69 protein-coding genes (1 of these 69 running past the window's edge) are annotated in these 54,443 nt (G+C 59.5%); 12 read left to right on the top strand and 57 right to left on the bottom strand.

The window, feature by feature from the left end; genetic code table 11:
* From U9R81_RS10040 to U9R81_RS10030, 3 genes are all read right to left on the bottom strand, one after another.
* Positions 1-501: the beginning of an AAA family ATPase gene (locus U9R81_RS10040; protein ID WP_322495324.1), read on the bottom strand. Its footprint begins 3,273 nt before the window's first position; only the first 501 of its 3,774 coding nucleotides appear in the window; the start codon lies at positions 499-501; the stop codon falls past the left edge of the window.
* Positions 502-716: 215 nt separating this feature from the next.
* On the bottom strand, positions 717-1,895 hold the full coding sequence (locus U9R81_RS10035; RefSeq protein WP_322495323.1) for a glycosyltransferase family 4 protein: 1,179 nt from the start codon (positions 1,893-1,895) through the stop codon (positions 717-719).
* A 6-nt stretch (positions 1,896-1,901) separates the two neighbouring features.
* Positions 1,902-2,144: a cyclic-di-AMP receptor gene (locus U9R81_RS10030; RefSeq protein WP_298405910.1), complete on the bottom strand. Its 243-nt coding sequence runs from the start codon at positions 2,142-2,144 to the stop codon at positions 1,902-1,904.
* 150 nt (positions 2,145-2,294) lie between these two features.
* On the opposite strand from U9R81_RS10030, the gene U9R81_RS10025 reads away from it, so the two are divergent.
* The 3 genes from U9R81_RS10025 to U9R81_RS10015 all read left to right on the top strand — a co-directional run bounded on the left by U9R81_RS10025 (position 2,295) and on the right by U9R81_RS10015 (position 6,921).
* A complete protein-coding gene (locus U9R81_RS10025) occupies positions 2,295-2,984 on the top strand; it encodes a phosphoribosyltransferase (RefSeq protein WP_322495322.1) in 690 nt (229 codons plus the stop codon).
* The gene (locus tag U9R81_RS10020) at positions 2,981-6,025 is read left to right on the top strand and encodes an ATP-binding protein (RefSeq protein WP_322495321.1); all 3,045 of its coding nucleotides are present in this window, start codon (positions 2,981-2,983) and stop codon (positions 6,023-6,025) included. Before U9R81_RS10025 ends, U9R81_RS10020 begins: the two co-directional genes overlap by 4 nt.
* A 131-nt stretch (positions 6,026-6,156) precedes the next feature.
* A complete protein-coding gene (locus U9R81_RS10015) occupies positions 6,157-6,921 on the top strand; it encodes a protein kinase domain-containing protein (RefSeq protein WP_322495320.1) in 765 nt (254 codons plus the stop codon).
* Here U9R81_RS10015 and U9R81_RS10010 read toward each other — a convergent pair.
* From U9R81_RS10010 to U9R81_RS09985, 6 genes are all read right to left on the bottom strand, one after another.
* Positions 6,918-8,027 carry a dipeptide ABC transporter ATP-binding protein gene (locus U9R81_RS10010; RefSeq protein ID WP_322495319.1) on the bottom strand — a complete coding sequence of 370 codons (1,110 nt, stop codon included), beginning with the start codon at positions 8,025-8,027 and terminating at the stop codon, positions 6,918-6,920. The genes U9R81_RS10015 and U9R81_RS10010 overlap by 4 nt on opposite strands.
* 16 nt (positions 8,028-8,043) lie before the next feature.
* Positions 8,044-9,060, bottom strand: a complete 1,017-nt coding sequence (locus U9R81_RS10005) for an ABC transporter ATP-binding protein (RefSeq protein ID WP_322495318.1) — start codon at positions 9,058-9,060, stop codon at positions 8,044-8,046.
* 181 nt (positions 9,061-9,241) lie between these two features.
* Positions 9,242-10,921 (bottom strand): cbb3-type cytochrome c oxidase subunit I, encoded by a 1,680-nt coding sequence (locus U9R81_RS10000; protein WP_322495317.1) that lies wholly within the window; start codon positions 10,919-10,921, stop codon positions 9,242-9,244.
* Between the two features lie 38 nt (positions 10,922-10,959).
* A complete protein-coding gene (locus U9R81_RS09995) occupies positions 10,960-11,448 on the bottom strand; it encodes a cytochrome c oxidase subunit II (RefSeq protein WP_322495316.1) in 489 nt (162 codons plus the stop codon).
* Complete coding sequence (locus U9R81_RS09990) at positions 11,445-11,606, bottom strand: hypothetical protein (protein ID WP_322495315.1); 162 nt, start codon at positions 11,604-11,606, stop codon at positions 11,445-11,447. The genes U9R81_RS09995 and U9R81_RS09990 overlap by 4 nt, the downstream gene beginning before the upstream one ends.
* A gap of 16 nt (positions 11,607-11,622) precedes the next feature.
* A complete protein-coding gene (locus tag U9R81_RS09985) occupies positions 11,623-12,357 on the bottom strand; it encodes an SCO family protein (RefSeq protein ID WP_322495314.1) in 735 nt (244 codons plus the stop codon).
* Between the two features lie 333 nt (positions 12,358-12,690).
* On the opposite strand from U9R81_RS09985, the gene U9R81_RS09980 reads away from it, so the two are divergent.
* Entirely contained in the window at positions 12,691-14,172 is a 1,482-nt protein-coding gene (locus tag U9R81_RS09980) for a phytoene desaturase (RefSeq protein WP_322495313.1), read from the top strand.
* Positions 14,173-14,861: 689 nt separating this feature from the next.
* On the opposite strand, the gene murJ is transcribed toward U9R81_RS09980, so the two are convergent.
* Positions 14,862-16,433 (bottom strand): murein biosynthesis integral membrane protein MurJ, encoded by a 1,572-nt coding sequence (gene murJ, locus U9R81_RS09975; RefSeq protein ID WP_322495312.1) that lies wholly within the window; start codon positions 16,431-16,433, stop codon positions 14,862-14,864.
* Between the two features lie 102 nt (positions 16,434-16,535).
* Between murJ and rpsT the strand changes: the two genes are divergently transcribed.
* On the top strand, positions 16,536-16,820 hold the full coding sequence (gene rpsT, locus U9R81_RS09970; protein WP_322495311.1) for a 30S ribosomal protein S20: 285 nt from the start codon (positions 16,536-16,538) through the stop codon (positions 16,818-16,820).
* A gap of 66 nt (positions 16,821-16,886) precedes the next feature.
* Here the strand turns inward: rpsT and holA are convergent, their stop codons facing one another.
* From holA to U9R81_RS09955, 3 genes are read right to left on the bottom strand one after another with little or no spacing between them, the layout of a single operon-like run.
* Positions 16,887-17,852, bottom strand: a complete 966-nt coding sequence (holA, locus tag U9R81_RS09965; RefSeq protein ID WP_322495310.1) for a DNA polymerase III subunit delta — start codon at positions 17,850-17,852, stop codon at positions 16,887-16,889.
* Positions 17,824-18,969 (bottom strand): hypothetical protein, encoded by a 1,146-nt coding sequence (locus tag U9R81_RS09960; RefSeq protein ID WP_322495309.1) that lies wholly within the window; start codon positions 18,967-18,969, stop codon positions 17,824-17,826. Before U9R81_RS09960 ends, holA begins: the two co-directional genes overlap by 29 nt.
* Positions 18,970-18,984: 15 nt before the next feature.
* Entirely contained in the window at positions 18,985-20,478 is a 1,494-nt protein-coding gene (locus tag U9R81_RS09955; RefSeq protein ID WP_322495308.1) for a PPC domain-containing protein, read from the bottom strand.
* 369 nt (positions 20,479-20,847) lie between these two features.
* On the opposite strand from U9R81_RS09955, the gene U9R81_RS09950 reads away from it, so the two are divergent.
* Positions 20,848-21,177 (top strand): DUF4342 domain-containing protein, encoded by a 330-nt coding sequence (locus tag U9R81_RS09950; RefSeq protein ID WP_322495307.1) that lies wholly within the window; start codon positions 20,848-20,850, stop codon positions 21,175-21,177.
* Between the two features lie 56 nt (positions 21,178-21,233).
* On the opposite strand, the gene U9R81_RS09945 is transcribed toward U9R81_RS09950, so the two are convergent.
* Positions 21,234-22,487 carry a hypothetical protein gene (locus U9R81_RS09945; RefSeq protein ID WP_322495306.1) on the bottom strand — a complete coding sequence of 418 codons (1,254 nt, stop codon included), beginning with the start codon at positions 22,485-22,487 and terminating at the stop codon, positions 21,234-21,236.
* Between the two features lie 232 nt (positions 22,488-22,719).
* On the opposite strand from U9R81_RS09945, the gene U9R81_RS09940 reads away from it, so the two are divergent.
* The 6 genes from U9R81_RS09940 to U9R81_RS09915 all read left to right on the top strand — a co-directional run bounded on the left by U9R81_RS09940 (position 22,720) and on the right by U9R81_RS09915 (position 30,208).
* Positions 22,720-23,340 carry a hypothetical protein gene (locus U9R81_RS09940; RefSeq protein ID WP_322495305.1) on the top strand — a complete coding sequence of 207 codons (621 nt, stop codon included), beginning with the start codon at positions 22,720-22,722 and terminating at the stop codon, positions 23,338-23,340.
* Positions 23,341-23,347: 7 nt separating this feature from the next.
* Positions 23,348-24,703 (top strand): tRNA (N6-isopentenyl adenosine(37)-C2)-methylthiotransferase MiaB, encoded by a 1,356-nt coding sequence (gene miaB, locus U9R81_RS09935; protein WP_322495304.1) that lies wholly within the window; start codon positions 23,348-23,350, stop codon positions 24,701-24,703.
* Between the two features lie 50 nt (positions 24,704-24,753).
* Positions 24,754-25,575, top strand: coding sequence for a tetratricopeptide repeat protein (locus U9R81_RS09930; protein ID WP_322495333.1), 822 nt, complete (start codon positions 24,754-24,756; stop codon positions 25,573-25,575).
* Positions 25,576-25,737: 162 nt separating this feature from the next.
* Entirely contained in the window at positions 25,738-27,117 is a 1,380-nt protein-coding gene (locus tag U9R81_RS09925; protein WP_322495303.1) for an AAA family ATPase, read from the top strand.
* Positions 27,118-27,132: 15 nt separating this feature from the next.
* A complete protein-coding gene (locus U9R81_RS09920) occupies positions 27,133-28,602 on the top strand; it encodes a CpaF family protein (protein WP_322495302.1) in 1,470 nt (489 codons plus the stop codon).
* 115 nt (positions 28,603-28,717) lie between these two features.
* Entirely contained in the window at positions 28,718-30,208 is a 1,491-nt protein-coding gene (locus U9R81_RS09915; protein ID WP_322495301.1) for a phytoene desaturase family protein, read from the top strand.
* A gap of 694 nt (positions 30,209-30,902) precedes the next feature.
* Here U9R81_RS09915 and U9R81_RS09910 read toward each other — a convergent pair.
* From U9R81_RS09910 to U9R81_RS09700, 43 genes are all read right to left on the bottom strand, one after another.
* The gene (locus tag U9R81_RS09910; protein WP_322495300.1) at positions 30,903-31,652 is read right to left on the bottom strand and encodes a 3-oxoacyl-ACP reductase family protein; all 750 of its coding nucleotides are present in this window, start codon (positions 31,650-31,652) and stop codon (positions 30,903-30,905) included.
* A 48-nt stretch (positions 31,653-31,700) separates the two neighbouring features.
* A complete protein-coding gene (locus U9R81_RS09905) occupies positions 31,701-32,447 on the bottom strand; it encodes a 3-oxoacyl-ACP reductase family protein (protein ID WP_322495299.1) in 747 nt (248 codons plus the stop codon).
* Positions 32,448-32,455: 8 nt separating this feature from the next.
* Positions 32,456-33,415 carry an ACP S-malonyltransferase gene (gene fabD / locus U9R81_RS09900; RefSeq protein WP_322495298.1) on the bottom strand — a complete coding sequence of 320 codons (960 nt, stop codon included), beginning with the start codon at positions 33,413-33,415 and terminating at the stop codon, positions 32,456-32,458.
* A gap of 130 nt (positions 33,416-33,545) precedes the next feature.
* Positions 33,546-34,550 carry a beta-ketoacyl-ACP synthase III gene (locus U9R81_RS09895; RefSeq protein ID WP_322495297.1) on the bottom strand — a complete coding sequence of 335 codons (1,005 nt, stop codon included), beginning with the start codon at positions 34,548-34,550 and terminating at the stop codon, positions 33,546-33,548.
* Positions 34,551-34,658: 108 nt separating this feature from the next.
* Positions 34,659-34,844 carry a 50S ribosomal protein L32 gene (rpmF, locus tag U9R81_RS09890; protein ID WP_076798259.1) on the bottom strand — a complete coding sequence of 62 codons (186 nt, stop codon included), beginning with the start codon at positions 34,842-34,844 and terminating at the stop codon, positions 34,659-34,661.
* Positions 34,845-34,857: 13 nt separating this feature from the next.
* Positions 34,858-35,391, bottom strand: coding sequence for a DUF177 domain-containing protein (locus U9R81_RS09885; protein ID WP_322495296.1), 534 nt, complete (start codon positions 35,389-35,391; stop codon positions 34,858-34,860).
* Between the two features lie 70 nt (positions 35,392-35,461).
* Entirely contained in the window at positions 35,462-35,896 is a 435-nt protein-coding gene (locus U9R81_RS09880) for a hypothetical protein (RefSeq protein WP_322495295.1), read from the bottom strand.
* Positions 35,893-36,378 (bottom strand): pantetheine-phosphate adenylyltransferase, encoded by a 486-nt coding sequence (gene coaD / locus U9R81_RS09875; RefSeq protein WP_322495294.1) that lies wholly within the window; start codon positions 36,376-36,378, stop codon positions 35,893-35,895. Before coaD ends, U9R81_RS09880 begins: the two co-directional genes overlap by 4 nt.
* 3 nt (positions 36,379-36,381) lie before the next feature.
* The gene (gene rsmD, locus U9R81_RS09870) at positions 36,382-36,978 is read right to left on the bottom strand and encodes a 16S rRNA (guanine(966)-N(2))-methyltransferase RsmD (RefSeq protein ID WP_322495332.1); all 597 of its coding nucleotides are present in this window, start codon (positions 36,976-36,978) and stop codon (positions 36,382-36,384) included.
* A gap of 75 nt (positions 36,979-37,053) precedes the next feature.
* Positions 37,054-37,452 (bottom strand): 30S ribosomal protein S9, encoded by a 399-nt coding sequence (gene rpsI, locus U9R81_RS09865; RefSeq protein ID WP_322495293.1) that lies wholly within the window; start codon positions 37,450-37,452, stop codon positions 37,054-37,056.
* Positions 37,453-37,545: 93 nt separating this feature from the next.
* A complete protein-coding gene (gene rplM, locus U9R81_RS09860) occupies positions 37,546-37,977 on the bottom strand; it encodes a 50S ribosomal protein L13 (protein ID WP_066789289.1) in 432 nt (143 codons plus the stop codon).
* 5 nt (positions 37,978-37,982) lie between these two features.
* The gene (gene truA, locus U9R81_RS09855; RefSeq protein ID WP_322495292.1) at positions 37,983-38,819 is read right to left on the bottom strand and encodes a tRNA pseudouridine(38-40) synthase TruA; all 837 of its coding nucleotides are present in this window, start codon (positions 38,817-38,819) and stop codon (positions 37,983-37,985) included.
* Complete coding sequence (gene rplQ / locus U9R81_RS09850) at positions 38,819-39,169, bottom strand: 50S ribosomal protein L17 (RefSeq protein WP_322489447.1); 351 nt, start codon at positions 39,167-39,169, stop codon at positions 38,819-38,821. The genes truA and rplQ overlap by 1 nt, the downstream gene beginning before the upstream one ends.
* Positions 39,170-39,181: 12 nt before the next feature.
* Complete coding sequence (locus U9R81_RS09845) at positions 39,182-40,135, bottom strand: DNA-directed RNA polymerase subunit alpha (protein WP_322495291.1); 954 nt, start codon at positions 40,133-40,135, stop codon at positions 39,182-39,184.
* 44 nt (positions 40,136-40,179) lie between these two features.
* Entirely contained in the window at positions 40,180-40,800 is a 621-nt protein-coding gene (gene rpsD / locus U9R81_RS09840; protein WP_322495290.1) for a 30S ribosomal protein S4, read from the bottom strand.
* A 203-nt stretch (positions 40,801-41,003) separates the two neighbouring features.
* Positions 41,004-41,417 carry a 30S ribosomal protein S11 gene (gene rpsK / locus U9R81_RS09835; RefSeq protein ID WP_066789278.1) on the bottom strand — a complete coding sequence of 138 codons (414 nt, stop codon included), beginning with the start codon at positions 41,415-41,417 and terminating at the stop codon, positions 41,004-41,006.
* Between the two features lie 19 nt (positions 41,418-41,436).
* Entirely contained in the window at positions 41,437-41,817 is a 381-nt protein-coding gene (gene rpsM, locus U9R81_RS09830; protein ID WP_322495289.1) for a 30S ribosomal protein S13, read from the bottom strand.
* A gap of 95 nt (positions 41,818-41,912) precedes the next feature.
* Positions 41,913-42,029, bottom strand: coding sequence for a 50S ribosomal protein L36 (gene rpmJ / locus U9R81_RS09825; protein WP_012258254.1), 117 nt, complete (start codon positions 42,027-42,029; stop codon positions 41,913-41,915).
* Positions 42,030-42,077: 48 nt separating this feature from the next.
* Positions 42,078-42,299, bottom strand: a complete 222-nt coding sequence (infA, locus tag U9R81_RS09820) for a translation initiation factor IF-1 (protein ID WP_012258253.1) — start codon at positions 42,297-42,299, stop codon at positions 42,078-42,080.
* Positions 42,300-42,311: 12 nt separating this feature from the next.
* On the bottom strand, positions 42,312-42,980 hold the full coding sequence (locus U9R81_RS09815; protein WP_066789272.1) for an adenylate kinase: 669 nt from the start codon (positions 42,978-42,980) through the stop codon (positions 42,312-42,314).
* A gap of 145 nt (positions 42,981-43,125) precedes the next feature.
* On the bottom strand, positions 43,126-44,478 hold the full coding sequence (secY, locus tag U9R81_RS09810) for a preprotein translocase subunit SecY (protein WP_322495288.1): 1,353 nt from the start codon (positions 44,476-44,478) through the stop codon (positions 43,126-43,128).
* A 54-nt stretch (positions 44,479-44,532) separates the two neighbouring features.
* Entirely contained in the window at positions 44,533-45,045 is a 513-nt protein-coding gene (rplO, locus tag U9R81_RS09805) for a 50S ribosomal protein L15 (protein ID WP_322495287.1), read from the bottom strand.
* A complete protein-coding gene (gene rpmD / locus U9R81_RS09800) occupies positions 45,042-45,239 on the bottom strand; it encodes a 50S ribosomal protein L30 (protein WP_322495286.1) in 198 nt (65 codons plus the stop codon). Before rpmD ends, rplO begins: the two co-directional genes overlap by 4 nt.
* On the bottom strand, positions 45,239-45,775 hold the full coding sequence (gene rpsE, locus U9R81_RS09795; protein ID WP_322495285.1) for a 30S ribosomal protein S5: 537 nt from the start codon (positions 45,773-45,775) through the stop codon (positions 45,239-45,241). Before rpsE ends, rpmD begins: the two co-directional genes overlap by 1 nt.
* A 29-nt stretch (positions 45,776-45,804) precedes the next feature.
* Positions 45,805-46,167, bottom strand: a complete 363-nt coding sequence (gene rplR / locus U9R81_RS09790; protein ID WP_066789261.1) for a 50S ribosomal protein L18 — start codon at positions 46,165-46,167, stop codon at positions 45,805-45,807.
* A gap of 191 nt (positions 46,168-46,358) precedes the next feature.
* Positions 46,359-46,922, bottom strand: a complete 564-nt coding sequence (gene rplF / locus U9R81_RS09785) for a 50S ribosomal protein L6 (RefSeq protein ID WP_322495284.1) — start codon at positions 46,920-46,922, stop codon at positions 46,359-46,361.
* Between the two features lie 18 nt (positions 46,923-46,940).
* Entirely contained in the window at positions 46,941-47,342 is a 402-nt protein-coding gene (gene rpsH / locus U9R81_RS09780; RefSeq protein WP_066789256.1) for a 30S ribosomal protein S8, read from the bottom strand.
* A 55-nt stretch (positions 47,343-47,397) separates the two neighbouring features.
* Complete coding sequence (locus tag U9R81_RS09775; protein ID WP_066789253.1) at positions 47,398-47,583, bottom strand: type Z 30S ribosomal protein S14; 186 nt, start codon at positions 47,581-47,583, stop codon at positions 47,398-47,400.
* A gap of 57 nt (positions 47,584-47,640) precedes the next feature.
* The gene (gene rplE / locus U9R81_RS09770; protein WP_066789250.1) at positions 47,641-48,183 is read right to left on the bottom strand and encodes a 50S ribosomal protein L5; all 543 of its coding nucleotides are present in this window, start codon (positions 48,181-48,183) and stop codon (positions 47,641-47,643) included.
* A gap of 56 nt (positions 48,184-48,239) precedes the next feature.
* A complete protein-coding gene (rplX, locus tag U9R81_RS09765; RefSeq protein ID WP_066789248.1) occupies positions 48,240-48,572 on the bottom strand; it encodes a 50S ribosomal protein L24 in 333 nt (110 codons plus the stop codon).
* Positions 48,572-48,940 (bottom strand): 50S ribosomal protein L14, encoded by a 369-nt coding sequence (rplN, locus tag U9R81_RS09760; RefSeq protein ID WP_012258241.1) that lies wholly within the window; start codon positions 48,938-48,940, stop codon positions 48,572-48,574. The genes rplX and rplN overlap by 1 nt, the downstream gene beginning before the upstream one ends.
* 2 nt (positions 48,941-48,942) lie before the next feature.
* Positions 48,943-49,212: a 30S ribosomal protein S17 gene (gene rpsQ / locus U9R81_RS09755; protein ID WP_066789245.1), complete on the bottom strand. Its 270-nt coding sequence runs from the start codon at positions 49,210-49,212 to the stop codon at positions 48,943-48,945.
* Between the two features lie 18 nt (positions 49,213-49,230).
* A complete protein-coding gene (rpmC, locus tag U9R81_RS09750; protein WP_298405823.1) occupies positions 49,231-49,437 on the bottom strand; it encodes a 50S ribosomal protein L29 in 207 nt (68 codons plus the stop codon).
* Complete coding sequence (gene rplP / locus U9R81_RS09745) at positions 49,424-49,879, bottom strand: 50S ribosomal protein L16 (protein ID WP_322495283.1); 456 nt, start codon at positions 49,877-49,879, stop codon at positions 49,424-49,426. The genes rpmC and rplP overlap by 14 nt, the downstream gene beginning before the upstream one ends.
* A complete protein-coding gene (gene rpsC, locus U9R81_RS09740) occupies positions 49,866-50,594 on the bottom strand; it encodes a 30S ribosomal protein S3 (protein WP_322495282.1) in 729 nt (242 codons plus the stop codon). The genes rplP and rpsC overlap by 14 nt, the downstream gene beginning before the upstream one ends.
* Positions 50,595-50,609: 15 nt before the next feature.
* A complete protein-coding gene (rplV, locus tag U9R81_RS09735; RefSeq protein ID WP_322495281.1) occupies positions 50,610-50,951 on the bottom strand; it encodes a 50S ribosomal protein L22 in 342 nt (113 codons plus the stop codon).
* An 89-nt stretch (positions 50,952-51,040) separates the two neighbouring features.
* Positions 51,041-51,328 (bottom strand): 30S ribosomal protein S19, encoded by a 288-nt coding sequence (gene rpsS / locus U9R81_RS09730; RefSeq protein WP_298405817.1) that lies wholly within the window; start codon positions 51,326-51,328, stop codon positions 51,041-51,043.
* 54 nt (positions 51,329-51,382) lie between these two features.
* Entirely contained in the window at positions 51,383-52,207 is an 825-nt protein-coding gene (rplB, locus tag U9R81_RS09725; RefSeq protein ID WP_322495280.1) for a 50S ribosomal protein L2, read from the bottom strand.
* A 76-nt stretch (positions 52,208-52,283) separates the two neighbouring features.
* Complete coding sequence (gene rplW, locus U9R81_RS09720; protein ID WP_298405814.1) at positions 52,284-52,568, bottom strand: 50S ribosomal protein L23; 285 nt, start codon at positions 52,566-52,568, stop codon at positions 52,284-52,286.
* A 3-nt stretch (positions 52,569-52,571) separates the two neighbouring features.
* Positions 52,572-53,240, bottom strand: a complete 669-nt coding sequence (rplD, locus tag U9R81_RS09715; protein ID WP_322495279.1) for a 50S ribosomal protein L4 — start codon at positions 53,238-53,240, stop codon at positions 52,572-52,574.
* 12 nt (positions 53,241-53,252) lie between these two features.
* On the bottom strand, positions 53,253-53,885 hold the full coding sequence (gene rplC / locus U9R81_RS09710; protein WP_066789226.1) for a 50S ribosomal protein L3: 633 nt from the start codon (positions 53,883-53,885) through the stop codon (positions 53,253-53,255).
* 113 nt (positions 53,886-53,998) lie between these two features.
* Positions 53,999-54,307 carry a 30S ribosomal protein S10 gene (rpsJ, locus tag U9R81_RS09705; RefSeq protein WP_012258230.1) on the bottom strand — a complete coding sequence of 103 codons (309 nt, stop codon included), beginning with the start codon at positions 54,305-54,307 and terminating at the stop codon, positions 53,999-54,001.
* Positions 54,308-54,369: 62 nt separating this feature from the next.
* On the bottom strand, positions 54,370-54,443 hold a 74-nt coding region (locus tag U9R81_RS09700; RefSeq protein WP_322495331.1), incomplete at its 5' end, for a hypothetical protein.

Below are 54,443 nucleotides of genomic sequence, written 5' to 3'. Positions count from 1 at the left end.
GATCTCCCAGCGATCAAAGATGCCGCCTAGATGCATCACCGTTACCTCGCCAGCCCCAATCCCTACCCGCGCCCGCAACCCCCGCGCCGCTTCATCAACCACTTCCGTGCTCCAAACGGCGGGTGACATAATCATCTGGATCGCGAGACCGCATTGCACGGCGCGGCGTGTGATCAATTCCAGCGACTCGTTGCCGTACCATAGGGCTAGTAGGCCATCGCCGGCAAATTTGATCACATCCCCGCCATGGGCCGTGACGATCCTGACCAAATGCCCAAAATAGAGTTCGAGGATGTGCGTCAGCTCTTCGGTGCCAGCCGGATTGGTATGGGTCAGGTGTTCGGTGAGCGCCGTAAATCCCGATAGATCGGCAAACAAAATGGCTGCCGGAAAGCTCTCCTTGGCTGGTTCAAGCCGCCCATCGGCGCCAATGTTTTGCAACCGGCGCCGGATCAGGCCGGGGAGGTAGCAAGCCAATTCGCTGAGGTTGGCAAGCATCATGGCGGTGAACCATGCGCAGCACGAGCGTTCTGTGCGCGAACGTTCGTGGGTAGTGTGATGTGGAAAGGGTAAGCCACAACGACCTACTTCGATTATGGATCAGGACGGGGTTCTCTGCAAGCGCGCCTCGGTTGGCCAAGAGCAAGCAAGCCGGGGGGTGCCTGATAGGCTTGAACGACGCATCCACTCGCCAGCTTGGTGGCGTTTCGTGGTGGCTATCGTACCGGTTGGCGTTGCACGAGCTGATCACCGATCTGTTCCAGCTCGGCGCAGTGCCGTTGCCACGAAAATTCGGCCACGACGCGCGCGCGCGCCCGTTGCCCCATCGCAAACGCCGCTGCCGGGTTGGCCAGCACGCGCTCGATGGCGGCGGCCAGATCGACGATGTCGCCTTCGCGAAAGAGCGCCCCTTCCGTCCCTTCTCGGATGATGGCGTTCAGCGGCGGAATCGCTGCAGTGACGACCGGCAGGCCGGCGGCCATATATTCGTAAATCTTCAGCGGCGACCAGAAGAAGCCGGCGGCGCGCAGGGCCGGATGAGGGGCGGTGTTGAAGGGCGCGACGCCAAGGTGAGCGTGCGCCAGTAGTTCCGGCAGCCGTTCGTGCGGCACCGCGCCGGTGAAGGTGAACCGTTGGGCGTATGGCGCGGCCAATGTCTCGGCGGCGGCGCGCTCAGGGCCGTCGCCGATCAGCGTGAAGCGGTAGGGGTGTCCGCGTTCAATCAGTAGCCGCGCCGCGCGCGCGAAGTCTTGCACGCCGTGCCACGCCCGAAATGAACCGATAAACACGATGTTGGGCGGGCCGGGGGGCGGCGCCGCCGGCGGTGTGAACATCTCAACGTTCGCGCCCCATGGCAATTCAACGATCTTTGTCCGCGGAATGCTAGCCGGTACCGTTGTGTGCAACGGCGTCACAATCCGGTCAGCCCACTGGCACTGCCGCTCGGCCCAGCGCCGGAATGGCCCGCCTAACGCATCGTCGATCCGGCGCTTAGCGATTTCCGGCGGATCGACCATCAGTGCATTCACTTCGAGGATCGCTGGAATGCCTAACCGCCGCGCCGCGATCATGCCGGCCCCGGCGAAGTTGTAGTAACGCTCGATGACCAGATCGGGCCGTAACGAGCGCGCCAACCGCATGACCGCCGCCACGCCGAGCAGGCTCAGCAGTTTGGGCAGGTCTTGCTGGTATAGCGTGAACCCGCTGTAGGGCTGCCCGGCGAGCCGGAACATTGGCCGGAGGCGCAGATGGCTGAGCGGCAGCTCACGGTTGGCTGCCACCACATGCACGTCATGGCCGCGCTGGGCCAGACCGCGCGCGACTTCCAGCGTGTGAATGCTGCCGCCCAATGTGCCCGGCACCGGAATGCCGGAAGCAAGATACAGGATACGCACAGGTGCCTACAGCCGCTCATACCGCTCAAGATCCATCGTGATCGCCAGCGTCCCCGGCGCTGCTCGTTGCATAATCTCGTGCGCGCGATCGACTTGCGCATCTTCCACGCCTACCAGCAGCGTTGTATTTCCTCGGCGCAAAAAGCCGCCGGTCGTCGCCAGCCGTGTCACTCGAAACCCGGCGGCGACCAGCGCGTCAACGCCGGCATCGGCATTCGCATCTTCGACCACGAAGACAATCAATTTCATATCCGCCCTTTCGCATGCTGCCACATCTTGCTGCCGAGATTATACGAAGAGGCGGCCCTGCCGTCAATCGTTTTCCTATTGTTGGGCAACCTTGCCTGTGTTATGATCGTGATCAGCGGTTCGCCCTTGATGCTCGAAAGGGGGTTCGCGATGCCAGCACCGGTTATTCCGCAACGCTTTCCTGATCGGCGCGCTGCCGGGCGGGCTTTGGCATTGGCCTTGAGCCAGTATGCTGACCGGCCTCGCCTCCAAGTTCTGGCCCTGCCCCGCGGCGGTGTGCCGGTCGCCTACGAAGTCGCGCAGGCGTTGCATGCGCCGCTCGATGTGTTGCTGGTGCGCAAGTTGGGGGCGCCCGGCCAGCCAGAGTTGGCAATGGGCGCGATTGCCGAACAAGGTGCCCGGGTGCTCAATCATGATATTATTGCCGACTTGGGCATTCCTGCCTATGTCATCGAAGAGATTACCGCGCTGGAACAGGCTGAAATCGCGCGCCGCGCCCGCGCTTATCGTGGCCAGCGCCCGCCGCCGGAGTTGCACGATAAGACGGTGATCATTGTTGATGATGGCTTGGCTACCGGCGCGACCATGCATGCCGCGGTGAATTGCGTGCGGTTGCAGCAGCCGCGCTGGATTACGGTGGCAGTGCCCGTTGCCAGTACTGAGAGCGTGCGCCATCTGCGCACCGTGGCCGATGATGTGGTTGCGGTGTTGGCCGTTGAGCCGTTCTACGCCCTCAGTTACTGGTATGATGACTTTCGCCAGACGAGTGATGATGAAGTGCGGCGGTTGTTGCAGGCTAGTTTGCCCGCCAGCGCCGTGCCGCATGAAGAGGGTGCATGATCATCGTTCAACTCTTCGGTGTCCCACGGGTATTGCGCAACGATCAGCCGGTGACGTTGCCGCGACGGCGCAACCGGGCATTGCTGTTTTATCTAGCTGCGCACGCGCAACCGGTGCGGCGTGAACAGGTGTTGGCCCTCTTGTGGCCCGATCACGAGCGTGGCGCGGCTCAACAGCTTCTTCGTTCCGCGCTCTACACCATTCGCCGCGCGGTTGGCGATGCCTTAATTGCCGATGATGAGCAGCTTGCACTGGCGGCTGCCGTTGATCTGCGCGCGTTGCACGCCGTGATGGCCGATCCGCAGGCCAGTGCCGCCGCCTTGGCGGCTGTGTTGCCCTCCGACCCCGTCGAATTGTTGGCTGGCTTTGATCTGCTCGATTGCGAGCCGTTTCAGTTTTGGTTGGAAGGCGCCCGTACCCAAACCCGATCGCTTGTGGGTCGAGGATGGCTGCGCTTGGCCCGTCTCTCTGAACAAGGCGGCGATCTGGTTCATGCGCTGCGGGCGCTCGATGCCGCTCTCGCTATCGATCCGCTCCAAGAGGACGTTCAGCGTGATGCGATGCGATTGGCCTACCTGAGCGGCGATCGGGTCGGTGCGATCCGGCGCTTTGAGCGGTTGCGCGAGCTGCTTGATCAAGAGTTGGGTGTGCCGCCGATGCGCGAAACGCAGGCGCTGTACGACGCGATTATTACCGATACCCTCGCGGTCGCTCCCGCGCCGCGCTTCCGTCCGCCGGTAGCCAACGGCTTGTTGCCGTTTACCGGTCGCGAGGCTGAATTAGCTCGCTTGCGCGCTGAAGCGCGCCCCGGTCGCTTGCTGCTGATTGAAGGCGTGCCCGGTATTGGCAAAACCCGTCTGGCCGAAGAGTTTCTTGCGTGGCGCGGCGGATTGGCACTCAGCGGGGTTGCTCGTGAGCTTGAACAGAATTTGCCGTACCATCCGATCAGCGCGGCGCTGGCGATGCTAGCAGCCCGTCCAGAATGGCCTGCCTTGCGCGCGCAGGTGCGTCTCGCCCCGATCTGGTGGAGCGAATTGGGCCGCCTGTTGCCCGATCTGGCCCCGCCGCCTGCTGAACCGCCCGACGAGGCACGCTTGTGGGAGGCTATCACCCGTCTGTTGGTCGAGATCGCTCGCCAAACCCCGCTGAGTCTCTTGATCGACGATCTCCAATGGGCCGATGCGAGTACCTTGGGTTGGCTTGGCTATCTGTTGCGGCGGAGCTCCGAAGCTGATCTGGTGGTGGTCGCCACCGCGCGTCTGCCCGAACCGCGCAGCCCGCTCGCCGGTTTGATCCGCGCCTTAGTGCGTGAAGAGCGACTGATCCGCTTGGCGATCGATCGCTTGTCGCCGGAGGCGACGCTCGCCATTGCCCGCCGCCTTAGCCCCACCTTTGCCCATCCGCTCGCCGGTTGGCTTGAACAGAGCGCCGAAGGCAATCCCTATATCATCGCCGAGCTGGTGCGCCACGCTCGCACTGCCGGCTGGCTCACCGCCGATGGCATGGTCGATCTGAGTGCGCTCTCGGCGCAGCCGGTCGTGCCGCAGACGGTATACCACCTGATCGAGTCACGCCTCAGCCGGCTCTCCGATCCGGCCCGGCGGTTTCTCGATGCAGCGGTGGTCGTTGGCCGCGATTTCGATTTCGTGGTCGCGGCCAAAGCGGCAGCGCTGTCGGAAGAGGCGGCGCTTGATGCGCTCGATGAGCTGTTGGCGGCGCGGTTGGTGCTGCCCCGTGCCGATGGCCGGTTTTGTTTTGACCATAGCTTGACGATGGAAGTTGCCTCCTGTGATGTGGGCGAATTGCGCTACCGGATGTTGCACCGGCGGGTGGGTGAAGCGCTTGAGACCGTCTACCGCGACCGGCTTGACGATCTGGCCGGCCAGATTGCGTTCCATTTTGCCGCTGGCGACTGGTTGGAACGAGCCGCGACCTATGCCTTGCGCGCTGCTGAACGCGCTGCGGCCTTGGCGGCTTGGCCTGAAGCCGCTGAGTTCTATGCGCAGGCGCTGGCCGGCGCGCCAGCAACGCAGCGTTCGGCCATCTTGCGCAAGTTGGGTGAGGCGCGGTTGCAATCGGGGGCGGCGGCGCTGGCCGCTGAATCCTTCCGCGATGCGATGGCAACCGCGCCAACCGCGTATGACGCTCTCGTGGCCCGGCTGGCTTTGGCCCGCGCCCTCATTCCGCAGGGACGCTATGCCGATGTGATTGCGCTGGTGAGCCAGCTCGATCCTACGGCGCATCCGAACGAACAGGCTACGGCGCTCTTTTTGTGGGGGACGGCGCTTTCGCTCGAGGGGGCCGATCTCTATGGCGCTGCCGAACGCTTGACCGCTGCCGAACAGGTGCTGCTGTCGTGTCCGGTCGCCGATCAGGCCGCGTTGGCGCAGGTCAATTTCGAGCTGGGCAATATTGCCGCGCAGCAAGGCGATCTTGATGCCGCTATTGCGCGTTACGAAGCGGCGCAGCGCATTGCTGATCAGACGGGGGATGAGGCCAGTACGTGGCGCGTGCTGGCTCGCAATAACCAAGCCTACCACCGATTGTTGCGCGGCGAGGTGGCTGCCGCCGGCGCGATCATCACCGCTGCGCTGGCGTTGGCCGAAGAACGCGGGTTGTTAGCATTGCAACCGTACCTGCTTTCGACCGCTGGCGAAGTGGCGCTGGCCCAAGGCGATCTCGCTACCGCGCAAGCGTACTTCCAACAAGGTTTGGGCTTGGCAAACCAACTCGGCATTCCCGAACGGGTGGCCGGTCTCACGGCTAATCTCGGCTTGGTAGCCGCCCGCCGTGGTGAAACCACGTGCGCTGTTCACTATCTCTCAACGGCGCTGGCCCAAGCCGACACTCTTGGCGCCCGTCATCTGGCCGCGCAAATTCGGGTGTGGCTCGCACCCCTGCTGCCCATAGCCGAGGCACGCGCCGTGCTAGCCGAAGCGCAAGCGCTGGCCGAAGCCGGTGGCCGCCAACGTTTGCTGGCCGCAATTGCCGAGGCGCGTGCAGTTTTGGCCGAACGTGAAGCGGCGCTGTATGTAGCGTAAATGATGGGGAATGGATTGGTAAACAGTCTTGGCGTTCTTGCTCGTTTTTACGGTGAGTGCGTATGCGGTGTACATAAACTGATCCGCGTTGGCGAATGCCTCGTGGTGTGGTTGCCGGCAAGGGGGGGGCTATGGTGCGACCACAGATCGGGGATACTATCGGGCATGCCCAGATCGAAGCGCTGATTGCCTCATCGGTGTACAGCGATGTTTATCGGGCCAGCGACCTGCGCAGCGGTAAACTATGCGCTGTGCGTTTGTGGCGCGCCTCGTTTGATTATGTTACTGAATTACGCGCGCTCTTCCACCATGAAGCGCGGATTGCGGCTGCGCTCCGCCATCCGCACATTCTGCGCATCAGCGAGAGCGGCGAATGGCATAGTTATGGCTATATCACCAGCGAGTATATGGCGGCTGGATCGCTGCCGATGTGGTTGCGACGAGTGTCTGTTCCGCCTGCCGTCCTCTTTGATTTGCTCCGGCAGGCAGCGCTAGCCCTAGCGTATGCCCACCGGTTTCATGTGGTGCATGGCGATCTCCGTCCCGCTGCTCTGCTCTTAACACCTGATCTGCGGTATCGCGCCGGGTTTCGGCTGGCCATCAGCGGTTTGGCGCTAGGAAGGCTGAGCAGTGAGGCGCTCGCGCTTGGCGGCATTACCCCGAACCGTTATATCGCGCCGGAACGACGCACTGGCGCCGAACCATCGTCTGCCGCCGACATCTTTGCGTTTGGCCAGATCTTAGGCGATCTGTTCGGCGATACCCCTGCTGATCCGCGCATCGTTGATCTGATGACCGCTTGCTGTGTGCTTGATCCTGCACGGCGCCCGCCGGCAGCCGCGATTGCGCTCACTCTCGCCCTGCGGGTGCGCGCATTGAGCAAAGATATGGCTTAGCGATCCTGCTCGTGAGTAATGCTCTTGACCCGCCCAATATCAGCCGCAATCCGCGCGGTAATGGCTTCGGCCTGTTTCCGCGCCACTTCCGGCATCAGCGTTGCGCTTTCGCGCGCGCGCCAACAAGCGGCAAAATGGCCGTTGCCGTAATCGACAAACGGCGGTTCCTCTTCGCGGCATTGCTGGATGGCAATCGGGCAGCGGGTGTGGAAATGGCAGCCTGACGGCGGGTTGAGCGGGCTCGGCACATCACCCTCTAGAATGATCCGCCGGCGTTGCTGTTCCACTTTCGGATCCGGGATCGGCACCGCCGAGAGCAGCGCTTGCGTGTACGGGTGCAGCGGCATCGAATACAGTTTTGACCCCTCGGCTAACTCGACCACTTTGCCGAGGTACATCACTGCCACCCGGTCAGAGATATGGTTCACCACGCTGAGATCGTGCGCAATAAACAGATAGGTCAACCCGAGTTTGTCTTGCAACTCTTCCAATAGATTGACCACTTGCGCCTGAATTGACACATCAAGCGCCGAGACCGGCTCGTCGCAGACCACGAAATCCGGCTCAACCGCCAATGCGCGCGCGATCCCGATCCGTTGCCGTTGGCCGCCGGAAAACTCGTGCGGGTAGCGATTGGCAAAAGCCGGGTTGAGCCCAACCAAATGCAACAGCTCCTCGACCCGCTCGCGCACCGCTCGCCCTTCGCGCAGCTTATGTACCCGGATCGGCTCAGCAATAATGTCGCCGACCGTCATGCGCGGGTTGAGCGAGGCATACGGGTCTTGGAAAATCATCTGCACCCGGCGGCGCATTTGGCGCAGCTCATTGCCGCGCAATTTGGTCAAATCGACGCCTTGAAAGAGCACCTGCCCGCTGGTGGGGCGGTACAATTGCAAAATCGCCCGCCCAGTGGTGCTCTTGCCGCAGCCCGACTCGCCCACCAACCCAAGCGTCTCACCACGCTTGATGGTGAAACTGACGCCATCAACCGCTTTCACCGTGCCTACGCGCCGCTGAAAAATGATCCCTCGTGTGACCGGGAAATGCATGCGCAGGTCTTTTACTTCGATCAACTGTTCGCTGGAGGATTGTGCCAACGTAGCCATGGAATGTCTCGCCTCGTCAAGCCGCAACGTCGCTGGTTACTTGCTGGGGAATCGGGGTCTCAATCGTAATGTCGAAATGGCATGCCGCCCGATGGTGTTGGCCCACACTGCGCAGTGCCGGCGCGCTGGCGAGGCATTCCTCTCGCGCATAGTCGCAACGCGGGCTGAAGGGGCAGATCGGCGGCAAATCGATCAAATTCGGCGGCAAGCCGCGGATCGGCGTTAAGCGCCGGCCCCGCTCTTCATCGAGTCGCGGGATCGAACGCAACAAGCCAATCGTATACGGCATGCGCGGGTTAGCAAAGATTTCGCTGGTGGGGCCTTCTTCGACCACCTTACCGGCGTACATCACCGTCACCCGGTCGGTCATGCCAGCAACGACGCCAAGGTCGTGCGTAATCAAAATCACCGCCGTACCTAGCTCTTCGCGCAACCGGTTGATCAATTCGAGGATTTGGGCCTGAATCGTCACATCGAGCGCGGTCGTCGGCTCGTCGGCGATCAACAGTTCGGGGTTGCACGAGAGCGCCATCGCGATCATCACCCGCTGGCGCATCCCGCCCGAAAACTGGTGCGGATAGTTATCGAGCCGCTTGCTGGCCGAGGGAATGCCCACCATATCGAGCAGCTCGACCGCGCGATCACGCGCCTCTTTCTTGGTCAATTTGAGGTGCAACTCGAGCGACTCGGTGATCTGCCGGCCAATCGTCAACACCGGGTTGAGCGACGTCATCGGGTCTTGAAAGATCATTGCAATCCGGTTGCCGCGAATGTTCCGCATCTCCTCTTCGCTGGCTTGCAACAGATCCTCGCCGTCGAACAGAATTTGGCCGCCGGCGATCTTGCCCGGCGGGGTTGGGATCAGCCGCATAATCGAGAGCGACGTGACCGATTTGCCGCAACCCGACTCGCCGACGATGCCGAGCGTTTCGCCTCGATTGACATAAAAAGAGACGCCGTCAACCGCTTTGACGATGCCGTCTTGCGTATAGAAGTAGGTGCATAGATCGCGAACTTCGAGCAATGGGGCCATACAGAATCCTCTATCTCGTTGCCCTCGCGGTGTGCGGGCATGGCCGTTCCGTTGTTATGTTTACCTTTGATAGTGCGGATAAGGGAGATAGTACCACAGAAAACCGGTCAATGTCAAGAAAACTCGGAGCGCCGCACAACCGTGCGGCGCTCCTACGGTGTTAATGGTATGCGAACATTCGTTACCAGACCCTACGGCCCGGCACATCAAATGTTGCCGTGTTCAGAAGGTCGAGGATCGTCGGCACGTAGTTGATGATCAAAATGATAGCTGCTATCACGACCCACACCAGCAGCCGGTCAAGGATCTTGGGTGCGTCTTCAGGGCCAGAGAGCGCCTTGGCGAAGGTGAAATCGGGCGCTTCGGCCAGCTTCTTGCCGCGGGTCAGCGTCATGATCATGTTGAGGTAGTAGAAGATGGCGCTCACAAACATAATCAGACCGCCGATCATGGCAAAGAAGAGGAAGAACCGCCACTCATCCTGCATATAAGGTGCGCCGCCGATGTCGGTGCGGCGAGGCATGCCGCGGAGACCGAGCTCGTGCATGAAGTGCGAGAAGAGACCCATGCCGATAAACCAGAGCCACGGCTGCGCCACCGCCAACCCGCGGCTCCACAGCTTCCGCCCGGTGAGGTGCGGCACCAGCCAGTAGGTGATGCCCATAAAACTCAGCGCCACTGCCGTGCCGACCGTTAGGTGGAAGTGACCCGAAATCCACGCTGTGTTATGCACCACGAGGTTGACGTTGTACGAAGCGTTCACCAATCCACTGACGCCGCCGAAGGCAAAGAGCATCATAGCCACAATTTGGGCCGAGATTTCGGGCTTGCCCCACGGCAGGTTAAAGATCCACCCTAGCCAGCCTTCCCCGCCTTGGCGTCGTGCTGCGTATTCCAGCGACGCAACCACGTTGAAGAAGGTGAGCAGGCTGGGGAAGAACACGCCAAAGGTGAAGATCGCATGCACCAGCTTCCACATCTCGGAAATGCCCGGATCGGTCACTTGATGGTGCATCCCGATCGGCAGCGACAGGATCAGGAAAAGAATGAACGAGACCCGCGCCATTGGGTCGCTAAATAGCTTGCCACCAGCCTGTTCTGGCACCAGTGTATACCACGAGATGTATGCCGGTAAAAGCCAGAAGTAAACGATTGGGTGGCCGGTGAACCAGAACAACGTGCGCGCCAGCACCGGATCAGTGCCGCCAACCAGCCCTAGCGACCACGGGATGACCAAGAAGAGCATCTCACTTGCCACACCGATGGTCGAGATTGTCCACATCAGCATGGTTACAATCGCCATATAGGCTGGTAGTGGCGTGCGCTGGCCGGGGTTATCGGCAAGCCACGCATTGCGCGTTAAGATCATATTCACCAGCAACAGCCACGTGCCGGCTACTACCAGCGTCAGGCCAATGTAGAAGAGCGCATCAGCCTTCAGCGGCGGGTAGAAGGTAAACATCACTGTGGCGTTGTTCGCTAACAGTGGAATTGCCGCTAGGAGGAGTCCGACTACCATTACCCAGAGCGTAACCCATGCCAGCCGGCTGCTTGCCATCGGGCGATTCAAGCTCTTCGTGAAGATGTAGGTCAAAAAGCCAATAATATAGAAGGTGGTAAAAACCAATACGTTCAAAACGCCGTGGATGGTCAGCCCCTGATAATAACCGCCGGGGAGGAGCGGTTTTGATGGGGTGTAGAGATCCAACCCGTTGTAGCGCAGGATCTGGAGCACACCCATCAAGCCGCCGACAGCGAGCGCGGCGAATGCGATAAAGATATTGATCCCGGCAATTTTGCGCTCAACACTGAGATCAGTGCTGATTGTCACCGGGCGGGCGCGTACTGCAATACTGGCCATGCAACTCTCTCCTTGATTTCAGTCGAGCAGTGCTTCGTTTAGTTGACGATAATTGTGCCGTACATCACGTGATGTCCAGCGCCGCAATACTCATGACAAACGGCTAAGTATTCTCCCGGTTTATCAAAGGTGGCAGTAACTCGTGAGACTTGACCGGGAATAACCATCACATTAATAGGCGTGCCATTGATCTTGAAGCCGTGGATCACATCTTTGCTGGTGAGAATGAAGGTGACTCTCGAACCAGCCGGCACTTCAATTTTGCTCGGCGTGAACATAAAGGTCTGCGCCGTGATGATGGCCTCATAGCGACCGGGAGCAATTTCGCGCAGGCCGGTCTGGCTGAAGATGGAGTCGGCTCCGGCAGCTACTGCGCTGACGCTGACCCGCCCTGCCGTGGTGGGAACCCGCACGCCAATTGCAAAGGCAGTGATCAAGATCGCTACCAACATTGAAACCGGGATCGCAACGCTGGGTAGGATCCATGCCACTTCAAACAGGTAGCTGATAAACTTCTTGTCTTTCATGACGCCGGTATCCCTCCGTTGTTCAACAGGATCAGGTAGACCTGCATCCACAGAATGCTCATCGCCAGCAAGAACCCTAACGTGATCATGAGCGCGCCGCGCGGCGGCTCGTGATCGTCCTCATGCTCGTCGTCCGATGGGCGGCGGTAGCTTGACATCCTTTCCTCCTCGAGGTTATTCCGGATAACACACAAAAAGATGAGACGCTTCGTACACGAGCCGCATCGCCCCTTGGCTGCCCATTTCGCGCGTGAGCAGATCAATGTCGCGCAGCGCGATGGCCAGCGGTGGCCCTTCGGCTGGGTACGAGGCGCGGATCATCCCGCTGGAATCGATCAGAAATGTGCGCCGTTCAGCGTAGAGCTTGCCGTTGGCGTCAGGCTCGGTGTAGTACACCCCTAACCCGCCGCCGACAACCATCTTGACCTCGCGCGGATCGCCAGTGACGAACCGCCAACTTTGCGGATCAACGCCAAGTTGGCCGGCCAATGCCGAAAGATCGGCTGGGGTGTCGTGCGCTGGATCAAGGGTGATGGTGAGAAACAGAACATCGCTGCCCAGCCGTCCGCTGCGTTGCAGTTCTTGCCGCAGTTCGAGCAGGCGCTTGGTCTGCTCGGCACATTCGTCGCCGCAACGGCTATGCATTAGACTGACAAACACCATCCGCCCGCGCAGATCGCTGTCGAGCAGCCGGCTGCCGCGTTGATCGGTTAACGAAAAAGGGGGAAATTGCTCGCCTCGTGGTAACACTTTCACTGGACGGGCAATCACGAACCATAAGAATATTGCCAGCAGGCCGCTCAATACGATAATGCCCAGCGCTGCCCACAGATGACCAGCGCGGCGCTTTGTAATGGCGCGATGCCATTGTTGCGTTTGGGTGAAACCTTCGGCTATCCACAGACGCATGGTGCGATCCGTCTAGCTACTATCGCTTGCAAGCCGAGTATACCTAGCGATCGGTTGTAGCGGAGTAAAGCGGCTATAACACGTAGTTGCGGTCTTGCAACTTTTCGTCATTCTGTTCACAGTGAATGTGCGTACGATATACAAATAATTCCTTGGCTATGAATTGGGGTTGCTACACAGAATTGTTAGTAGGGCGGGCGCCGGTTATCGTCTCTTCACGCTGCGCCGACAAACTCTCTCTGCATTGGCGGCGGTTCCCCGCTACAATCGGCATGGCCGGTTTCTGAGCGGCGTTCCGGCGCGCCGTGTTGTGTCGCAAAAGGTGATAGTTGTATGGCGTCAAAGCAGATTGTGGTTATTGGCAGCGGTTTTGGCGGCCTCAGCGCCGCGATCCGCTTGGCGGCCCAAGGTCACGCAGTGACGATCCTCGAACAGCGCGATCGGCCCGGTGGCCGCGCCTATGTCTATCAGACCAAGGGTTATACGTTTGATAGCGGGCCGACAGTCATTACTGCCCCGTTTATGTTCGATGAGTTGTGGCAGTTGGCTGGTAAACGGCGCGAAGATTATTTTACCCTTGAACCATGCCGGCCCTATTACCGCCTCTTTAATCACGAGGGTCGCTACCTTGAGTATGGCGATGATGAGCAAGCGCTGCTCGATCAGATTCGCCAGTGGAACCCGGCTGATGTTGAGGGGTATAAGCGTTTTATCGCCAGTACACGCCCGATCTTTGAGAAGGGATTTGGCCTGATTGATAAGCCGTTTCTCCATTTTGGCGATATGCTGCGGGTGGCGCCTGACCTCATCCGCCTCAAATCACATCAGAGCGTCTACCGGTTTGTTTCTCAGTTCTTCCAAGACGATTTCCTCCGCCGCTGTTTCTCGTTTCATCCCCTCTTTATTGGCGGTAATCCGTTTGATTCCACCTCGATCTACGCGATGGTGCATTACCTCGAACGGAAGTGGGGTGTCTACCATGCCCGTGGCGGCACCGGCGCTATCGTCAAGGCGATGGTGCGACTCTTTACCGAACTCGGCGGCAAGCTTGAGTTGAATGCCAAAGCGGTTGAGATTGTGATCGATGGTCGCCGCGCTCGCGCCGTGCGCACCCAAGATGGCCGTCTCTTCCCCGCTGATATTGTGGTCTCGAATGCTGATGTGCCGCAGACCTACATGCGTCTGATCCCGCCGCGCTATCGCAAGGTGCAGACCGATCGCCGGCTGCGCCGCATGCGCTACAGTATGTCGCTGGCGGTGATCTATCTCGGCGTTAACCGGCGCTACGACGATGGCCGCTTGGTGCAGCACAATATTATCTTTAGCGAACGCTACAAGGGGTTGCTCGACGATATCTTCAACCGTAAGCGACTGGCTGACGATTTCTCGCTCTATCTCCATCGCCCGTCTCACAACGATCCGACGCTGGCCCCTCCCGGTCACGAGGCGCTCTATGTGCTGACGCCGGTGCCCAATCTGGCGGCGCCGATCGATTGGGCCACAGCCGGGCCGCGGCTGCGCGAGGCCATCCTCTCGTTCCTCGAAGAGCACTATATGCCTGATCTGCGCCGCCATATCGTGGTCGAGCATATGGTCGATCCGCGCTACTATCGCGATGCGCTGAATAGCTATCTCGGCGCGGGCTTTTCCATCCAGCCGATCCTCACCCAGTCGGCGTGGTTCCGCCCCCATAACCGCTCAGAGGATATCGATAACCTGTACCTCGTCGGCGCCGGTACCCATCCCGGCGCTGGCCTGCCCGGCGTGATCGCTTCCGGCGCGATTGTGGCTAATTTGGTGGCTCAAGATGCGTAGCGTACTCTGCTCCAACCAAATAGTTGCCCGCCCTTCAGTGGTTGAGGGGCGGGCAGAACATGTAGTTGATCACAACCGTTGATCGTTGTGCAATGCCTCAAAGCCCGGCGCTCCACTCCCTCTCCCGCTAACGCGGGAGAGGGGCTGGGGGTGAGGGCCAGCAGCCCGCGTTGTGGGTTTTGTCACTGGCTTCCGGCCTCTCCCCCACGAGCGCGAACGGAACTCCGCTCAGGCATTGTTCCCGCTCTCGTGGGAGATTGCTTCAGCGAACGGCGCTCAGCCGCGCTGGGCGCCGCCACTCCCTCGCAATGACAACCGGCAAGCGGGTGTCGCCACCCTAGCCTAGCCCTTCAGAGTCGGGTTCCGGATCACAGGTTCCGTCCGTCCTTGCACCTCCCCTTCCCAACCCGCTGCGACCCTGCGCGCCCTTCGCGTCTTGGCGTGTACCGTCGCTGCGCCTTGGCTTGCGTTGCGTCTTTACGGCATCGCCCCCGCTTGCCGGCTGTGGAGTGCGGCAGGTTGACTGCCGCACTCTATATCTGTCCGCCCCTCTCCTACGCCCGCGGGAGAGGGGCTGGGGGTGAGGGTGAAACAGCTCATCGCAACGCCATGAACCACATCTACGCTTGTGCGTTCTGTCCGCCCTTGCACCCTTCAAGGGTGGACAACTGCGCTTCGTCGTTTCATGATCAGGCCAGCGGGCGACGGCGATCCGGCAGGATGGTTAACGCAGCGTAGATGACCATCCCAACACCACCCGCCACGACCAAGCCAACCAATAATCCGGCCAGATCGTCGGGCCAGCGATAACTAGCCGCCGGCGTGCCGCCGGGGATCAGCTCGCGCGCGTACCACCACAGCAGCCCAACCGCTACACTCGTACCGAGCGCAATCAGCAAGCGCCGCCACAGCGCCGGCGCTTGCCAGAGACCCGGTAGCGCGCGCCCTAACACGATCGCCAACGCCAGCGCTTCGAGCGAGTTGGCAATGCTGAACGCAATCGCGAGCCCGTTTACATCGGTCCCCGCCACCAGCAGCGTCGCGCCTAACCCAATATTCATCGTCACTTGCCCGATCCCGATCAGTACTGGCGGCCATGTGCGCTGCATCGCGTAGAAGGCGCGGATCATGATTTCTGAGGCGGCAAAGGCCGGCAAGGCGAACGCATAGCCGGTTAAGGCGCCGGCAGTGTAGCTCAGCGAGAGGCTGTCAAACGCGCCTCGTTCAAACAAGACGCGCGCCAGCGCCGGCCCTAAGGTGACTAGGCCGGCGGTCGCTGGCAAGGTTAGCCAGAGGATGCGCCCCAGTGTTGCCCGCACGTCGTCGCTCAGCTCGGCTAGCCGTCCCTCGGCCACCAGCCGGGCCAGTCGCGGAAAAGCGACCGTGCTTAAGCTGAGCGCAAAGACGCCGTACGGCAAGAGCATCAACTGGTATGCCCAGCGCAACCCAGCCAGCTTGGCATCGCCGTCGGGCAGGCGGGCGGCTAAGGCCAGCGTTGCAACGATGCTGAGGTGGGCCGCCGCTTGCCCGATCACACGCGGCCCCATCGCTTGCGCGACCTTGCCCAGTTTGGGCAGATGGCGGCCTAACTGCGGTCGCAGTCGCATGCCGAGCGCGAATAGCGCCGGCAACTGGATCAGCAGATATCCGAGCGCGCCGATCACTACACCCCATGCCATGCCCCAAATGCCCAGCCATGGCGCGAGCAGCGCGCCGCCGGTGATGCCGAGGTTGTAGATGCTGGGGGCTAAGGCAGGCATCGTAAACCGATCACGCGCGTTGAGCGCTGCCATCGCTAATCCCCCCAGCCCCAGCAGCAATGGTGAGAGCAAGAACAGCCGGGTCAAGGCCACAATCAGCTCAAGCGTTTCCGCCGTAAATCCTTGCCCGCCATACAAGAGCGGCGCCAGCCACGGCGCCGCCACAAACAACCCGGCGCTCGCGAGGGCGAGGATCATCAGCGCCCACGTCACCACCGCACTGGCTAGTTCCCACGCTCGCGCTGGCCGTTCTCGCTCCCAGACCTCGATAAAGACCGGAATGAAACTGCTGCCCAGCGCCCCGCCAACGATCACGAGGTAGAGCAGATCAACGGTGCTGATCGCAGCCCCATACGCTGCCATCTCAGCCGAGGTGCCGAAATAGTACGACGCGACAATATCACGGATCAGACCGGTCAGCCGGCTTAAGATGAAGCCGCCCATGACGATCAGGCTGTTGCGCTGGGTGCTCAGACGGCGCAAGACGGCGCTCAGTTGCACGGTTGGCGTTCCTATGCTATACTTCAGAGCTAGCGCGGCGAGCGAGCGCTCGCCGTTTCACGTGTCATCATAACGCGCCAATTATATCCGAGGAGTTTGACCTTGGCGAACACAAAATCGGCAAAGAAGCGCATTCGGAGCGATGCGCGCAAGCACCTGCGCAACCAGTCGTACCGCTCGCGGGTGAAGACGATGATCAAAAAGGCTGAGCTGGCCTTGGCTAGCGGCGTGGTCGATGAGGCTGCGTTGCGCCTTGCCTACAGCACGCTTGATAAGGCCGCAGTGAAGGGGATTATTCATAAGAACAACGCTGCTCGCCGGAAGTCGCGCTTGGCCCAGAAGGCCAAGAAGGTGGCGCTGGCCGCGCAGGCCGGTCCCGCGGCATAAACAAGCGCCGTAGAGCATGAGCAAATGGTACGGGCGGGTTGCAAACCCACCCGTATCTTTTCTTGGCTAGCCCTGCCTCCGCTGCGCTTGGCACATCTCGACCACAAATAGCTCGAGCGCCGTTTCCGCCTGCATTTTTCCCGTCTTGATCGCATGGTCGAGTTCGAGCAGCCGGTCGTGGGCAGTGACCAATTCAGCCGCCGTAAAGTTGCGCGCCTGTTCAGCGGCTTTACGAGCGACAAACGGCTTCAATCCCAGCTCGTTGGCAATGTCGTCAGGCCGGCGGCGCTGAGCGACCAGTTGCCTCACGTGTAAGAGGATCCGGATCTGGCGCGCCAGCATAAACAACATGTATGGCGGCGCTTGGCCGTCTTCGATCAATGCCCGCGCGCCGCGCAGCGCCGCACCTAGCCGGCGCGTGCTCAGGTCATCGATGAAGGTAAACAGGTTCTGCTCTTGTTGGTCGGTGACGAGCCGGTCAACCGCTGCTTGATCGATCGTGCCGCCCCTCCCCGCATACGTGGCTAGTTTGGCCAGTTCATTCGCGAGCGCGCGGCTGTCATTGCCGGCTAAATCAACCAACCGCTGTGCGGCGGCAGGCTCGATCGTCGCTTGCAGCGATTTCGCCCGCCGTTCGATCCAGCGTAATAACTCCGGCCCGCTGAGCAGCGGAAATTCACGCACCGCGCCGCGTTTGCTCAGGTAGGTAAAGAGCAGGTGCCGTCGATCAACCTCGTCTTGTTCCACAAACACCAGATCGCATGTCGCCGGCGCCCGTTCGCAATAGTCACGCAGCTCTTCCCGCGCTTTGCCGGCTTTGCTATGCTTGAGCGCATCGTACACGATCACCAGCCGCCGATCGGCCAGAAATGGGTGCGCTTCACAGGCGGCGACTAATTGCTCGATGGTGAGTTTGCGCCCATCAAGCACACTGATATTCAGATCGGCTACTGCTGCCGGCAAGCTGGCCCGCATTTCAGCGACCGCTTCGCTGCGGGCTAGCTCATTTGGCCCGTAGAATAGGTAAATCATCGTTCGTTTCAGTATCAAGGGCGCAAGCAATGGCTACAATCAAGCGGGCAGCCCGTTCGGCTAACAAAGGGTTGAAGGTGTTCTCGCCGTTCGCTACCGCGCGAATGCTCAAGGTGCGAAATCCGCGCTGCCGCAATGGTGAGAGCAGTTCGTCACGTACCGCTTGGGTGTGCGGTTCCAAATCAATCACCGGTTCAGCGCGATCGGCGTCTATTGCCAGCCGGTACAGCAGCGGATCGGCTGGCTCGTGCCGGAAGACGCCGCTGCGGCTGATAATGGCTAATTGCCCGCAGGCGAGCGGCCCTAAGCCGATGATGAGCGTATTGGCCGGCTCGAAGGGGTAGCGCGCGATCAAAGCTTTGAGACCGTTTTGGTCGCAGTAGGCTGCGCCCACAGCTCCTGCCCACACCTCCACGTGCTGTAAGCGCGGGATGGTCTGGCCGGCAATGATCAGCGTCGCCAAGGCTGCGATCCCGCCATCGGGCTGCATGAGCGGTAGCTGGCGGCGCGTGGCCCAGAGCCACAACAATGCACCGGCGCAGGCGATGATTGCCAATGTCCAGCGTAGTGCTGATACAGTGGGGGTGGCAGCGATTGCCAACGGCAGGCTGCCGAGTGCCAGCCGGGCCAGCAACCCTTCGTATGTCGGCGCAATCAAGCGCGCGAGGCCGCGCCAAACCGGTGGCGTATCCAGCGGCGCCAGCAACACCAACCGCCAGCGTGGCTGGGGCGAGGTTTGGGTGTCAGCTACCTCGATCGGGCGCACCGCAATGATATTTTGGCTGATCCCTCGTTGGCGGAGCGGAGGCAATGGCGCATACATTCCATCAATCAGCAGCAGCGCCATCAGCCAGAGGCTAAACGCTATGCCTGCTACTGGCTGCCAAGCTGCCAACCCGATCGCCGCCATCAACCCAATCGCCGCCGGTGCGAGCCGGGTGCCCGGGTGCGCGGCAGCGGGCAAGGAATGGGTTGCGACACTGAAGCCCGCCTGTCGCAGGCGGGCATTGATCTGCGCGGCTGCCATCGCTTCCGCCGCCGAAGTTGCTGGCCGGGGGCCAAGCTGGTCAATGAGTTCAACGACGACCCCGGTGCTATCTAAGGTGCGCGCCGGCATCATTCCTCTACATCACTAAGGCGTTGGTGTTACGGTTGGTGCCGGTGTCTGGGTTGGATCCGTCACTATCGGCGCTTTAATCGGTGTTGACGTTGCTGGCGGTGTGGCGGGATTTCGCGGCAAACCGGGTAGCGGCGCATCTGGTCGCCGGCAATCAGTCTGGCCGGGCAAGCAGAGAAGCAAGACCAAATCGTAGCGAATGAATTGGTTGCCAATATCACCGACGTTCTTGATCTGCGCGAAGTAGAACCCGTCCACTTTAGGTGTAAACTCAATCTGCGAGTCGAGCGTATTGCCTCCCAGCATATCATCGTTGATATCAAGGATGCTGACGCCATCGCGATCGGCTAATACCAGCACCGTATCTGCGCCGGCCTGCGTCTCGCCGTTGACGGAAGTCGAGCCGCGGTAGCGTCGGGTATCAGTATAGATGACATAGCGTTTGCCGGCTTTGGCAAAGAATGTCACCCAATCGGCATCGCCAGTCGGGCAGAGACGACGGTTCTCTTGCACCTCGTTCGAGGTGATCAGCCGCGCTTGCTCAGGTAAGCCATCCGGTTCAAAGATATCAAGACAGACCGCCTCGACCGGTGCTGGCGTGGGGCCATAGCTTTCATCGAGCAATGCGATCACGTAGGTGTAATCGGTCCCGCCGCGTCCGGCGGTGTCACGGACCCGGATGTAATAGATTCCGTCAGCCGGAATGCGCACAGTAATGCGCGGCCGGGTGTCGCCGGGGTTGGGGTTGGCCGGATCGCGATTGAAGAAATCGTCGTTGAACGCCACCCGGTTGAGATTGCTGTCGAGCAATTCCAATGACAGATCAATTCCCGGTTTCATCACCGGCACATCAATGGTATATACTTTGCCTTCCACCCCGCCAAAATAGAGCCAATCCTCATCGCCGGTCGGGCAGATGACGTGCTCTTGCGGGATCTGCACATCGATCCGTTTAGCCTGCGCCGGGAAGTTGTCTGGTTCAAAACCATCGAAACAAATGGGTGTTGGCGTTATTGTTGGGATAGGAGTAGGAGTTGGTGTGGGTGTATTAGTGGGAATAATTACATTTACCGTAATGGGAAGCGTTACAGGATTGGTTGGCGCACTAGCGCGTACAGCAGCACTAGCGCGTACAGCATTGATAGTAATGAGGAAAGTTCCCACAGTTGCCGTCACGGGAATGCTATACAAAAACGTAAATGTCTGTGAAGCGTTTGTATCGAGAGTGACTGACGCGGTGGGAATAATGGTGACGGCTGGCCAGCCGGTTGGCTGGCTAGCCGAAATCGTAAATGTATCAGCCGGCCCCTGATTTTGTAAGGTTGCCGTAACCTGTATCACGCTTGGGCCGGGTTGGCCTGAAGATGTTATGGCGATCGGACTCCAAATGACATTGACCGGTACTACCGGCGCAGCCACAACTGAAAACTGCTGAAGGGCAAGGAGCACTATGAGCAGGGTTGAAACGAGCGCAACAGTAATGTTTCGGGTGCGAACAGAGGGTGTCATGCTGCTTGCCGGCTCCTCTGCTTACAGGGCAACGAATCCTCTCCTATTATACGCTGTCGCTGCCCTGAGTGTCAAACGTTTTGTGCGCTGAGGCGCATCAAGATGAGGATGGCTGCCTGTTTTGATGCTAGCCTGCAGCTATGAGCAGAAAGCCATTGGTAAGATGGGGTATTGTTTAGTCTGAAACTATATCAGCTAACAATCTGGTGGTATTCATAAAAGTTATGCTAAAAATATCGAAATTTGATAATTAAAATGTCTGTACCGTCGGTGAAGAGTTCATTTCACGCAAAGCGACGGCCTGCAATTACACTGTACTATAGCGGAGTATATTTCAGACAGAGCGCCAGCACGGCGCAGGAGGGGACCATGGACATCGCGATTGAGCTCGTTCATGGCTGGCGCTTGCTCGCTCGCGTGCGCGAGCTGATTAATGAGCCGGGCGCGCAGCGGCTGATTATTCGGAATGAAGACGGTGAGGACCTGATCGAGATCGGGGTTCCCGCTATGCTGGCTGGCGTTACCACTCGCCCAGTGTTGGCCGCCGTCAAGGCGATTGCCGACGAGATGCCGCGGGTGACAGTTGAGATTGTTCGTGGGGGGATGCTGGCGCGCGCAGTTGGCGAACCTGAGCCCGAGACCGATGAGGAGTTTGATCGTGCGATCGATGTGGTTGAGCCGGTGTTTGAGCGGTATTGATCGTCTATCCTAGAGCCGAGTGTTGGCGCAGGCGGTTGCATTGGTGCAACCGCCTTTTAGTTGTTCCAACCAAACAATGCTAGCCATGGGAAGGCTCGCTCGTAGGTCGCAAACATAAGCCACATTGGTAATTGCCAACTGACAATGAACAGCATGCTTCCAATCCATAGCGCGGTGTTGTTTCTGAGCGCAGGAGGAAATGTGGCGCACTGCTTGTATATCAATTGCGCTAGTATGAGGGTTGTGCAAGTCACATGAATGTTAATAAATCTGCCATAGTCTGCTGCAACGATAAACAACGGCGCGGTTGCGATCAGTGATAATCCCCATAAACCGCCGATGAACGCTAGCGCGTTGCGTGACAAGTATTGCCATAATCGATAGGTAGTAATCGTTACGATAATGGGGACTGCGCTAAGCAAGCCGGTGACCAGATAGACGGTTGTCGTCTCGGCAGTAGTGTACGATCGGGTAAATTGCATACCCTGTTGGGTGGTTGCGCCGAGAAATGTGATTGATCCAAGTGCATTCGGTTCGGTGCAATCTCGTGGCATTGCCGTTTGGAGCGATGCGCAGATGGCGTTGATGGTGGCAGGATCGGCTTGCGGCGCGCGTATGATCATGCCGGCAATGATAATGGCTGGTAGCAATGCTAAGCTTGTCATTCGCGAGAGCCGGCCAAATCCTTGTTCGTGGCTAACGGTGGCCATCAGCAAGTAAGGGAGATATAAAACGAGCATTTCATGTGATAGGATAACCAATACTGCGCCAATACCGGTCAGTAGAGGTAATATTATTGAGGATAAGGTTGATTTGCGTAAAACTAGCAGTTGCAAGCACAAGAGAATTCCAAACAAGACTTCTTTGCGCACGCCGAGGTGCGGCCAAGTAAAGATCATAAAGAGGAGAAAAGCTGGAGAAAATAATAGTATGACCGTGGATGGTGAAGCATCTGTTTGATGAATGAGTAGATAAACTAGTACTACAAATATGATAATAGTTGTGATCTGCGTAATGATGGTAAGCTTAATAATGTCAAGTGCTAGCCAATGTGAAATCTGCCATAAAATCTCACCAATCAACCCGCGCCGGACAAAGCCGCCTTGGTAGTTGATGAACCATTCACCAAGCAGCCATTCATGGGCTGTAGGTTGGCTCCATAGCAGGAATCCTAAATAGCTTTGTACAAAGACGATGGCGCTCAGCGTTGCAAAAAGCATGCGCTCCATCCAACCTTGCTTGCGGTTATCGCGGGTATTGGCGGTGTTTTGGCGGGGGTGAGCCTGAGCATGGTGCGATTCAATCGCCATCGTTGCTCTCGCGTCGATTCGGTTGCGCCTATTGCTTATAGTATAGCAGCCGGATCCTCATTGTCCATTACCATCGCGCAGCGATGCTGCGCCAAAGACTAGGATGATACAATTCATGCGGCTGGCTGCGCCGTGCTGCGATGCGGGATCGAGAGGGCGGTTCACGCAGTGATACAATGATAATATGGTATACTAAAAGTTGCGCGATGTGCGCTCAGTGAGGAGAAACCCTATGTCTGCTCATGCTCCCGCCGAACTCGATCTGGCGGTTGCGTCATTGATTATGGTGCGGCCCGATGAGGATCGTGCCGAGTACGAAGAACAGTACGAAAGTGTTGCTGCCGTGCAGGATCAACTGCGCGAGTACGGTATTGATATCGATTTGCTCAGCCAACCCGGCGTCGAGGTGTGGGAAGGCTCGATCGAGACGATGGGTGCGCTCTACCAGTTGGCCCGCATGGCGGCCCATCTCGAGCGGGGCAATGATTTGGCCCCGATTATCGCCGATGGCCCCGTTCTTGAAGAGGATCTCGATCGCGCCGTGACCGATGTCTGGGACGAGTTGGTCCCCAGCCGGTATCGCCATCTGATCAACTTGCAGGGGATCAATAGCTATTACCTGCCGGTTGATTTCGCTGATCCAATCTATCTGCCGTTTGAAGATGATGAGGGTGAAGAAGATCAAGCCTTCTTCGGCTCGTCGGTGCAGTTGCTGCGCGAGTTGTCTGAGTTGGCGCCGCAGTTGATCAAAGCCGGCGTCTCGCCGCGCTCCGATGCCTTCCGCTGCCTTGAGTCGCTCCGCGAAGCGGCGCGCCAAAGTATGGAGTGCGGTTTGCCGGTCATCGTCTGGTAAAGGTTCCATGCAGGATGTGATCTTTTTCGATCAGCGTCCCCGTCCCGATCGTGATCAGACGCCGCGCGAGCGGCGCTATTACGTCTGGACGGTGGGGTGCCAGATGAATATCTCTGACTCCGAACGGTTGGAAGCTGCCTTACAAGGGGTGGGCTATAGCCCGGCTGCCCGCCCCGAAGAGGCAAGCTTTATCGTGCTCAATTCGTGCAGCGTGCGCGCGTCTGCCGAGGAGCGGATTCTGGGCAAGCTCGGCGAGCTGGTGCGGGTGAAACGGGCCCATCCTGATACCAAGGTGGTGCTCTGGGGTTGCATGGTCGGCCCCAATAACCGCTCGATCTTCGCCGAGCAGTTGCCGATGGTCGATCATTTCGTCTCGCCTTCCGCCGTTGATGAGGTGGTCGCCCTTGCTCCCAACCCAGTCTATACCCTCGATGAGCCGGCCTTGCCGGTGCGCGATTGGCGCCATCCGCCGGTTTCGGTGCATGTCCCGATCCAATATGGCTGCAATATGACCTGCTCGTATTGCGTCATTCCGCTCCGCCGGGGCCGCGAGCGTTCGCGCCCCTTGGCCGAGATTGTCGAGGAAGTGCGCCGGATCGTTGCGCGCGGCGCCAAGGAGATTACCCTCCTTGGCCAGATTGTCGATTCGTGGGGCCATGACCTCCCTAGCCGGCCTGAGCTGGCTGATCTGCTCGAGGCGGTCGATCCCATCCCCGGTTTGCTCCGGCTCCGTTTCCTTACCTCGCATCCGGCGTGGATGACCGATCGCTTGATCGAAACTGTCGCTCGCTTGCCGCGCTGCCAGCCTGAAATCAATTTGCCGGTGCAGGCCGGCTCCGACCGCGTGCTGAAGTTGATGCGGCGCGGCTATACCGTTGCGCGCTACAAGGCGTTGATTGCTAAAATCCGTGCCGCTATTCCCCATATCTCGTTGACCACCGATATAATCGTTGGCCATCCCGGCGAGACCGAAGACGATTTTCGCCAAACGATGGAACTCTGCGCCGAGATTGGTTTTGATAAGGTGCATATTGCCGCCTTCTCGGCGCGTCCCGGCACCCGTGCTGCCGAACAGGAACAGGATCCGGCGCTCGCCGTGCCGCCAGAGGTGAAGGAAGAACGCCGCCGCCGGCTCGAGCAGTTGCAAGAACAGATTGCCACCGAACGGATGGCTCGCTTCCTCGGCCAGACGGTTGAGGTCTTGGTCGAAGGCGAGAGCAAAGGCAAGTGGCGTGGCCGTACTCCCGGCAACCGGCTGGTCTTCTTTAGCCATCCTGCCGATCTGACCGGCCAATTGGTGCCGGTGCATATTACTGTGACCAGTCCATGGTCGTTGCAGGGTGTACCGCAACTCGATCAATAGGTTCAGTGCCTAACCCAAGGAGAACGACCTTGTCAAAGCAAGATGAAAAGATGCGGATTCGCCGCCGCCTGCAAGAAAAGGCGATTGAATTGGCTGCCTTGAATCGCTGGCAAGAGGCGGTTGAGTTGAACCAGCAGCTGTTGCGCGTGAGCGAAGATGCCGAGACGTATAATCGGTTGGGGAAGGCGCTGTTTGAGCTGGGTAAGTATACCGATAGCCACCGCGCCTATCAGAATGCCCTGCGCCTGAATGCCTCCAATCCGATTGCGCGTAAGAATGTTGCTCGCCTCGAGGCGCTGCTGGCGCGTGGTATCACTGAAGCGCCGGTGACCCGCTCGACCCGCCAACAGGTCGATATGCGCATGTTTATTACTGAAACCGGTCGCACTGCCCTGACCTCGCTGGTTGATGTGCAGCGCGGCCCCGCCGTCGATGCCCTCATTACTGGCGAAAAGGTGGAATTGCGCGTTGAGGGCAAGATGGTCTATGTCGTCGATCTGGATGACAATTGGATTGGCCGGATTGAGCCGAAACTCAGCCATCGCCTCGTTGAGCTGATGAATGGCGGCAATCGCTATCTCGCTGCGGTCGTGCAGTCTGATTCGCGTAATGTGCGGATTCTGATCCGCGAAATTTATCAAGACCCCAGCCAGCGTGGGCGCGTTTCTTTCCCCGGTAAGCTCGGTGAAGGCGCTACCGTCCTCTCCTCGATCCGCTTCGATGATTATGAGGATGTGCTCGACGAAGAAGAGTTGGTTGAAGAGACCGAAACGCTTGATGAGGACTTTATCGGCGGCGATGAAGATGAAGAGATTGGTCTCGATGAGATCGATCAAGATATCGCCGACGAAGATGATCATCTCGAAGAGTGACCTCTGCGCCGGCGTCAGCACCGATCCTGACGCCGGCTTCCCCTTGCGCTCCGCCTCGTGGATAGCTATACTACACTCTAGCAGGTGTGCGTCTCACCGGTATGCGTTGGGAGACCGCTGCCGCGCCCTGCTTTTCCGGCACTATGGCAGAAAGGGTAGGTTATGAGCTTCCGTCTGCACGAAGTGAATCCGGCGGCCACTCCAGCGAGCGCGCCTTCGCAACGGATGCCTGAGATACCGCCACAGCCGGCCACCATCGCTGAGACGGGTCTGTCACTGGGTTTTCTAACCGATCATGTGCTGAAGGTGATCTATTTTTCCGGCGCCATCACCGGCCAGAAGCTCGAAGAGACGATTAAGCTGCCCTTTCTCGGCGTGATTGATAAGGTGCTTGAGTTTCTCAAGTTGGAAGAATATGTCGATATCATTGGCGCTGAAGGCGGTTTTAGCGAGCGTTCGTTTCAATACGTCATCACTGGCAAGGGCCGTAATAAGGTTCACGAAGTGATCGATCGGAACCAGTACGCCGGCCCGGCCCCGGTGCCGTTGCAGCAGTATGTTGATATCACCCTCCGCCAGAGCATCGGCGAACTGGTGATCGATCAGGCGACGATTCGCAAGGCGTTTAGCCATCTGGTCGTCAGCGAGAAGATGCTCGATAAGATTGGTCCAGCCGCAAATTCCGCCCGCTCGCTCTTCCTGTACGGCCCTCCCGGCAATGGGAAAACTACCATTGCCGAGGGGATTGCAAATCTGCTCGGCGGGTTGGTGATTATTCCCTACGCGGTTGAAATTGATGGCCAGATTATCAAGGTCTTCGATCCGCTCAACCATCAGGTTGTGCAGGTTAACGAAGTCAGCCATGCCGAACTGCCGCCGCCATCACCGTTTGGCGGGCCGGTGGCAGCGCCGACGACGACCTATCCCGATGCGCGGTGGGTGGTCTGCAAACGACCGCGGGTGATGGTGGGCGGCGAGCTTGAACTCGAACAGCTTGAGCTGATCTTCGACCCGATTTCAAAGGTCTACGAAGCGCCGTTCCAGATGAAGGCCAATGGCGGCCTCTTCTTGATCGATGACTTTGGCCGCCAGAAGTGCCGCCCGCAAGATCTGCTCAACCGCTGGATTGTGCCGCTCGAAAAGAAGGTTGACTTCCTTGCCTTGCAAACTGGCAAGAAGATTCAAGTGCCGTTTGATGTGCTGATCGTCTTTTCCACCAATCTCAACCCCAAAGATTTGGTTGACGATGCGTTCTTGCGCCGCATTCGCCATAAGATCGAGGTGCCCAATCCATCGCCAACCGAGTTTCGGGCGATCTTCCAGCTCGTGTGCAAACAAAAACGCATCCCGTATAGCGATGATGGTTTGCGCTACCTCATCCAAGAACACTATATGAAAGTTGGACGCGAGCTGCGCTCGTGCCATCCGCGTGATTTGTGCGATCAGATATTGGATGAATCGAAATACCGTGGTATTCCGCCGGCGATGTCTCGCGAGTTGATCGATCGCGCCTGCGAAGCGTATTTCGTCAAGCTCGGCTAAGGAGGTTGAATCACTATGTCGCTGCTCAAACGTCTCACCGGTAATCCTGCTCAGCCCGAGCCTGCGCCGGTTGTTGCCACCCCTCCCCCGCCGGCTCCGGCAGCGACTGTCGCTCCGGCGCCTCCTCCTCCGCCGCCCCCGGCAGCTGCTCCGGCTGCGCCGGCGCGCCCGGCGGTGCAAGATGCAACACCGGCGAATGACCAGAAGCGCATGCTCGATCTGTCGCTCTGGATTGTAGACCGAATTCAGGCTTCGTTAGGCAATCAGACCGAACTGAAACGCTCTCCTGAGACCGAACGGCTATTGCAAGAGCGTTTTGCCCGCGTCTATCAGCAGGCAAACGTGAATTTGCCTGATCAAGATGTCAAGAAGCTCTTCGCCATGGTGTGCGATGAGCTGTTTGGCTTTGGGCCGATCCAGCCGTTGCTCGATGATGATAGCATCTCGGAAATCATGGTCAATGGCCCCTACAAAGTCTACATCGAGCAAAAAGGCAAGCTCAAGCTGACCGATGTCCGCTTTGCTTCTGATGAGCACGTGATGAAGATTATTGATCGCATTATTCGCCCGTTGGGCCGCCGTATCGACCGCAAGTGGCCGATGGTTGACGCTCGCTTGCCCGACGGTTCGCGCGTTAATGCGATCATTCCGCCCTGTGCGATTGATGGCTCTACGATTACGATCCGCAAGTTTTCTAAGAATAAGCTTAAGGTCGAAGATCTGATCCGCTTTGGTTCGATGACGCCAGAGATGGCCGAGTTCCTGCGGGCCTGCGTCGTCTCGCGTTTGAATATTGTGGTCGCCGGCGGCACCGGCTCTGGTAAGACGACCTTGCTCAACGTGCTCTCGAACTTCATCCCTGAAGATGAACGGATTGTGACGATTGAAGATAGCGCCGAATTGCAATTGGCCCAAGAACACGTTGTCCGCCTCGAAGCGAAACCGCCGGAGATTGATGGCACTGGCCGGGTGTCGATCCGCGATTTGGTGATTAACTCGCTGCGTATGCGCCCTGAGCGGATCGTGATCGGCGAGTGTCGCGGCGGTGAGACGCTCGATATGTTGCAGGCGATGAATACCGGTCACGATGGCTCGCTGACTACGCTCCACGCCAATGCGCCGCGCGAGGCGATCGCTCGTATGGAGACAATGTCTTTGATGGCTGGCATGGATATGCCGCTGAAGGTGATCCGCGAGCAGATTGCGTCGGCGATCGACCTGATTGTGCAGCAGAGCCGCCTCGAAGACGGTTCGCGTAAAGTCGCCTACATTACCGAAGTGCAGGGCATGGAGGGCGATACCGTCGTGCTGCAAGATATCTTTAAGCTCGAAATCCTCGGCAAGACTGGCGAGGGTAAATTGATCACTGAATTGCGCCCGACCGGGGTGCGGCCCAAATTTACCCCTCGCCTCGAACAGCACGGCTTCAAACTGCCGCCGAGCATCTTCGGCGCGCAGATTCCGGGCCAGCGGGGCCGGTTTTAGTCGGTGAACGTCACGCAAAGACGCGTAGGCGCAGCGGGTTGGCCGGGTGGCTTGCGATCAGCACCCGGCAATTGCTTGCGTCTTGGAGTCTTTGCGTTTTATCTTGTGTCACGTTATGGCGCATCCAACCCAACTTCCGATAATCATTGTTGGCGGCGGCTTGGGCGGCTTGGCGGCGGCGATCCGGCTGGCTGCCCAAGGCCGGCGCGTTATCCTTTGTGAAAAGAACGAACGTGTCGGCGGCAAGCTGAACCTCCATCAGGCCGAGGGGTATACCTTCGATACCGGCCCGTCGTTGTTGACGATGCCATGGGTGATCCGCGAGCTGTTCGCCGCCGCCAACCGCCGGATGGATGACTATCTCTGCCTTGAGCAAGTGGAGCCGACCTGCCGCTATTTCTGGCTCGATGGCGCGCGCTTTGATGCGTGGCAGCGACTGCCCCAGTTGATCCAAGAGATCGAGCGCATTAGCCCGGCTGATGTGCCCAACTTCTTTCGCTTTATGGCCCATACTGCCCGTATCTACGATGCAGTGGCCGGCCCCTTTCTGCTGCGCCCGTTCGATGGCCTGCGCGAATTGATCACGCCAACGATGGCGCGCCATGCCCTGCGCATCGATTCGTTCCGCAGCGTTGATGCGGCGGTGCGCGCGTTCTTCCGCAGCTCTCACCTGCGCCAGCTCTTTAATCGCTATGCGACCTACAACGGCTCATCGCCGTACCTGTCACCCGCCACGTTTAACCTGATTGCCTATATCGAGCTAGCGGAAGGCGGTTGGTATGTGCGCGGCGGGATGTACCAATTGGCCGTGGCGCTGGCCCGTTTGGCTGCAGAGCTGGGGGTTGAGCTGCGCACGAGCGCGCCGGTGGTCGAGATCATCGTTGAGCGCGGCAGTGCGCGCGGGGTGCGACTGGCCGATGACACGGTCCTGCCGGCTGCGGCAGTGGTGGTGAACGCCGATCCGCAATACGCTTACGAGCGGCTGATCCCCGGCGGCCAGCGCGAGGCGGCGCGCCTCGCCCGGATTGAACCGTCATACAGCGGGGTGGTGCTCTTTCTCGGCGTTGAGGGCGATTTTCCGCAGTTAGCCCACCACAACATCTTCTTTGGCGGCGACTATCCGGCTGAGTTTCAGGCGATCGTGCGCGAGCGTCGTCCCGCCCTCGATCCGACGGTGTATATCGCTGCGACGTGCCGCTCCGACCCGGCGCATGCCCCACCCGGTCACATGAATCTGTTTGTGCTGGTGAATGCGCCGGCTGATGATGGCCGGATCGACTGGGAAGCCGTGCTGCCGGCTTACCGCGATCACATCATCGCCAAACTTGAGACGATGGGCTTGCGCGGTTTGCGGCATGCCATTCGCTACACCCATCATTGGACGCCGCGCGATCTGGCGCAGCGCTACAATGCCGCTTTTGGCGCTATCTATGGCATCAGCTCCAATTCCCCGTTTGCCGCTTTTGCCCGTCCGCCCCTGCGCGCGCGCCGGGTGCGCGGCCTGTATTTCGTCGGTGGCGGCACCCATCCCGGCGGCGGTATCCCGTTGGTCTTGCTTTCAGGGCAAGCAGTAGCGGCCCGGATCGCGGCTGATATGCCGGTGTAAACAAAAAACACTTTACACTCCTGTAGTTGTGCCTGACGAATATTTAATAGCTTTTTAACCTTCCGATGGCTGATAGTACAAAGAATTGTGTTTTATCATCGTTAAGTTACGATTAAGTACTTGATTTTTGACCTTCAGGGTGCTATGATAAGGCCGTAGCCTCGAGAGAATATCAGAAACCGGAAGGAGGAACCAACCACTTAGGTGCAACCGGAAAGCAAGCGCTTCATCTCTAATGTAAAGAGTTATGTGTGGGTAAGTCTAGAGAGATGAAGCGTAAGTTCGGAGAAACGACCGCCATCGAAAAAGAAGGTAAGGATGATGGGGTCGGGGAGACGAACAAACAAGCGCCAGATTACTGCTGAGTAATCGGATGCTCTGCGAGCCGTACGGTTGCCTCCCAAACAAACTCACCGCGTTGGGTAAGAAGGAGCTGCTGTCCCACGCTGGATGGTGAGATAATCCAATAGCAAAAGCTAGCCCGGCGCATAATCTGCTGAAGGCGGAGCAGCTAAAGGACCTGTGAGGGTACGGTGGTTTGGAACCTTCTTGCCGCTCTGGTGGACTCTCGAGGCGGTTGGTTTCCAAGAGGGTTTAACGTAGGCGGGTAATTAAGTTGATCCGTTTAGTCGCGATGCGGTAGGCAACTACCGCATCTGCGTTTTTATGCTGGCATAGGTGGAACGCTGCACCCCTACGCCATCGTCCAGCCGCCATCGACGGCCAGCGTCTGTCCGGTGATGTACGATGCTACCGGCGATGCAAGGAAGAGCACGGCGGCGGCGACCTCTTCTGGTTTCCCCAACCGGCGTAACGCGATAATATTCGCGCTCCACTCTTGGATCGGTTTGGGAATGGCCTGTACGAGCTCTGTTTCGATCATTCCCGGTGCGACCGCGTTGACGGTGATCTGCCACGGCGCCGCTTCACGGGCTAAGGCACGCGTCAGCCCGATGATCCCGCCGGCTGCCGCGGCAAAGTCGGCTTGGCCGGGAAAGCCAGAGGATCCGTAGAGCGCAGCTACATTGATAATCCGTCCGTAGCGCTGTTGCATCATCGGGCGTAGTGCGGCGCGGCAGGTGTGATAGACCCCGCTCAGGTTGGTTTGGATCGTTTGGCGCCAACGCTCGCTGCTCATCTCGCTCAGCGGGCCATAATCGGCGATCCCGGCGCTGTTGATCAAGATATCAAGCTGGCCCCACCGCTCGAGTGCTGCATTCACCAATGCAGGCCCACTGTCAACTTCGCGGACATCGATTGCCAGTGCTGCAGCTTCGCTGCCAAGCGATTGGGCCACGGCGACAATGCTGGCAGCAGCAGGCTCGTCGTGATGGTACCCTACCAACACCCGCGCGCCATGCCGGGCAAGGCCGCGCACAATCGCTTGCCCAATCCCTCCCGACCCGCCGGTGACGATTGCTACTTGTCCGGTGAAGTCGATCATAGTTGCTTCTATCCCGTTCCTTGGTACGGTCATTGCCGTGCAACAACCCTACGGCATCACCCAACCGCCGTCGATGGTCAAGACATGGCCGGTAATGTACGAAGCGCGTGGCGAAACGAGAAACCGGATGGCGGCAGCGACCTCTTCTGGGCGGCCAAACCGGCCCAACGCGATCGCTTGCAGCGCCCATGCCCGTAACGCTTCCGGCACGGTTTCCACCATATCGGTTTCGATATAACCGGGAGCGACTACATTGACGGTAATGCCGTCACGAGCAACTTCACGGGCGAGCGAACGGTTCAAGCCGATAATGCCGGCTTTGGCGGCGGCATAATTCGTTTGGCCGACATTGCCGGCCAGCGCCGCTAGCGAACTGACCGACACGATCCGGCCATAGCCGGCAGCGCGCATAGCTGGTAGAACGGCGCGACAACAGAGAAACACCGAGGTCAGATCGGTTTCAATCACCTGTTGCCATTGCTCAGGGCGCAGGCGGGCCAGTGGCGCATCGGCAGTGATACCGGCATTATTGACCAGCACATCGATCCGGCCCCAGCGTTCTAATGCTGCTTGCACCATGCTTGCCACTGCCCGCTCATCGGCAACGTTGGCCTGATAAGCGAACGCATCACCGCCATTGGCGACAATTTCAGCCGCCAAAGCTTCAGCCGCCGAGGCGCTCCGCTGATAGTTGATCAATACGCGCGCCCCAGCAGCAGCCAGCTCAATGGTTGTGGCGCGCCCGATCCCGCGCGCGCCACCGGTAATAATGGCAACCTGCCCCTGCAATTCCATAGCATTCTCTATACCGGTTGCATAGCCGTCAATGCCCGGACATCCTCGAAGGTAGCGACGTTGATCAAGCGTGCTGCTGGCGCAATCCGGCGAATCAAACCGGTCAATACCCTCCCCGGTCCGATCTCGACGAAGGTGTCGATCCCCATCGCCACCATGTGCTGTACCGACGCGATCCAACGTACCGGCGCTACCACTTGCGCAACCATCTCGCGCCGCACATCATCGGCATCGCGGAGCGGTTCAGCCGTGACATTGGCAATCAGCGGAATATCCAGATCGCGGACGGTCGCATTGGCAATCGCCTGCGCCATGCCTTCGGCGGCCTCGACCATCAAGGGGGAATGGAAGGCTGCGCTGACTTTGAGGGGAATCACCCGTTTTGCGCCGCGACTTTTGGCGAGCAGACTGGCATGTTCGACGGCCACCACACTGCCGCTGATCACGAGCTGGTCAGGAGCATTGTAATTGGCGATGACAACGGTGCCGTGTAGTTGGTTGTTGTGTTGCAGCGCCGCACTGACCTCTTGGCAGATCTGTTCGAGGATGCCGGCATCAAGCCCAATGACGGCGGCCATACTGCCATCGTGAGCGGCGGCCATCAATTCGCCCCGGCGGCGCACGAGGCGCAACGCTGTGGTGAAATCCAATGAACCGCCTGCAACTAAGGCCGAATATTCGCCAAGGCTGTGGCCGGCGACCGCAATTGGTGGTTCGAGCCGGTCGCCCAATAGTTCGCGCATCGCGGCTAAGAGGGCCATGCTGGTGGTGAGGAGCGCCGGTTGCGCATTCTCAGTGGCGGTGAGGTCGGTTTCTGGCCCGCTAAAGCACAATTCACTCAACCCGAAATCAAGCGTCTCGTCCGCAGTGGCAAACATCTGGCGTGCTGCTGCCGATGCCGCGATCAAATCGCGCCCCATGCCAACTACCTGCGATCCCTGACCCGGAAAGACCCATGCAATGCTCATGGTTGGCCCGCCTTCTCCTTCCCTGCCAGCGCTTTGCCCTCCCCCTCGGCGCGTGCGCCAGCGTGACCGCTCATCGTCCGTGTTAGCTCGCTATAGCTTCTGGGCCGCTCATTACGGCTCAGCAAACCCCTTACCGCGCCGGACGGCCCCAGCGTACTACGCCCGACCCCCACGTTAAGCCGCCGCCAAATGCGGTGACTAAGACATAGTTGCCAGATGTAATCCGGCCCTGTTGGGCAGCTTCGTACAGGGCAATCGGAATGGAAGCCGCCGACGTGTTGCCATACCGGTCGAGATTGATCATCACCCGCTCAGGCGGAATTTCGAGCCGGCGCGCGACTGCATCAATGATCCGCACGTTGGCTTGGTGCGGGATCACCAGCGCAATCTCGTCGATCGTCAACCCAGCCGCTTGCACCACCTGCATCGCTGAATCGCTCATCTCACGCACGGCGTGCTTAAAGATTTCACGCCCATTCATGTAGACATATTGCCGGCCTTCAGCTAGCAACTCGGCTGTGAGCGGCATGCGCGTGCCGCCGGCATCAACCGCCATGAGGTCTTCGAGGTTGCCGTCGGCGCTCAGGTTGGAAGCGATCAGGCCAAACGGCTGATCGGTCGCTTCCAGCACCACTGCGCCAGCGCCATCACCAAACAGGACACAGGTGTTGCGGTCGTCCCAATTGATATAGTGGGTAAAGATATCGGCCCCGATCAGCAAGAGGCGGCGGCTCACTCCACTTTTGATCAGGCTCGTGGCGACGGTCAGTCCGTAGACGAAACCGCTGCACGCCGCCGCCAGATCAAACGCGGTCGCCCGTGGGATGTTCAGATTCGCTTGCACCGTGCAGGCGGTTGCGGGGAACGGTCGATCAGGGGTGCAGGTAGCGACGATGATTGTATCAATGGTCGCCGCATCGACTCCTGCCATCGCTAGCGCCTCGCGTCCGGCGGCGGTTGCGAAGGTTGACGTGCTCTCACCGGGACTAGCGACTCGGCGTTCACGGATGCCGGTACGGGTATGGATCCACTCATCAGAGGTGTCAATCCGTTGTGCCAGCTCATCATTCGTGATCACGCGCGAGGGGACGGCCATACCCCAGCCGATCACTGCCGCGTAACGTTCCCTGCTCACCCTCACGGCCTTTCTATCTACGGTAAAAGGCTGCCGAACCGATCCGATCGGCAGGCAGCCCCTTCATGCCTGTGGACCCTGTACGTGTCGCGATCCAAGCGTAACTGACTACTCAGCGTTCACTTTCAGGACCTGCCGGCCCTTGTAGTAACCGCACGACAGGCATGCGCGATGCGCCCGCATCAATTCGCCGCAGCGCGGGCAAGTTACCATAACCGGCGGTGTCAATGCCAGATGTTGCCGCCGGTTGCCGCGCCGGTGGCGCGATACTTTTCGCTTCGGTACTGCACCCATGATTTGGTACTCCTCAGTTTTGGTTCCGTTGTCGCTCCGCCCATTCACGCAGCGCAGCGAAGCGTTCATCGACTGGAGCGTCGTCTTCCTCAATGCCTTCCGACTCAACCGTATAGTTAACCGGTTGGTCGCGGTACGCCGGCGCGACCGGGTTCATCGGCAAGCTGATCAGCGCGTAGCTACGAATTGCTTCACCCACATCGATATGGTGCAGCTCATCGAGCATAAACGGATCATCTTCCACCGGTTTTGGCAATCGGTGCCCGTTCACCACATCGACCACGGCGTAAAACTGATCGCTGAAGTCGAGATCAAGCTCGTAATCAAACTGTTCAAGCGAGCGCACGCAGGTGAGGGTGACAACGCCGTGAACAGTCACTTGTGCGTACACACCGGCCGCCGTGCGCGTCAAACGGAGGCGACCGCTAATATTGCGCAACGTCAGATCGTCATCGAGCCGCAGCACCGGCTCGGTAAACGAGATATCACGTCGCGCTCCCATCTCTTCGCGCAGCAGTTGCGCGAGATTAAACCGTAGAGCTGTCATAACATTCACCTGTGGCGCGCCATTGGCCCCGCCACAAGCTCCGAATTATAGGCGAGAGAGTGGCGGGTTGTCAAGCACCCGGTTGGCACTTATCCAGCGCATGCAAGCCATTTCGCACACTCGTGAGCAACTTGCTCAGCCGCTCATCGAGTTCTTCCAATACTTGCCGAGCGTAGGCATCAGCGCCGGCTCGTACCTCAGCGGCTTCCTGTTCGGCCTGTTGCAGCAGGCGCGCGCGCTCCGCTTCGACAGCCGCCAACAAACCGTGCTCGCTCAGCACCTCTTGCACGCGGGCTTGCGCAGCAGCGAGCAATTGCTCTTGCTCGGCGATAATCCGGCGGGCGCGCTGGATCTCTTCGGGAATGACTGTGCGCATCTGGTCGATGATCTCGAGTACGCGACCTTCATCAATCAGCGTGCGCCCGCCGCTGAGGGGCAAGCGAACCCCGGCAGCGATCACCTCTTCCAATTCATCAATCAGATCATCCAGCTCGATGGCGATCACCCCCTCTGCGCGAACTTTTCCCGTAAGGCCGCAACAACCACCGGTGGCGCAAACTCGACCGGATCGCGCCCTAGGCTTGCCATTTCACGCACAGCCGTCGAGCTGATATGCGCGAATGGTCGCCCGGCCATCAGCACCACCACTTCAATCTCGGGATCGATCGTCTGATTGACCTGCGCCATTTGGAACTCGGCTTCAAAATCGCTTCCGGCGCGCAGGCCACGCACGATGGCGCATGCGCCAACCTCACGCGCAAATTCAACCGTGAGGATGTGATAGCTCATCACTTCCACATTGGCGAGGTCAGCGGCCGTCGCTCGTAATAATTGCAAGCGCTCTTCGGTTGAAAACAGCAACCGCTTTTGTGGTCGATCGAACACGGCCATGATGACCCGGTCGAAGATGCGCGCGGCGCGGCGGGCGATATCAAGGTGAGCGTAGGTGACCGGATCGAAACTGCCGGGATAGATGGCGATGCGCATGGCTTACCCTTCTTGTTCCGGCGTAGCGGTGGTCGCGAGTTCGTAGATCGAAAAACAGGAATCGCCCAGCCGGCGAAATTTGATCCGGTGCAGACCGGGATACGCATCGGCGATCGCGACGCGGGGGGAATGCCCGACGATCAGCAAACTACCCTCTTTGCCAACGCCACTGCTCGCGACGAGCTGCATGGTCGCCTCGATCGCTGGATCAGCATACGGCGGGTCCATGATGATTATATCATAGCGTCCAACGCCGCGCTGACGATGTAAAAAGCGATCAACCGGCATATGATGGATGCGCGCTTGCTGATCAAAACGAGTATGGCGCAGGTTTTCGGCGATGATCGAGCAGACGTGGGCATTGCGCTCGACGAAATCGGCGCTGTCAGCCCCACGGGACAAACATTCGATGCCAAGCGAGCCGGTGCCAGCGTAGAGATCGAGCACGGCGCCGCGAATTGGCCCGTACCCTTCCAGCACGGAAAAGAGCGCCTCTTTGACTCGATCCAGCATAGGCCGGGTGCCAAGCCCTTTCGGCGCTTTTAGGCGATGCCCTTTGGCTTTTCCGGTGATCACGCGCATGCCAACCGCCCGGTGAATGATAATGCATAGCAGACGGCCGGGTCGCGGACCGTCTGCCTGCTTGCATCGCTGCGATAATCGCTGATGTCTGCGTTAGCGCTTGGTATACTGAGGCGCCTTGCGCGCGCGCTTGAGACCGACCTTCTTCCGCTCTTTCGCGCGCGGGTCGCGGGTGAGCAGGCCAGCCTGCTTGAGCTTTGCGCGCAGCTCGCTATCGTAATCGAGCAGGGCGCGGGCAATACCATGGCGCACCGCGCCGACCTGCCCGGACACGCCGCCCCCCTTGACCTTCACCAGTACGTTAAACGTGTTGAGGTGATTGGTCAACACCAGCGGCAGCCGCAGATTGCGCTGGAACAGATCGCGATTGCCGAAGTAATCTTCCGGCTTCTTACCGTTGACGATAAAATCCCCACTGCCGGGGAAGAGGCGCACCCGCGCCACCGCCGTCTTGCGGCGGCCGGTGCCCTGATAGTAGCGCTTGGCTTCCATTCCTTCTCCTCACCACCTGTGCGCCGGGTATGGCGCGTGCTCGTGATCAACGCGCGCGGGCGCGAGTTTGCAGTAACAACGGCCCACGCTGCACTAGCGCGGGATGTAGGGCTTGGGCTGCTGCGCAGCGTGCGGGTGGTTCGGCCCAGCGTAGATGCGCAGTTTGGTCAGCAACCGGCGGCCCATCCGGTTCTTCGGCAGCATCCGCTTGACGGCTAGCCGCAGAACACGATCCGGGCTCTTGGCCAGCATCATCTTGTACGGGGTAGCCTTAATGCCACCCGGATACCCAGTGTGCCGATAGTAGATCTTCTGATCCGGCTTGCGCCCGGTCAACACAATCTTCTCGGCGTTGACCACAATCACGAAATCACCGCCGTCGATCGACGGGGTATACGTCGGCTTGTGCTTGCCGCGCAGCAGCGTACTGATCTGCGTCGCCAACCGGCCGAGCACCTTCCCGCTCGCATCAATCACGTACCAGTCGCGCTGCACTTCTGACGGTTTCTGATGATAGGTCTTCACAGCACCTATTCCTCGTGTACGTAGGACGAAGGCTGTTCGACCTTCGTCGTGCCATTTTGCCGTTCTATTGGTTCAACCCAGCGAATAAGGCCGGGCGGGTAGCGCACCGCCGTGAGCGTCAATCCGTGCGCTGGGGCGGTTGGCCCGGCCAGCCGGCGATCACGGCTGGCCAATACCTCGCCAAACTGATCGACGGTCATCCGCCCACGCCCAACAAGCAGCAGCGTGCCGACGATCATCCGCACCATATGTTGCAGAAACGCATGTGCCGCTAGCTCGATGGCTAATAACCGCCGGTCAAACCACTCCCGCTCAACGATCCGGGTCCAGTGCATTGTCCGCACCGTCGAGCGTTGGGTTGGCGTGGCCGTTGTGAAGGCGGCAAAATCGTGCGTTCCCTCCAATAGCCGAAGCGCTGCAGTCATTGCCGGCACATCAAGCGATCCTGCATAATGCAGCGCCTGATGGCGGAGTTGCGGCAATGGCGCCGGCGCACAATCGATCAGATAGCGATATTCACGCTGCAGAGCGCTAAAGCGCGCGTGAAAATCGCGCGGCGCTTCACCGACATTCTGCACCGCCAGATCAGTTGGCAGATGCGCATTCAGGCCACGCCAGATAGTAGCGAGTGAATGGCGAGTGTCCGTTTGCACATGCGCCACCTGCCCAGAGGCGTGGACCCCGGCATCGGTGCGTCCTGCCAACACAATCCGGCGTTGTTCCTGCGTCAGCGCCTCCCATGCCGATTCGAGCGCGCCTTGCACCGTGCGAATGTCGGTTTGCCACTGCGATCCGGCGAAATCGGCGCCGTCATAGGCTAGCAGCAGCGCAATCGTCCGCATCAGACCAACTCGATCAAGGCCATTTCAGCCCCATCGCCGCGGCGCGGGCCGAGCTTGGTAATCCGCGTGTAGCCGCCATTGCGCCCGCCGTAAGTGGTCGGCGCAAAGGTAAACAGCTTGCGCATCGCGTCCTTGCTGGCCAGCTTCGAGAGCGCCATCCGGCGCGCATGCGGCGTATCCTCGCGCGCAATCGAGAGCAATTGTTCAATTTCAGGCTGGACCGCGCGCGCCTTGGCCAGCGTCGTCTTAATCTTCTTGTGCTCAATCAGGGCGATCATCAGGTTACGGTAGAGCGCCTTGCGGTGCTCATACGACCGCCCCAGCAATTTTCCGGCATGTCGATGTCGCATGATCGTATCCTCTTAGTGCGACGCCCCATTCGCAGGCAATCGCGGAATATAACCCCGTTCGATCAACTTATCGCGAATCTCTTCCATCGATTTCTGGCCGAGATTGCGCACCGACAAGAGCGCCTTCTCGTCCATCTGCAACACCTGACCGATCTTGGTGATTTCGGCCCGCTTCAGGCAGTTATACGTGCGGGTCGAAAGTTCCAACGTCTCGATCGAGGTGTCATAGACGCTCGCTGGAATCTCCAACCCATTCGCTTCAGGCTGGGCTTCCGGTTCAGCGGCCAGCCGGTTGAAATTCGCGATCGTCGTGTTGTAATGCACCAACACCCGAGCCGCATAGTCGAGCGCATCGACCGGTCGCACGGTGCCGTTGGTCCACACCTCAAGAATCAGGCGGTCGAAGTCAGTTGCTTGGCCGATACGGGTGTTTTCCACCATATAATTCACCCGCGGCACCGGCGTAAAGATCGCGTCGATCGGAATCTCACCCAGCGGGAGGATTCCGCGCTGATCAGCCGACAGATAGCTGCGACCGCGCTCAATCGTTGCCACCAGCTCAAACTGCGCCTGCGCATGTTCGAGGGTGCAGATATAGTGATCGGGATCAACGACCGCCAGCCCCTCTGGCAAAACCAGATCGGCTGCCGTCACGATGCCCGGCCCCTGTTTCCGGATCGTCGCGGTTGCCGTGCCTTCGTGGCGGCCACGCAGGTGGATGCCTTTCAGGTTCAGAATGATCTCGACCACTTCCTCGGTCACGCCGGGGATGGTATCGCTCTCCTGATAGACACCGGCAATACGCACGCGGGTAATCGCCGATCCGGGAATGGCGGTAAGCAAGACGCGCCGCAGCGCGTTGCCGAGCGTATGTCCATAGCCCGGATCGAGCGGCTCGATTTTAAAGCACCCAAAGGTCTCGGTCGTCTCGACAACCTCAATCTTTGGTTGAGCGATATCGAGCACGGCTGCCTCCCATTTCTTCGTTTGCATCCCGCAGACGGGAGCTACTACCGGCTATAGAACTCGACGATCAACTGCTCGTTGATCCCGGCCTCAGCATCTTCACGGCGCGGCAGCGAAACTACCGTGCCCGAAAGGTCAGCCGCATTCAGCCGGAGCCATTCGGGGGCGCGGTGCTTGTTTAACGCGCCGCTATCGACCAGATTCTTGAAATAGGTGCGGCTGCGGCTCTGCGGGCGCACCGCGATCACTTGCCCAACCTTCACGGTATACGACGGGATATTTGTCTTGCGACCATCAACAACGATATGTCCATGATTCACCAACTGGCGAGCCTGCGCGCGCGTCGTGGCGAACCCAAGCCGGTACACCACATTATCGAGCCGGCGCTCGAGCAAGCTCAGCAAATACTCGCCGGTCACGCCGCTGCGGCGCGACGCCTGCTCGAACAAACGGCGGAACTGGCGCTCAAGGACGCCGTACAGAAACTTTGCTTTCTGCTTTTCGCGCAACTGCATCCCATAGTCGGACAACTGCCGGCGACGGGCGGCAGCACCGTGCTGGCCCGGCGGATCCGACTGCTTGTTCAGAATGCGCTGTCCTTTTTCGGTGATTCCAATCCCCAGCCGCCGGCTCACCTTACCGACGGGGCCTGTGTATCGCGCCATAGTCTTCCTTATCCTTTGTCAATATCACGAACGCAGGGAACGCTGCGTTCCACTTTGCACGCCTGTGAGATGGGCGCCGGCGCTGCTGCTTGCACGCGCCACCGCAGTGGGCGTCCGGGAACAATGCCCTCCGGTTCCAGTTGCGGTCGTCTCACAGTGACAGACCGAATACGTTGTCGCTACCCATCACCGAACCGTTGCGCTTACACGCGGCGGCGCTTGGGCGGGCGGCAGCCGTTGTGCGGAATGGGTGTCACATCGGTAATCGCCGTGATCTGCAAACCGGCGGCCTGCAACGACCGGATCGCGGCCTCGCGGCCAGCGCCGGGGCCCTTCACAAACACCTCAACTGACCGCATGCCGTTTTCCATCGCCTTGCGGGCAGCGTTCTCGGCAGCCACCTGCGCAGCGTAAGGGGTGCTCTTGCGCGAGCCTTTGAAACCGCTCTGGCCGGCGCTCGCCCAACACACCACCGCACCCTGCGGATCGGTAATCGTCACGATCGTATTGTTAAACGTGCTTTGAATATGCGCCTGACCCCGCGGCACATTCTTACGTTCGCGGCGCTTGCCGCGCTGGCGTGCCGTCGTCGTGGTCGCTTTTCCCTTCGCGGGCATGCCTCACTCCTTATCGCAATTACTTCTTGGTCTTCTTCTTGATACCGATCGCCTGACCGCGCCGCCCGCGGCGAGTGCGAGCATTGGTGCGCGTGCGCTGGCCACGCACCGGCATGCCGCGGCGGTGGCGCAAGCCACGGTAGCAGCCAATATCCATCAGGCGCTTGATGTTCAACTGCACCTCGCGGCGCAAATCGCCCTCGACCCGATACTCGCGATCGACAATCTCGCGAATCCGGCCAACCTCTTCCTCGGTCAGATCACGCACCCGGCGATCGGGATTCACATTCGCTTTGCGCAGAATGTCCATGCCATTCGAGCGGCCGATCCCATAGATGTAGGTGATCGCAATCTCGATCTTTTTGTTGCGGGGAATATCAACCCCGGCGATACGTGCCATGCCTGTCCTCTTCGCTACTGATAGGTTCCGCCAACCGGATGCGGCTGGCGGAGTGTCCTTCTCGGCCCGTCAGAGCGGGCGGATATTGCCTGCCGTTATCCTTGCCGCTGTTTATGCTTCGGTGTGCGCGAGCAGATCACCCGGATCACGCCCTTACGCTTAATCACCTTGCAATACTCGCAGCGCGGCTTTACCGACGCTCGCACTTTCATTTCAGCCTCCTTGCGGCGGCGGACGCCGCCGTGCTGCGTCGCGCCCCCCTACTTATAGCGATACGTAATGCGTCCCCGGGTCAGGTCATACGGCGACAGCTCGACCAATACCCGGTCACCCTTCAAGATCCGGATGTAATTCATCCGCATCTTGCCCGAGATGTGAGCCAGCACTTCGTGCCCGTTATCGAGCTGCACCCGGAACATTGCGTTAGGCAATGGCTCCGTGATCGTGCCCTCCATCTCGATCACGTCCTTCTTCTTCGACATATCCCTCCTAACCTACGGCTGCGCTGGCGCCAGATACGGGCTCAGCGCTTTCAGCATTGCCTCTGTCACGAGCGCGATCTCACGTTGACCATCGATCTCATGCAGGATGCCCTGCCGCTGATAGTACTCAATCAGCGGCATCGTTTGGGCGAAGTAGACATCCAGCCGGTGCTGCGCCGTCTCGATCGAATCATCGCTCCGTTGATAGAGTTTGCCGCCGCAGGCGTCACAGATGCCCGGTCGGTGCGACGGAAAATAATAGATATTGAAGATGGCGCCGCAGGTGCGGCATGTCTGCCGACCGGCAATTCGGCGCAGCAGCACATCTTGTGGCACGGCCAAAAAGAGCACGGCATCAATGCGAGCGCCGTCACCCGCGAGCGCCTCTTCGAGCGCCCGTGCCTGATCTTGGGTCCGCGGGAAGCCGTCGAAGATGACACCCGCGGCGCAATCCGGCTGCCGGATGCGCTCGAGGATCATCCGAATCACGACCTCATCGGGTACCAATTCACCGCGATCCATATAGGACTTTGCCAGCATACCCAATTCGGTTCCTTCACGCAACGCGGCGCGGAAGAGATCACCGCTGGCGACGTGGGTCAAACCCGTCCGATCGGCGAGGGTCTTTGCTTGTGTGCCTTTGCCGGCCCCCGGCGGTCCTAACAAGATAACGTTGGTCATGACTCGGCGCTCGCTCAGTTTCAGAACCGTACAGCATCCTGTACGGTATGACCGTTTGCCTGTCTCACAAAGACGCTGCCCAACCGGCATGCCGGCGAGCAACGACTTGTATTGTACTACACTTTTTGCCGTTCGTGTGCAACGCCTACCGGGTCAAGAAACCCTCGTAGTCGCGCATAATCAACTGCGCCTCAAGCTGGCGCATCGTATCGACTGCCACACCGACCACAATCAGCAGCGCAGTGCTGCCGAGCCCAATTTGCACGCCAGTAATCGACTGGGTGAGGAAGGGCAACACCGCGATCAAGCCAAGGAAGAGCGCGCCGGCGAGCGTGATCCGGTTGAGCACCTTCATCAGATACTCCTCCGTCTTCTTGCCGGGGCGAATGCCGGGGATGAACCCGCCATTGCGCTGCAAGTTTTCGGCCAGATCTTGCTGGGTGAAGATCACCACTGTGTAGAAGTAGGTAAACCCAACCGTCAACAAGAAGAGGAGCGTCATATAGACGATCCCGCCGCCTTGTCCAGTCGGATTGAACGTGTTGTAGAAGAAGCCGGCGATCGCATTCCCGATCCCTTCACCGCCGGGCCGGTAGAACCACGACGCGACGATGCCGGGGAAGATGATAATGCTTTGAGCGAAGATCAGCGGGATCATGCCGGCCGAATTCACCTTCAGCGGAATGAAGCTGCTCTGGCCGCCATAGACCTTGTTGCCGCGCACCCGCCGCGCATATTGTACCCGGATGCGGCGCTGGCCTTCTTGAATGAGCACAATGCCGACGATCGTCAGCAGGGCAATGGCGATAAAGCCGATCAGGCCAAGGATGGTGCTGAAATCACCGGCTTGGCTGATCTGGAAACCCTGAATGATCAAGCCGGGCAACCGCGAAACGATGCCGCCGAAGATGATGATCGAGATACCGTTGCCGATCCCACGCTCGTTGATCTGTTCACCGAGCCAGATCAGCAACATCGTGCCGGCGACCATCGTCGTCAGCACGGTGAACGTCGGCAAGAAATTCGCTCCTAGATCAAACGGGGTGCGGAACAACGACTGAATGGGATCGTTGTTCGGATTAATCGTGCGCTCAAGGGTCAGCGTTTGACCGTAGGCTTGCAGGTACGCCAGTGGAATGGTCAGCCACAACTGGTAACGGTTGAGGCGCAGACGACCCTGTTCGCCCTCTTTTTGCAATTCTTGCAGCGCGGGAATCAGCGGCTGCAGTAATTGCATAATAATTTGGGCGGTGATATACGGGTAGACACCCATCGCCGCCACCGAAAAGTTTTCCAGCGCGCCGCCGGCAAACAGGTTGAGCAACTGGGCTAGTTGGTTGGTTGCCAGCGCCTGCCGCAACTGCTCGAGCGTTACCGGGTTGATGTTGGGCACCGGAATATGCGCGATCAGGCGAAACAGAAACAGCATCCCGATCGTAAAGAGGATGCGGCGCCGGAGATCAGGCAACTGAATAGCGCGAAGTACAGCCTGCAGCATGGTGATGCTTCCTGTGGGCGGCGAGAACGACGAGGTTCTCGCCGCACTGACCGATTACGATTGGCGAGCGTTGCGCATGCTCGGATTGGGACCGCGCGAGCGCGAGTGACGCTCGACGACCCACGTCAGATCGATTGCCTTTCCGCCGGCGGCCTCGATCTTCTGGCGGGCGCTGGCCGAAAACTTATGCGCCTTGATCACCAACGGCTGGCTCAATTCGCCGTCACCGAGAATCTTAACTGGCATCTTCTTGCGGCGCACCAGCCGGCGGTCCAACAATGATTCCGGCGTCACTTCCAGCTCAGCCGGCCAATCGGCAAGGCTGCCAACGTTGACCACTTCATACTCAACTCGGAACTTGTTCGTAAACCCGCGCTTGAAGGGCATGCGCTTCACCAGCCGGTTCTGGCCGCCCTCAAAGGTGCGGTAAGGACCGGGCCCGCTGCGAGCCTTCTGGCCCATCATACCCTTACCGCCGGTTTTGCCTTTGCCCGAGCCGTGGCCGCGACCGATGCGCTTGCTCTTGCGGTGCGAACCCTCGGCGGGGCGCAAATCGTGAAGTTTCATGCCTGCACCTCGTCCTCAACCTCTTCCACCTTCACGAGGTGCTGAATCTTAAACAGCATCCCGCGCACCGATGGATTATCAGGTTTGAGCACACTCTGATTCAAGCGGCGCAAGCCCAGCGCGGCCAGCGTCTCTTTCTGATCGCGCGCATAGCCGATTGCGCTCTTGATGTATGTTACGCGCAGCTTACCCATCACGCCGCCTCCGTTTCGCGCCGCGTCCGGCGTTCCATCAGCTCTTGCGTCGTCATGTCGCGCCGGCGCGCCATCTCTTGCAGCGAGGTTATCTCGCTCAGTGCCTTGAATGTCGCCTTCACGACATTCACCGGGTTATTGCTGCCATAGACCTTCGAGAGCAGGTCTTTAATGCCAGCCGCCTCAACCACCGGGCGCACGCCGCGACCGGCGATAACGCCGGTACCAGGGGCTGCCGGGCGCAGCATCACTTTGGTGGCAGCATACTTGGTCACGACCTCGTGGGGGATGGTCGAATGCACCAGCGGTACGCGGATCAGATTGCGCTTAGCCGCTTCAGCCCCCTTGCGGATCGCATCCGGCACTTCTGCCGCTTTGCCCATGCCAATGCCAACGTGGCCTTTGCCATCGCCGACCACAACGACCGTGCTGAAGCTGAAGCGCCGGCCGCCCTTCACGACCTTTGACACGCGGTTGATCTGGACGACTCGCTCCTCGAGCTCCAGCGTGTCGGGGTTGATACGTTCTCGTTTCACAGTTCCTCCGCTACGCTGCCCTTGGGCAACTAGAAGTTCAGACCAGCTTCGCGGGCCGCCTCGGCCAGCGCTTTCACCCGTCCGTGATACTTATAGCCGCCGCGATCGAAGACCACCTTCGTAATCCCGGCCTGCAACGCTCGTTCGGCAATCAACTTGCCGACCAGCGCCGCTTCCTGCGTCTTGGTCATGTCTGGCGTGCCGTTCCAGCCCTTTTCGGTGGTGGAAGCGGCCACCAGCGTATGGCCGACGGTATCATCAATCACCTGCGCGTAGATGTGGGCATGGCTGCGGAACACATTCAGTCGCGGCCGTTCTGAGGTGCCCGACACGCGCTTGCGGATGCGATTATGCCGGCGAAGCCGGAGTTCACGTGGTGTTCGTTTTCCCATACTATCCTCAATACTGCCGCAACGGAGATTCTATCCCCCGTCGCTCGCTTGGGTCAATCACGATAGAACAGTAGCGTTGCATCCCTGCCTCCGCCCCTCTCTGACTGGATCGAGAGGGGCGAGATGCGTTGCAACCAATCCTGTCTATCCTAATTATTACTGCGTATACCACTAGCCGCGTTTCCAGCCGGCTACTTCGCCTTACCAGCCTTGCCGGCCTTGCGGCGGATCTTCTCTTCGACGTACTTAATGCCCTTGCCCTTATACGGCTCCGGCGGACGCAGACTGCGAATGCGCGCTGCCTCTTCACCTACCTGTTGCTTGTCGATCCCGACCACCGTCAGCGCCAGTGGGTCGTTGGCCGACTTGCGCTCACCGACGATATAGCTAATGTTCGGTGGCGGATCGAGACGCACTTGATGGGAAAAGCCAAGATTAAGCACCAGCGTCTTGCCCTCAAGCTGGGCGCGGTAGCCGACGCCATTGATTTCGAGCGCCCGCTGCCAGCCCTGCGTCACCCCGACAATCATATTATGGAGCAGGGTGCGCGTCAGGCCGTGCAAAGCCCGGTGCAACTTCTCGTCCGAAGGGCGCTGGACGGTAATCACATCTCCCTCTTGCTTAATCAGCATAGCGGGGTGCAACTGTTGGGTCAGGGTACCTTTCGGGCCTTTCACCGTCACGAGGTTCTGCTCGCCGATGGTAACCTGAACGCCCTTCGGCACGGTAATCGGTCGTTTGCCAATTCGCGACATGATACTCCTCCGTGCGCGTTACCAAACGTAGCAGAGCACTTCGCCGCCGACGCGCTCGCGCCAAGCCTCGTGGTCAGCGAGCACACCCTTCGGCGTCGAGAGAATGCTCAGCCCGAGGCCGCCGCGCACCCGCGGAATGTCATCGCGCTTGGTATAGATGCGCAGCCCCGGCTTACTTACCCGGCGCAGACCGGTAATGGCCGGCCGGCGATCGGACATATACTTCAGCGTAATCGAGATGGTCTTGTACGGCTTGCCATCATCGATCACCGCATAATCCCGAATAAAACCTTCCCGCTTCAAGATGTCGGCAATCGCAATCTTCATCTTCGATGCCGGCATCGTCACCGTTGTATGGCGGGCCATGCACGCATTGCGAATGCGTGTCAGCATATCGCCGATAGGATCATTCACACTCACGGTATGCCTCCTCACAAGTCGGGCGTCAAAAACGTTTCTGATTGCCGCACAGCACTCACCAGCTCGACTTGACGACGCCCGGAATGAGGCCCTTCAACGCATGCTCGCGGAAGCAAATACGGCACATCCCGAACTTGCGGATATAGGCCCGCGGCCGGCCGCAGATCTTGCAGCGATGGTAGGCGCGCACCTGAAACTTCGGCGGCCGCTGAGCCTTCACGATCAACGACTTCTTAGCCAACGGAATACCTCCTCAAAGCGTTGAACCAGTCAGCGCACTGCGCGCTCTTAGTTCAAACTAATCACGAAATGGCATACCGAGCCGCTTGAGCAGCGAATAGGCCTGCTCATCATTCGGCGCGCTGGTGACAATCGCCACCTCTAACCCACGAATCTTGTCGATTTTGTCGTAGTCAATGTCTGGGAAGACGATTTGCTCGCGCAGACCAAGGCTATAGTTGCCGCGGCCATCGAACGAACTGCGGCTCACGCCGCGGAAGTCGCGGATGCGCGGCAGCGCTAGCGAGCAGAGCCGGTCGAGAAAATCGTACATCCGGTCGCCGCGCAGCGTGACCATCGCGCCGATCGGCATTCCGGCGCGCAGCTTAAACGACGCCACCGACTTCTTGGCCCGCGTTACCACTGGCTTTTGGCCAGTGATCGTCGCCAGATCATTCACGGCGGCCTCGATCGCCTTGGCATTCTGCACCGCCTCGCCGACGCCAACATTAACCACAATTTTGACGAGGCGCGGCACCTGCATGATGGACTTGAACTTAAACTCCTCCATCAATGCGGGGACGACCTCTTTCTGATACTTTTCACGCAATCGAACGGTCATGGCTCTTTCTCCAGGGGCTTGGCGTCAGGCTAAAGCTGCGCCGGCCCTGAAATAGACTACTTATCGATAATGGCGTCACAGGCCTTGCAATAGCGCACCTTGCGCGGGCGGCCCTTATGATCGGTCTCTTCGAGGAAGCGCTTGCCAGTGCGCGAGGCCCGCCCGCAGCTCGGGCAGATCAGCATCACATTTGAAGCGTGCAGCGGTGCTTCCATCTCGATAATCCCGCCGGCGCGACCGGGGCCGCGCGGCTTCTGGTGGCGCTTAACGATATTCAGCCCTTCCACCACTACCCGGTTGACTGCCGGCAGCGCGCGCTTAATCTTGCCGCGGCGCCCCTTATCCTTGCCGGCGATCACCAACACTTCATCACCAGTCTTCACATGCATCACAGCACCTCCGGGGCGAGCGACACGATCCGCATAAACTGCTTCTCGCGCAACTCACGGGCCACCGGGCCAAAGATACGGGTGCCACGCGGGTTATTCTCTTTCCCGATCAACACCGCTGCGTTATCATCAAAGCGGATGTGCGAACCATCGGGCCGGCCATACTCTTTGGCCGTGCGGATAATCACCGCTTTGACCACATCACCCTTTTTGACCTGACCGCCGGGCGTGGCTACCTTTACCGATGCGACAATGATATCGCCGACCCGGCCATAGCGCACCCGCGAACCACCGAGGACCCGGATGCACATGATCTCTTTGGCCCCGGTATTATCGGCGACCTTTAGCCGTGTTTGAGGCTGGATCATGGCTACTCCTCCTCGCCACGCTTGACAATTTCGACTACCCGCCAGCGCTTCGTGCGGCTCAGCGGGCGGGTCTCTTCGATCCGCACGACATCACCCACTTTGCAGGCATTCTCCTCATCGTGGGCGTGAAACTTCTTCGTCCGCCGAATAATCTTGCGGTAGAGCGGATGGGGCTTGAGATAATCCACCGCCACCACTACCGTCTTGTCCATTTTATCGCTGACGACGCGGCCAACCTTGGTCGTCTTGCGCTTCTGTTCTGCGGTCATCATGCTCTGCTCCATAATCCGTTAGCCGAGCTCAGCCTGCGCCAACTCGCGCTCGCGCAGGATGGTCAGGATGCGCGCAATCTCCTTCTTGACCTGACGGGGCCGAGCGGTATTGGTCAAGCTGCCGGTCGCCTTTTGGAAGCGCAGATTAAACAGCTCAACCTTATACTCAGCCAGCTTCGCGCGCAGTTGGGCATCATCGAGGGCGCGCAGCTCATTCGTTTTCACTGCTCACCTCCTCGGCAGTAGCCAGCGAGCCCTGCTCTTCACGGTCGATGATCTTGCACTTCACCGGCAGCTTTTGTGCGGCGCGGCGCAGGGCCTCGTGGGCAACCTCTTCACGAACTCCGCCCAACTCGAACATAATCCGGCCGGGCTTGACTACCGCCACCCAGTGATCAACCGAACCCTTACCGCCACCCATACGGGTCTCAGCGGGCTTGCGGGTAACCGGTTTATCCGGGAAAATCCGGATCCACACCTTACCACCACGCTTCACATAATTGGTGATCGCGCGGCGGGCAGCCTCAATCTGGCGGCTAGAGATCCAGCTTGGTTCGAGCGCCATCAGGCCATACTCGCCAAACACGACATTATTGCCGCGGTACGACAGGCCGGGGGTGCGCCCTTTTTGCATTTTGCGGTACTTCGTGCGCTTAGGCAGAAGCATTGCTATTCCTCCTCGGCTGGCGTTCACGCCGTTCGGGTGCGGGCGCGGGCGCCGCCGGCTGTTCGACCTGCGCCTTCGCGGTCTGGTTGGGGAAGACCTCTCCCTTGTAGATCCAGACCTTCACGCCGATGCGGCCGTAGGTCGTGTGGGCATGCACCTGCGCATAATCGATATCAGCGCGCAGCGTATGGCGTGGCACGCGGCCCTCGGCTTCTTCGTGGACGCGCGACATTTCGGCGCCGCCGAGCCGGCCCGAGCAGCGCACCTTAACGCCTTGCGCCCCCAGCCGCATGGCGCGCTGGACGGCCTGCTTCATCGCGCGCTTGTAGCTGACACGCTTAGTAATCTGCTCGCCGATGCTCTCGGCCACCAACTGGGCATCAAGTTCAGGCTGATTAATCTCTTTGATATTCAGCTTTATCTTCTTGCCCGTTTTGCGCTCTAGCGTGCTCTTCAGCGTATCGACATTCGTGCCGCGTTTGCCGATCACGATCCCGGGCTTAGCCGTATAGACCGAAATTTCGATCCTATTGGCCGAGCGTTCGATCTCGATCCGCGACACGCCTGCGCTCTGCAATTCCTTGCTGATCAGCTTGCGCAGCTCGATATCCTCATGAAGCTGGCGAGTGTACTCGTCGCCATTGGCGAACCACTTCGATTGCCAGTCCTTGATATACCCGAGCCGGAAGCCGATCGGATGTACTTTGCGCCCCAAGCGAGCCTCCCTCTACTAGTACTCCGACTTATCGGCCACCACCACCGTAATATGGGTGGTTGGTTTGCGGATGCGATTCGCCATCCCGCGCGCCCGCGGCATAAACCGTTTCAAGACCGGGCCTTGATCGGCGTAAATGGTCTTAATGTACAGCTCTGCGCGATCCATCTCAAAGTTGTGCTCGGCGTTCGCGATTGCCGACTTGAGGGTGCGAGCCACCTCGCGAGCCGCCTTTTGCGGCATATAGCGCAACGTGGCCAATGCCCGGTCAACCGGCATGCCGCGCACAACATCCATCACGAGGCGAACCTTCAGCGGCGAGATTCGCACATAGCGGGTCACAGCTTTTGCTTCCATTGCTCTTCTCGTATCGCTACCCGACGCATCTCCACAAGCGTGCTATTCTACCACGTTTCTGGTCTGATGCCATCGGACTTAAGCGGGAGCTACTTGACTTTCCCGCGCTTATCGGCCTTCTTGCCGCCGTGGCCGCGGAAGAAGCGGGTGGGTGCAAACTCACCCAGCTTGTGCCCGACCATGTTTTCGGTAATGTAGACGGGCACGTGGCGGCGGCCATCATGGACGGCGATGGTATGGCCAATCATCTGCGGGAAGATGGTCGAGTCGCGCGACCACGTGCGGATCACCCGCTTTTCATTGGCCTTATTCATCGCCTCAATCTTATCGAGTAATCGAATATCGACGTATGGCCCCTTCTTCGACGAGCGGGACATAGTTCCTCCTCATAGGGTGCCGGGCGGTCACGGTCGCCACCCGGCAGAGCAACCTTACTTGCGCCGGCGGACAATAAAGCGATCGAAGCGCGGATTGTGGCGGGTCTTGACGCCACGGGCCGGCTTGCCCCACTTTGTCTTTGGCGTGCTCATGCCACGCGGCGCGCGACCCTCGCCACCACCGTGAGGATGGTCGCGGGGGTTCATCGCCGCTCCACGCACGCGTGGCCGGCGGCCCAGCCAGCGCGAGCGGCCGGCCTTGCCAATCCGAATGTTCTGATGATCGACATTGCCCACTTGCCCGATGGTGGCCATGCAGCGCACGTGGATCATACGCATCTCGCCGGAGGGCATACGGACAGTGGCGTAATCACCCTCTTTGGCCATCAATTGGGCGGCAGTGCCAGCCGAGCGCACCAACACGCCACCACGCCCGATCTCCAGTTCGATATTGTGGATCTGGGTACCGAGCGGAATGGCGCTGATCGGCAGGGCATTACCGACGCGAATTTCAGCGTCGGGGCCGCTCATCACCGTATCGCCGACCTTGAGGCCGAGCGGCGCAATGATATAGCGCTTCTCGCCATCAGCGTAGGCCAGCAGGGCAATCCGGGCGCTGCGGTTAGGATCGTACTCGATCGCCTGCACCTTGGCCGGAATGCCGAACTTATTCCGCTTAAAGTCGATAATGCGATAAAACCGCTTATGACCGCAGCCGCGATGGCGCACGGTAATGCGGCCCTGATTGTTGCGGCCGGCCTTCTTGCGCAGCGGCTCGATCAAGCCCGGCTCTGGCCGCTTCTTGGTAATCTCCTCGAAGGTCGAGACCGACATATTGCGGCGACCGGCCGAGGTTGGCTTGTAGATACGAACTCCCATACTCTGTCTCCCTCTGGCGGCGCCGGCTCATCAGTGCGAACCGGCGCCGGTCACTGCTTTCTGTTCAGCAGCGACGTTATGCGCCGAAGATCTCGATCCGATCGCCTTCGGCCAGCGTCACAATCGCCTTCTTCCAATCGCGGGTATAACCAACCGACTGGCCGCGCCGGCGGCGCTTCCCGCGCACATTGATCGTATGCACCTTGGTGACCGTCACATTAAAGATGGTCTCAACCGCGCGCTTGATCTGAGGCTTGGTCGCCTCGCGATGGACCTCAAACGTATACTTGTTGAGTTCCATCAAGCTAGTATTCTTCTCGGTGATCAGCGGGCGGATCAGAATATCATACGGCGTCAGCATGGTTTAATCCTCCTGCGCCGGCGCCGCCACGCGCGTGCGTTCGCCGAGATAACTCTCGACCACCTCAACCGCCGCTTTGGGCATAACGATGTGGTCATAGACCAACAGATCGCGCACATTGAGGTAGTGGGCCAGCAGCGTCTTCACCTGCGGCAGATTATTGGCCGAGCGCCGCAGATTCTCGTTCGCCGGGCTCTTGCTGTCGATCACGACCAGCGTCTTCGCATCGGCGAGGCCGTGCGCCTTGAGGAAAGCGATGAAATCCTTGGTGCGCGGCTGCTCGAAGCTCAGCACATCCACAAACCGGATCTGGCCGGCGGCGAACTTAGCCGACAACGCTGAGCGCACGCCCAGCCGGCGCATCTTGCGCGGCATCGAGACGCGATACGAGCGCGGGTGCGGGCCGTGAGCGATACCACCGCCCTTGTGATGCGGCGCGCGGATCGAGCCTTGGCGGGCGCGACCGGTACCCTTCTGGCGGTAGAGCTTGCGGGTCGAACCCTTGACCTCGCCGCGACCGCGGGTATTGTGCGTACCGAGGCGGGCGTTCGCGTTCTGCATCACCACATACTGATGCATCACCGGCACATTCGGCTCGATGCCGAAGATATAATCGCTGACCTCAATGGCGCCCACCTGTTCGCCGGCCTGATTGTAGAGTGTTGCCTGCATCGTTTTACCCCTCTAGCCCTTCACCGCTTTGCGGATCTGAAGCAGGCCATTGCGGGCGCCGGGAACGGAGCCCTTCACCAGTAGCAAATTCTGTTCGGGCAGCACTTCGACCACTTCCAGATTCTGGATGGTGACGCGCTTGCCGCCCATGCGGCCAGCCATACGCTGGCCCTTCCACACGCGACCGGGTGTGGTACCGGCGCCGATCGAACCGGGAGCGCGGTGGCGGTCGCTTTGGCCGTGGGTCTTGGGGCCGCCGCGGAAGCCGTGCCGCTTGACAACACCGGCAAAGCCGCGTCCCTTCGAGTTGCCGGCAATATCGACCTTCTGGCCGGGCTTAAACAGCTCGACTGTGACCACCTCGCCGGGCTTGTGCGCCAGCGGATCATCGGCGCTGAACTCGCGCAGATAGCGCAACATCGCGCCGCCTGCCGCCTTGAGATGGCCCTGTTGCGGCTTGGTCAGCTTGCGCGGCTCGACCTCTTCGTAGCCAAGCTGCACCGCGCTGTAGCCATCGCGCTCCGGCGTGCGGATCTGGGTGACGATGCAGGGGCCGGCTGAGATAACCGTCACCGGAATGGCCATGCCCTTCTCAGTGAAGTACTGCATCATCCCGACTTTGCGACCTAACAATCCGTGAATCATAGTGTACCTCCGCAGCATGCGTCATTCGCGCAGCGGCTGCCTTTCCGGCGCGCGCCACCGCCGTTGACCAAGAACGAAGCCGTCGTCAGCGGCACGCAACGCCTGCTTTTCTTCTACAGCTTAATCTCAATATCGACACCAGCCGGCAGATTGAGCTTCATCAGGGCATTAATCGTTTGCTGGCTCGGGTCGAGCACATCGATTAATCGTTTGTGCGTGCGAATCTCAAACTGCTCCTGCGAGTCTTTATCGATGAACCCCGACCGGATCACGCTATAGCGCTCGATCTTGGTCGGCAGCGGCACCGGGCCGGCGACCAGCGCGCCGGTGCGCTCGGCTGCCTCGACGATCTGGCGCGCAGATTGGTCGAGGATCTTGTGATCATACGCCTTGAGGCGAATACGAACCTTTTGCTTAGCCATCTTTTTTCTCCAATCGACGGGGACGTGGAAAGACCACGCCCCCGTTTCCGGTTCACATTCTGCTAATCAAGGATCTTGGTCACGACGCCAGCGCCGACGGTGCGGCCACCCTCGCGAATGGCGAAGCGGAGACTCT

This window comes from Chloroflexus sp., from assembly GCF_034435895.1.
Classification (GTDB): domain Bacteria; phylum Chloroflexota; class Chloroflexia; order Chloroflexales; family Chloroflexaceae; genus Chloroflexus.
The sequence above is the reverse complement of the archived record's forward strand: the minus strand, read 5'-3'. Positions and strand labels throughout refer to the sequence as shown.

Bases quoted from the DNA above. Each gene is read 5' to 3' on its own strand.
- U9R81_RS10010 (WP_322495319.1), bottom strand. From the start codon at position 8,027: ATGGCTACGTTGGCACAATCCTCCAGCGAACAGTTGATCGAAGTAAAA.
- U9R81_RS09910 (WP_322495300.1), bottom strand. From the start codon at position 31,652: ATGATCGACTTCACCGGACAAGTAGCAATCGTCACCGGCGGGTCGGGA.
- rplF (WP_322495284.1), bottom strand. From the start codon at position 46,922: ATGTCGCGAATTGGCAAACGACCGATTACCGTGCCGAAGGGCGTTCAG.
- secY (WP_322495288.1), bottom strand. From the start codon at position 44,478: ATGCTGCAGGCTGTACTTCGCGCTATTCAGTTGCCTGATCTCCGGCGC.
- rplQ (WP_322489447.1), bottom strand. From the start codon at position 39,169: ATGCGACATCGACATGCCGGAAAATTGCTGGGGCGGTCGTATGAGCAC.
- U9R81_RS09950 (WP_322495307.1), top strand. From the start codon at position 20,848: ATGGACATCGCGATTGAGCTCGTTCATGGCTGGCGCTTGCTCGCTCGC.
- rplD (WP_322495279.1), bottom strand. From the start codon at position 53,240: ATGCAGGCAACACTCTACAATCAGGCCGGCGAACAGGTGGGCGCCATT.
- holA (WP_322495310.1), bottom strand. From the start codon at position 17,852: ATGATTTACCTATTCTACGGGCCAAATGAGCTAGCCCGCAGCGAAGCG.
- rplE (WP_066789250.1), bottom strand. From the start codon at position 48,183: ATGACCGTTCGATTGCGTGAAAAGTATCAGAAAGAGGTCGTCCCCGCA.
- U9R81_RS10025 (WP_322495322.1), top strand. From the start codon at position 2,295: ATGCCAGCACCGGTTATTCCGCAACGCTTTCCTGATCGGCGCGCTGCC.
- rpsK (WP_066789278.1), bottom strand. From the start codon at position 41,417: ATGCCCGCGAAGGGAAAAGCGACCACGACGACGGCACGCCAGCGCGGC.
- rpsI (WP_322495293.1), bottom strand. From the start codon at position 37,452: ATGGAAGCCAAGCGCTACTATCAGGGCACCGGCCGCCGCAAGACGGCG.
- U9R81_RS09885 (WP_322495296.1), bottom strand. From the start codon at position 35,391: ATGACAGCTCTACGGTTTAATCTCGCGCAACTGCTGCGCGAAGAGATG.
- rplR (WP_066789261.1), bottom strand. From the start codon at position 46,167: ATGGGAAAACGAACACCACGTGAACTCCGGCTTCGCCGGCATAATCGC.
- rpmJ (WP_012258254.1), bottom strand. From the start codon at position 42,029: ATGAAAGTGCGAGCGTCGGTAAAGCCGCGCTGCGAGTATTGCAAGGTG.
- U9R81_RS10020 (WP_322495321.1), top strand. From the start codon at position 2,981: ATGATCATCGTTCAACTCTTCGGTGTCCCACGGGTATTGCGCAACGAT.
- U9R81_RS10005 (WP_322495318.1), bottom strand. From the start codon at position 9,060: ATGGCCCCATTGCTCGAAGTTCGCGATCTATGCACCTACTTCTATACG.
- U9R81_RS10015 (WP_322495320.1), top strand. From the start codon at position 6,157: ATGGTGCGACCACAGATCGGGGATACTATCGGGCATGCCCAGATCGAA.
- rpsQ (WP_066789245.1), bottom strand. From the start codon at position 49,212: ATGATGACCGCAGAACAGAAGCGCAAGACGACCAAGGTTGGCCGCGTC.
- U9R81_RS09925 (WP_322495303.1), top strand. From the start codon at position 25,738: ATGAGCTTCCGTCTGCACGAAGTGAATCCGGCGGCCACTCCAGCGAGC.
- rpsJ (WP_012258230.1), bottom strand. From the start codon at position 54,307: ATGGCTAAGCAAAAGGTTCGTATTCGCCTCAAGGCGTATGATCACAAG.
- miaB (WP_322495304.1), top strand. From the start codon at position 23,348: ATGCAGGATGTGATCTTTTTCGATCAGCGTCCCCGTCCCGATCGTGAT.
- rplC (WP_066789226.1), bottom strand. From the start codon at position 53,885: ATGATTCACGGATTGTTAGGTCGCAAAGTCGGGATGATGCAGTACTTC.
- rplX (WP_066789248.1), bottom strand. From the start codon at position 48,572: ATGCATGTGAAGACTGGTGATGAAGTGTTGGTGATCGCCGGCAAGGAT.
- fabD (WP_322495298.1), bottom strand. From the start codon at position 33,415: ATGAGCATTGCATGGGTCTTTCCGGGTCAGGGATCGCAGGTAGTTGGC.
- U9R81_RS09930 (WP_322495333.1), top strand. From the start codon at position 24,754: ATGCGGATTCGCCGCCGCCTGCAAGAAAAGGCGATTGAATTGGCTGCC.
- U9R81_RS09940 (WP_322495305.1), top strand. From the start codon at position 22,720: ATGTCTGCTCATGCTCCCGCCGAACTCGATCTGGCGGTTGCGTCATTG.
- rplO (WP_322495287.1), bottom strand. From the start codon at position 45,045: ATGAAACTTCACGATTTGCGCCCCGCCGAGGGTTCGCACCGCAAGAGC.
- rplN (WP_012258241.1), bottom strand. From the start codon at position 48,940: ATGATCCAGCCTCAAACACGGCTAAAGGTCGCCGATAATACCGGGGCC.
- rplV (WP_322495281.1), bottom strand. From the start codon at position 50,951: ATGGAAGCAAAAGCTGTGACCCGCTATGTGCGAATCTCGCCGCTGAAG.
- U9R81_RS10030 (WP_298405910.1), bottom strand. From the start codon at position 2,144: ATGAAATTGATTGTCTTCGTGGTCGAAGATGCGAATGCCGATGCCGGC.
- coaD (WP_322495294.1), bottom strand. From the start codon at position 36,378: ATGCGCATCGCCATCTATCCCGGCAGTTTCGATCCGGTCACCTACGCT.
- U9R81_RS09915 (WP_322495301.1), top strand. From the start codon at position 28,718: ATGGCGCATCCAACCCAACTTCCGATAATCATTGTTGGCGGCGGCTTG.
- rpsD (WP_322495290.1), bottom strand. From the start codon at position 40,800: ATGGCGCGATACACAGGCCCCGTCGGTAAGGTGAGCCGGCGGCTGGGG.
- U9R81_RS09955 (WP_322495308.1), bottom strand. From the start codon at position 20,478: ATGACACCCTCTGTTCGCACCCGAAACATTACTGTTGCGCTCGTTTCA.
- rpsM (WP_322495289.1), bottom strand. From the start codon at position 41,817: ATGGCACGTATCGCCGGGGTTGATATTCCCCGCAACAAAAAGATCGAG.
- U9R81_RS09990 (WP_322495315.1), bottom strand. From the start codon at position 11,606: ATGTCAAGCTACCGCCGCCCATCGGACGACGAGCATGAGGACGATCAC.
- U9R81_RS09985 (WP_322495314.1), bottom strand. From the start codon at position 12,357: ATGCGTCTGTGGATAGCCGAAGGTTTCACCCAAACGCAACAATGGCAT.
- U9R81_RS09980 (WP_322495313.1), top strand. From the start codon at position 12,691: ATGGCGTCAAAGCAGATTGTGGTTATTGGCAGCGGTTTTGGCGGCCTC.
- rplP (WP_322495283.1), bottom strand. From the start codon at position 49,879: ATGCTTCTGCCTAAGCGCACGAAGTACCGCAAAATGCAAAAAGGGCGC.
- rpmD (WP_322495286.1), bottom strand. From the start codon at position 45,239: ATGGGTAAGCTGCGCGTAACATACATCAAGAGCGCAATCGGCTATGCG.
- rplW (WP_298405814.1), bottom strand. From the start codon at position 52,568: ATGCTGACGCCGTATGATATTCTGATCCGCCCGCTGATCACCGAGAAG.
- U9R81_RS09905 (WP_322495299.1), bottom strand. From the start codon at position 32,447: ATGGAATTGCAGGGGCAGGTTGCCATTATTACCGGTGGCGCGCGCGGG.
- infA (WP_012258253.1), bottom strand. From the start codon at position 42,299: ATGTCGAAGAAGAAGGACGTGATCGAGATGGAGGGCACGATCACGGAG.
- U9R81_RS09815 (WP_066789272.1), bottom strand. From the start codon at position 42,980: ATGACCAACGTTATCTTGTTAGGACCGCCGGGGGCCGGCAAAGGCACA.
- U9R81_RS10000 (WP_322495317.1), bottom strand. From the start codon at position 10,921: ATGGCCAGTATTGCAGTACGCGCCCGCCCGGTGACAATCAGCACTGAT.
- rpmF (WP_076798259.1), bottom strand. From the start codon at position 34,844: ATGGGTGCAGTACCGAAGCGAAAAGTATCGCGCCACCGGCGCGGCAAC.
- U9R81_RS09960 (WP_322495309.1), bottom strand. From the start codon at position 18,969: ATGCCGGCGCGCACCTTAGATAGCACCGGGGTCGTCGTTGAACTCATT.
- rplB (WP_322495280.1), bottom strand. From the start codon at position 52,207: ATGGGAGTTCGTATCTACAAGCCAACCTCGGCCGGTCGCCGCAATATG.
- U9R81_RS09995 (WP_322495316.1), bottom strand. From the start codon at position 11,448: ATGAAAGACAAGAAGTTTATCAGCTACCTGTTTGAAGTGGCATGGATC.
- U9R81_RS09920 (WP_322495302.1), top strand. From the start codon at position 27,133: ATGTCGCTGCTCAAACGTCTCACCGGTAATCCTGCTCAGCCCGAGCCT.
- rpsS (WP_298405817.1), bottom strand. From the start codon at position 51,328: ATGTCCCGCTCGTCGAAGAAGGGGCCATACGTCGATATTCGATTACTC.
- truA (WP_322495292.1), bottom strand. From the start codon at position 38,819: ATGCGGACGATTGCGCTGCTGCTAGCCTATGACGGCGCCGATTTCGCC.
- U9R81_RS09945 (WP_322495306.1), bottom strand. From the start codon at position 22,487: ATGGCGATTGAATCGCACCATGCTCAGGCTCACCCCCGCCAAAACACC.